Annotated in this window: 54 protein-coding genes, 2 rRNA genes and 1 riboswitch (1 of these 57 running past the window's edge); of the genes, 46 read left to right on the plus strand and 10 right to left on the minus strand. The window is 39.9% G+C overall.

Translation table 11 applies throughout. From position 1 onward, the window contains the following. Positions 1–539 (plus strand): 23S ribosomal RNA (locus ABS917_RS09440); the annotation flags it as partial. 186 nt (positions 540–725) lie between these two features. Further along, positions 726–841 (plus strand): 5S ribosomal RNA (gene rrf, locus ABS917_RS09445). A gap of 64 nt (positions 842–905) precedes the next feature. Here the strand turns inward: rrf and ABS917_RS09450 are convergent. Continuing rightward, on the minus strand, positions 906–1,376 hold the full coding sequence (locus ABS917_RS09450; protein WP_350478735.1) for a GNAT family N-acetyltransferase: 471 nt from the start codon (positions 1,374–1,376) through the stop codon (positions 906–908). Between the two features lie 199 nt (positions 1,377–1,575). Between ABS917_RS09450 and ABS917_RS09455 the strand changes: the two genes are divergently transcribed. The 16 genes from ABS917_RS09455 to purD all read left to right on the plus strand — a co-directional run bounded on the left by ABS917_RS09455 (position 1,576) and on the right by purD (position 18,551). Next, the gene (locus ABS917_RS09455) at positions 1,576–2,274 is read left to right on the plus strand and encodes a response regulator transcription factor (RefSeq protein ID WP_350478736.1); all 699 of its coding nucleotides are present in this window, start codon (positions 1,576–1,578) and stop codon (positions 2,272–2,274) included. Continuing rightward, positions 2,271–3,719: a HAMP domain-containing sensor histidine kinase gene (locus ABS917_RS09460; protein ID WP_350478737.1), complete on the plus strand. Its 1,449-nt coding sequence runs from the start codon at positions 2,271–2,273 to the stop codon at positions 3,717–3,719. Before ABS917_RS09455 ends, ABS917_RS09460 begins: the two co-directional genes overlap by 4 nt. A 1-nt stretch (position 3,720) precedes the next feature. Further along, positions 3,721–4,758 carry a LolA family protein gene (locus ABS917_RS09465; RefSeq protein WP_350478738.1) on the plus strand — a complete coding sequence of 346 codons (1,038 nt, stop codon included), beginning with the start codon at positions 3,721–3,723 and terminating at the stop codon, positions 4,756–4,758. A 150-nt stretch (positions 4,759–4,908) separates the two neighbouring features. Beyond that, a complete protein-coding gene (locus ABS917_RS09470) occupies positions 4,909–5,097 on the plus strand; it encodes an NETI motif-containing protein (RefSeq protein ID WP_079523775.1) in 189 nt (62 codons plus the stop codon). A 98-nt stretch (positions 5,098–5,195) separates the two neighbouring features. Continuing rightward, positions 5,196–5,295, plus strand: a riboswitch (purine riboswitch). A 169-nt stretch (positions 5,296–5,464) separates the two neighbouring features. Continuing rightward, positions 5,465–5,953, plus strand: a complete 489-nt coding sequence (purE, locus tag ABS917_RS09475; RefSeq protein ID WP_014822577.1) for a 5-(carboxyamino)imidazole ribonucleotide mutase — start codon at positions 5,465–5,467, stop codon at positions 5,951–5,953. Next, positions 5,950–7,074, plus strand: coding sequence for a 5-(carboxyamino)imidazole ribonucleotide synthase (gene purK, locus ABS917_RS09480; protein ID WP_350478739.1), 1,125 nt, complete (start codon positions 5,950–5,952; stop codon positions 7,072–7,074). The genes purE and purK overlap by 4 nt, the downstream gene beginning before the upstream one ends. Positions 7,075–7,087: 13 nt before the next feature. Next, positions 7,088–8,389 (plus strand): adenylosuccinate lyase, encoded by a 1,302-nt coding sequence (gene purB, locus ABS917_RS09485; protein WP_008408740.1) that lies wholly within the window; start codon positions 7,088–7,090, stop codon positions 8,387–8,389. 28 nt (positions 8,390–8,417) lie between these two features. After that, a complete protein-coding gene (gene purC / locus ABS917_RS09490) occupies positions 8,418–9,128 on the plus strand; it encodes a phosphoribosylaminoimidazolesuccinocarboxamide synthase (RefSeq protein ID WP_350478740.1) in 711 nt (236 codons plus the stop codon). A gap of 3 nt (positions 9,129–9,131) precedes the next feature. Beyond that, positions 9,132–9,377 (plus strand): phosphoribosylformylglycinamidine synthase subunit PurS, encoded by a 246-nt coding sequence (gene purS, locus ABS917_RS09495; RefSeq protein ID WP_350478741.1) that lies wholly within the window; start codon positions 9,132–9,134, stop codon positions 9,375–9,377. 4 nt (positions 9,378–9,381) lie between these two features. Then, entirely contained in the window at positions 9,382–10,065 is a 684-nt protein-coding gene (gene purQ, locus ABS917_RS09500; RefSeq protein WP_350478742.1) for a phosphoribosylformylglycinamidine synthase subunit PurQ, read from the plus strand. Then, positions 10,052–12,283 carry a phosphoribosylformylglycinamidine synthase subunit PurL gene (purL, locus tag ABS917_RS09505; protein WP_350478743.1) on the plus strand — a complete coding sequence of 744 codons (2,232 nt, stop codon included), beginning with the start codon at positions 10,052–10,054 and terminating at the stop codon, positions 12,281–12,283. The genes purQ and purL overlap by 14 nt, the downstream gene beginning before the upstream one ends. Next, on the plus strand, positions 12,259–13,677 hold the full coding sequence (gene purF, locus ABS917_RS09510; protein WP_350478744.1) for an amidophosphoribosyltransferase: 1,419 nt from the start codon (positions 12,259–12,261) through the stop codon (positions 13,675–13,677). Before purL ends, purF begins: the two co-directional genes overlap by 25 nt. A gap of 24 nt (positions 13,678–13,701) precedes the next feature. Then, positions 13,702–14,757, plus strand: a complete 1,056-nt coding sequence (gene purM / locus ABS917_RS09515; RefSeq protein ID WP_350478745.1) for a phosphoribosylformylglycinamidine cyclo-ligase — start codon at positions 13,702–13,704, stop codon at positions 14,755–14,757. After that, the gene (purN, locus tag ABS917_RS09520) at positions 14,757–15,329 is read left to right on the plus strand and encodes a phosphoribosylglycinamide formyltransferase (RefSeq protein ID WP_350478746.1); all 573 of its coding nucleotides are present in this window, start codon (positions 14,757–14,759) and stop codon (positions 15,327–15,329) included. The genes purM and purN overlap by 1 nt, the downstream gene beginning before the upstream one ends. Positions 15,330–15,392: 63 nt before the next feature. Next, positions 15,393–16,928 (plus strand): bifunctional phosphoribosylaminoimidazolecarboxamide formyltransferase/IMP cyclohydrolase, encoded by a 1,536-nt coding sequence (gene purH, locus ABS917_RS09525; RefSeq protein ID WP_350478747.1) that lies wholly within the window; start codon positions 15,393–15,395, stop codon positions 16,926–16,928. Between the two features lie 372 nt (positions 16,929–17,300). Beyond that, complete coding sequence (gene purD, locus ABS917_RS09530; RefSeq protein ID WP_350478748.1) at positions 17,301–18,551, plus strand: phosphoribosylamine--glycine ligase; 1,251 nt, start codon at positions 17,301–17,303, stop codon at positions 18,549–18,551. 53 nt (positions 18,552–18,604) lie between these two features. Here the strand turns inward: purD and ABS917_RS09535 are convergent, their stop codons facing one another. The 4 genes from ABS917_RS09535 to ABS917_RS09550 all read right to left on the minus strand — a co-directional run bounded on the left by ABS917_RS09535 (position 18,605) and on the right by ABS917_RS09550 (position 21,027). Further along, positions 18,605–19,381: a coiled-coil domain-containing protein gene (locus ABS917_RS09535; RefSeq protein WP_350478749.1), complete on the minus strand. Its 777-nt coding sequence runs from the start codon at positions 19,379–19,381 to the stop codon at positions 18,605–18,607. A 14-nt stretch (positions 19,382–19,395) separates the two neighbouring features. After that, a complete protein-coding gene (locus tag ABS917_RS09540) occupies positions 19,396–19,638 on the minus strand; it encodes a hypothetical protein (RefSeq protein WP_350478750.1) in 243 nt (80 codons plus the stop codon). 65 nt (positions 19,639–19,703) lie between these two features. Beyond that, positions 19,704–20,276 (minus strand): hypothetical protein, encoded by a 573-nt coding sequence (locus ABS917_RS09545; protein WP_350478751.1) that lies wholly within the window; start codon positions 20,274–20,276, stop codon positions 19,704–19,706. Positions 20,277–20,397: 121 nt separating this feature from the next. Continuing rightward, positions 20,398–21,027, minus strand: a complete 630-nt coding sequence (locus ABS917_RS09550; protein ID WP_350478752.1) for a BMQ_0737 family morphogenetic spore coat protein — start codon at positions 21,025–21,027, stop codon at positions 20,398–20,400. A gap of 250 nt (positions 21,028–21,277) precedes the next feature. On the opposite strand from ABS917_RS09550, the gene ABS917_RS09555 reads away from it, so the two are divergent. Together ABS917_RS09555 and ABS917_RS09560 are read left to right on the plus strand one after the other, a co-directional pair. After that, positions 21,278–22,282: a hypothetical protein gene (locus tag ABS917_RS09555; protein WP_350478753.1), complete on the plus strand. Its 1,005-nt coding sequence runs from the start codon at positions 21,278–21,280 to the stop codon at positions 22,280–22,282. Between the two features lie 147 nt (positions 22,283–22,429). Then, complete coding sequence (locus ABS917_RS09560; protein ID WP_350478754.1) at positions 22,430–23,047, plus strand: exosporium glycoprotein BclB-related protein; 618 nt, start codon at positions 22,430–22,432, stop codon at positions 23,045–23,047. Between the two features lie 134 nt (positions 23,048–23,181). Here the strand turns inward: ABS917_RS09560 and ABS917_RS09565 are convergent, their stop codons facing one another. After that, on the minus strand, positions 23,182–23,412 hold the full coding sequence (locus tag ABS917_RS09565) for a YgaP-like transmembrane domain (RefSeq protein WP_350478755.1): 231 nt from the start codon (positions 23,410–23,412) through the stop codon (positions 23,182–23,184). Between the two features lie 311 nt (positions 23,413–23,723). Between ABS917_RS09565 and ABS917_RS09570 the strand changes: the two genes are divergently transcribed. The 12 genes from ABS917_RS09570 to ABS917_RS09625 all read left to right on the plus strand — a co-directional run bounded on the left by ABS917_RS09570 (position 23,724) and on the right by ABS917_RS09625 (position 38,939). Continuing rightward, positions 23,724–25,457: an adenine deaminase C-terminal domain-containing protein gene (locus ABS917_RS09570; protein WP_350478756.1), complete on the plus strand. Its 1,734-nt coding sequence runs from the start codon at positions 23,724–23,726 to the stop codon at positions 25,455–25,457. Positions 25,458–25,484: 27 nt separating this feature from the next. Next, a complete protein-coding gene (locus ABS917_RS09575; RefSeq protein ID WP_350478757.1) occupies positions 25,485–26,543 on the plus strand; it encodes a DUF3048 domain-containing protein in 1,059 nt (352 codons plus the stop codon). A gap of 18 nt (positions 26,544–26,561) precedes the next feature. After that, positions 26,562–26,876: a YerC/YecD family TrpR-related protein gene (locus ABS917_RS09580; protein ID WP_008408714.1), complete on the plus strand. Its 315-nt coding sequence runs from the start codon at positions 26,562–26,564 to the stop codon at positions 26,874–26,876. Positions 26,877–27,042: 166 nt separating this feature from the next. Then, complete coding sequence (pcrB, locus tag ABS917_RS09585; protein ID WP_350478758.1) at positions 27,043–27,732, plus strand: heptaprenylglyceryl phosphate synthase; 690 nt, start codon at positions 27,043–27,045, stop codon at positions 27,730–27,732. Between the two features lie 35 nt (positions 27,733–27,767). Further along, complete coding sequence (pcrA, locus tag ABS917_RS09590; RefSeq protein ID WP_350478759.1) at positions 27,768–30,026, plus strand: DNA helicase PcrA; 2,259 nt, start codon at positions 27,768–27,770, stop codon at positions 30,024–30,026. Positions 30,027–30,038: 12 nt separating this feature from the next. Next, positions 30,039–32,036, plus strand: a complete 1,998-nt coding sequence (gene ligA / locus ABS917_RS09595; protein WP_350478760.1) for an NAD-dependent DNA ligase LigA — start codon at positions 30,039–30,041, stop codon at positions 32,034–32,036. 18 nt (positions 32,037–32,054) lie between these two features. After that, entirely contained in the window at positions 32,055–33,230 is a 1,176-nt protein-coding gene (locus tag ABS917_RS09600) for a CamS family sex pheromone protein (RefSeq protein WP_350478761.1), read from the plus strand. A gap of 293 nt (positions 33,231–33,523) precedes the next feature. Then, a complete protein-coding gene (gene gatC / locus ABS917_RS09605) occupies positions 33,524–33,814 on the plus strand; it encodes an Asp-tRNA(Asn)/Glu-tRNA(Gln) amidotransferase subunit GatC (RefSeq protein ID WP_008408705.1) in 291 nt (96 codons plus the stop codon). A 17-nt stretch (positions 33,815–33,831) separates the two neighbouring features. After that, complete coding sequence (gatA, locus tag ABS917_RS09610; RefSeq protein ID WP_014822593.1) at positions 33,832–35,295, plus strand: Asp-tRNA(Asn)/Glu-tRNA(Gln) amidotransferase subunit GatA; 1,464 nt, start codon at positions 33,832–33,834, stop codon at positions 35,293–35,295. Between the two features lies 1 nt (position 35,296). Further along, a complete protein-coding gene (gene gatB, locus ABS917_RS09615; protein ID WP_008409014.1) occupies positions 35,297–36,742 on the plus strand; it encodes an Asp-tRNA(Asn)/Glu-tRNA(Gln) amidotransferase subunit GatB in 1,446 nt (481 codons plus the stop codon). A 138-nt stretch (positions 36,743–36,880) separates the two neighbouring features. After that, positions 36,881–38,080 (plus strand): N-acetylglucosamine-6-phosphate deacetylase, encoded by a 1,200-nt coding sequence (gene nagA / locus ABS917_RS09620; protein WP_350478762.1) that lies wholly within the window; start codon positions 36,881–36,883, stop codon positions 38,078–38,080. Then, the gene (locus ABS917_RS09625) at positions 38,067–38,939 is read left to right on the plus strand and encodes a GNAT family N-acetyltransferase (RefSeq protein WP_350478763.1); all 873 of its coding nucleotides are present in this window, start codon (positions 38,067–38,069) and stop codon (positions 38,937–38,939) included. The genes nagA and ABS917_RS09625 overlap by 14 nt, the downstream gene beginning before the upstream one ends. 44 nt (positions 38,940–38,983) lie before the next feature. Here the strand turns inward: ABS917_RS09625 and ABS917_RS09630 are convergent, their stop codons facing one another. Further along, on the minus strand, positions 38,984–39,877 hold the full coding sequence (locus ABS917_RS09630; protein WP_350478876.1) for an alpha/beta hydrolase: 894 nt from the start codon (positions 39,875–39,877) through the stop codon (positions 38,984–38,986). Beyond that, positions 39,877–40,494: a YesL family protein gene (locus ABS917_RS09635; RefSeq protein WP_350478764.1), complete on the minus strand. Its 618-nt coding sequence runs from the start codon at positions 40,492–40,494 to the stop codon at positions 39,877–39,879. Before ABS917_RS09635 ends, ABS917_RS09630 begins: the two co-directional genes overlap by 1 nt. Before the next feature lie 165 nt (positions 40,495–40,659). Here ABS917_RS09635 and ABS917_RS09640 point away from each other — a divergent pair, with 165 nt between their 5' ends. From ABS917_RS09640 to ABS917_RS09655, 4 genes are all read left to right on the plus strand, one after another. Then, positions 40,660–41,967, plus strand: a complete 1,308-nt coding sequence (locus ABS917_RS09640) for a sugar ABC transporter substrate-binding protein (RefSeq protein ID WP_350478765.1) — start codon at positions 40,660–40,662, stop codon at positions 41,965–41,967. A gap of 69 nt (positions 41,968–42,036) precedes the next feature. Continuing rightward, entirely contained in the window at positions 42,037–42,954 is a 918-nt protein-coding gene (locus ABS917_RS09645) for a carbohydrate ABC transporter permease (RefSeq protein WP_350478766.1), read from the plus strand. A 24-nt stretch (positions 42,955–42,978) separates the two neighbouring features. Further along, entirely contained in the window at positions 42,979–43,782 is an 804-nt protein-coding gene (locus ABS917_RS09650) for a carbohydrate ABC transporter permease (RefSeq protein ID WP_350478767.1), read from the plus strand. Between the two features lie 9 nt (positions 43,783–43,791). Beyond that, positions 43,792–44,631 (plus strand): Gfo/Idh/MocA family oxidoreductase, encoded by an 840-nt coding sequence (locus ABS917_RS09655; RefSeq protein WP_350478768.1) that lies wholly within the window; start codon positions 43,792–43,794, stop codon positions 44,629–44,631. On the opposite strand, the gene ABS917_RS09660 is transcribed toward ABS917_RS09655, so the two are convergent. Continuing rightward, entirely contained in the window at positions 44,625–45,917 is a 1,293-nt protein-coding gene (locus ABS917_RS09660; protein WP_350478769.1) for a transcriptional regulator, read from the minus strand. The genes ABS917_RS09655 and ABS917_RS09660 overlap by 7 nt on opposite strands. A gap of 83 nt (positions 45,918–46,000) precedes the next feature. On the opposite strand from ABS917_RS09660, the gene ABS917_RS09665 reads away from it, so the two are divergent. The 10 genes from ABS917_RS09665 (at position 46,001) to ABS917_RS09710 (ending at position 56,718) form a co-directional block, all read left to right on the plus strand. Then, positions 46,001–47,017, plus strand: coding sequence for an NAD-dependent epimerase/dehydratase family protein (locus ABS917_RS09665; RefSeq protein ID WP_350478770.1), 1,017 nt, complete (start codon positions 46,001–46,003; stop codon positions 47,015–47,017). Continuing rightward, positions 47,018–48,097 carry a dihydrodipicolinate synthase family protein gene (locus tag ABS917_RS09670; RefSeq protein WP_350478771.1) on the plus strand — a complete coding sequence of 360 codons (1,080 nt, stop codon included), beginning with the start codon at positions 47,018–47,020 and terminating at the stop codon, positions 48,095–48,097. Then, positions 48,075–49,079, plus strand: a complete 1,005-nt coding sequence (locus tag ABS917_RS09675) for a zinc-dependent alcohol dehydrogenase (protein ID WP_350478772.1) — start codon at positions 48,075–48,077, stop codon at positions 49,077–49,079. The genes ABS917_RS09670 and ABS917_RS09675 overlap by 23 nt, the downstream gene beginning before the upstream one ends. A gap of 1 nt (position 49,080) precedes the next feature. Further along, on the plus strand, positions 49,081–50,133 hold the full coding sequence (locus ABS917_RS09680) for a Gfo/Idh/MocA family protein (RefSeq protein WP_350478773.1): 1,053 nt from the start codon (positions 49,081–49,083) through the stop codon (positions 50,131–50,133). A 10-nt stretch (positions 50,134–50,143) separates the two neighbouring features. Next, positions 50,144–50,773, plus strand: coding sequence for a peptide ABC transporter substrate-binding protein (locus ABS917_RS09685; RefSeq protein ID WP_350478774.1), 630 nt, complete (start codon positions 50,144–50,146; stop codon positions 50,771–50,773). Next, positions 50,770–51,744, plus strand: coding sequence for a Gfo/Idh/MocA family protein (locus ABS917_RS09690; protein ID WP_350478775.1), 975 nt, complete (start codon positions 50,770–50,772; stop codon positions 51,742–51,744). The genes ABS917_RS09685 and ABS917_RS09690 overlap by 4 nt, the downstream gene beginning before the upstream one ends. Before the next feature lie 74 nt (positions 51,745–51,818). Beyond that, positions 51,819–53,342, plus strand: coding sequence for a hypothetical protein (locus ABS917_RS09695; protein ID WP_350478776.1), 1,524 nt, complete (start codon positions 51,819–51,821; stop codon positions 53,340–53,342). After that, complete coding sequence (locus ABS917_RS09700; protein ID WP_350478777.1) at positions 53,343–54,917, plus strand: FAD-dependent oxidoreductase; 1,575 nt, start codon at positions 53,343–53,345, stop codon at positions 54,915–54,917. Between the two features lies 1 nt (position 54,918). After that, a complete protein-coding gene (locus ABS917_RS09705; protein ID WP_350478778.1) occupies positions 54,919–55,857 on the plus strand; it encodes a GNAT family N-acetyltransferase in 939 nt (312 codons plus the stop codon). Next, positions 55,858–56,718: an ROK family protein gene (locus tag ABS917_RS09710; protein ID WP_350478780.1), complete on the plus strand. Its 861-nt coding sequence runs from the start codon at positions 55,858–55,860 to the stop codon at positions 56,716–56,718. 48 nt (positions 56,719–56,766) lie between these two features. Here the strand turns inward: ABS917_RS09710 and ABS917_RS09715 are convergent, their stop codons facing one another. After that, positions 56,767–57,671 carry the 3' portion of an ABC transporter ATP-binding protein gene (locus ABS917_RS09715; RefSeq protein ID WP_350478781.1) on the minus strand. 178 nt of this gene lie beyond the right edge of the window, so the window shows 905 of its 1,083 coding nt (coding positions 179–1,083); the start codon falls outside the window, past its right edge; it ends in the stop codon at positions 56,767–56,769.

Below are 57,671 nucleotides of genomic sequence, written 5' to 3' on the forward strand. Positions count from 1 at the left end.
AGTCGAGCAGGGTCGAAAGACGGGCTTAGTGATCCGGTGGTTCCGCATGGAAGGGCCATCGCTCAACGGATAAAAGCTACCCCGGGGATAACAGGCTTATCTCCCCCAAGAGTCCACATCGACGGGGAGGTTTGGCACCTCGATGTCGGCTCATCGCATCCTGGGGCTGTAGTCGGTCCCAAGGGTTGGGCTGTTCGCCCATTAAAGCGGTACGCGAGCTGGGTTCAGAACGTCGTGAGACAGTTCGGTCCCTATCCGTCGTGGGCGTAGGAAATTTGAGAGGAGCTGTCCTTAGTACGAGAGGACCGGGATGGACATACCGCTGGTGTACCAGTTGTCTTGCCAAAGGCATCGCTGGGTAGCTATGTATGGACGGGATAAGTGCTGAAAGCATCTAAGCATGAAGCCCCCCTCAAGATGAGATTTCCCATTACGCAAGTAAGTAAGACCCCTGAAAGACGATCAGGTAGATAGGTTCGAGGTGGAAGTGCGGTGACGCATGCAGCTGACGAATACTAATCGGTCGAGGACTTAACCACATTTTATTGCTCAATTCAATGAAACGTTTATCCAGTTTTGAAAGAATGAAATTCTTTCTAAGGGTTTCAAGACACAAGCTAGTCGAGGAAACGACTGAGTGATTGAAGGAGCGTACTTAAGTACGTGACTGAAAGAACGAAGGAAGTTGACGAAGGATAGCGCCGTGGATTGGAAGCCAAAAATAGTGAAGTGATGATGGCAAAGAGGTCACACCCGTTCCCATACCGAACACGGAAGTTAAGCTCTTTAGCGCCGATGGTAGTTGGGGGCTTCCCCCTGTGAGAGTAGGACGTCGCTTCGCACACGCAAAACCACTGAGGAATCAGTGGTTTTTTTGTTTTTATAAATAGATATATAAAGTTCGATTATTTTCTGACCATGGTCAGAAATTTTGTAACACCATTGCTAAATTCACTTTCTTTAACAAAACAAAGCTTTTTATATAAATGGATGGCTCTTTCATTAAACGTTGCTACGGTCAATCTTAGCGATTTACTAGGATAGTTAACCTCAATGAATTTTATAATACACGTACAAAACTCGAATCCATTACCTTGACCTACATGGTTTGGGTGCATCCCGACTCCCATATCAATTAAATCTTCCTCATAAACATCAAACTTATTTCCGATAGGTACTCGAGCACTCTCCCCGGTACAGAAAAACCCGATTATCTCTTTATTTTTATTAATAATGGCATAGTAGGAACCATCCAGTAATTCTTTCAAAGCTTCCACTGTCTGTTCATTATTATAAAATTCGTAAGCCTCTTCATATTTCCAATCGAGAATTGCAGTGGCCATCTTGCTGTTCATCTTTTCAAAAGTGACTTCCATTCTTTACGACACCTCCTTTAACAAATTATATAGTTGATATTAACATAAATACCCATTTTAAAACGATCATCTTTACAATGAAAAGTAACTTTGACTATCTTTAAACAGACATTACAAAGTAGGATAAAATATAAAGGATTTATAAAGTTACAATTATCGGAAAAATTACTTGCTATAGTGATTGTAGGAGGCGTACATGATGGCACAACAAATTCTTTTAGTGGAAGATGACCGCGAAATTGCGCGCATCATTAAAGATACGTTAATAAAGGAAGGCTATGCAGTAACATGGGCAACGACAGGAATTGAAGGGTTAGAAGATTTTTCTTCAGGAAACTATGATTTAATACTTGTTGATTGGATGATGCCTGAAATGGATGGGTTATCAATGATTGAACATATTCGATTGCAAAGCGATGTCCCTATTATTATGATCAGCGCAAAAAGCAAAGAAACGGATAAAGTCACAGGATTACAAGATGCCGATGATTATTTGGCCAAGCCGTTTTCTTTAGAAGAATTAAAAGCACGTGTTCGGTCTCAATTACGGAGATGGCAGCGATATAATAAGGTTTCTGCAGCAGATGAAATGGTTTCATATGAACATGGTTTAAAAATCGATTGGGCAAAAGAACGTATTTATATCGAAGAGGATGAAGTAAACTTGACGCAAAAAGAGTTTGCGTTACTGAAAGTATTGGCACAAAATCCATTCGAGCTATTTACAAAGGAAGCGTTGTATACCCTTGTTTGGCACCAAGTTGAGCTGGACCAGACACATACGGTAACGGTGCATATTAAAGCATTGCGGGAGAAGCTGCACGATCCTGTAAAGTCACCTAACTATATACAAACTGTATGGGGAAAGGGCTACCGCTTTATAGGTGAACAAGTATGAAGATTAAATCATGGCTTCTACTTACGTACTTGCTTGTCATGATATTACCGTTAATTGCATTGTATGGTCTTTATGTAGCGATTAACGCGTACTACCAAGATAAAAATGTTGATGAGTATTTTGAAAAGTGGGCAGTTGTTACAGATTTAAAAGATCAATTGGATGATCCATCGCTTTTCAAAATTAGTGCCAATTATAAGGAAATCGAGGAACTGACTTCTGATCAGTTGATGATTACGCTGTACAGTCCGAATGGGAAAATTTATTATTCCTCAAATGTAATTAACTCTTTCAGCAGCTTTGAATCAAAAAGCAGGATTTATAAAAATCTGTATGAATTTGAACAAAACTATAAGACATTTATTTATAAAGAACCTGTTTATGAAGATGGGGAAATAAAGGGTGTATACAAGATCACGCTCGTTCGTTCGGAATGGCTGGAACAAGTAAACACAAAATCGCTATTTGTCGTGACTGGTTTAATTATAGTAATGCTGATCATATACGGGGCGGTTGTCTATTTGCTGAATAGACGCCTCAATAAGCCTGCAAAACGACTAATGGAGCAAATGCGTGCTTTCGCAAAGGATGAAGCAACAAATCCGCTACCTGTAACAAAGGACGAAATCGGGGAATTAACCAAGAGCTTTCAACAAATGGAGCAGGAAATATCTGCGGCTCAAAAAAAGCTTGCAGCGGAGCAGCAGCAAAAGGAATTTATGATTGCGAGTCTGTCGCATGACTTGAAAACGCCTCTAACATCAATTCAAGCATACGCAGAAAGCTTAAGGTACGGGAACCATTCTGAAAAGGATCATCAGGAATATTTGCAGATCATTCAGTCCAAATCGGATTATATGAAGCAGTTGCTTGATGATTTAATGATGTTGACATTATTGCAGTCCCCAACATATGAACTGGAACTTGTAAAAGTCGAAGGGGAAGAGTTTTTTGATATGCTCTTAGGTGAATACGAACAGATTAGCAGAGAAAAAGGGTTTGAAGCGAAAACGACAGTCAATGTGGAAGGAAGTTACTACGTAAATCCGAAGCAGCTGATGCGCGTTGTCGATAATGTTGTTGCGAATGCCTGGACGTATACAAATCCTGGAGGAACGATTTATGTATCCGCATTTGAAACACCGAATGTTCCTCCTGGGAGTAGAGGGAAATTAGCAGAAAGCTTTACGGAAAAAGGCGTTTATATTGTCGTACAAAACAGCGGTGCAACAATAACGAAAGAGCAGTGTAAACAAATGTTTGATCCGCTGTATCAGATTGATGATTCCCGGAGCCATGTTGGTGAGCGGGGGGCTGGTCTTGGTTTAAGTATTGCAAAGCAAATTATGGCTAAGCACGATGGAACAATTACAGCTATAGCACAGCAAAATCAGTTAGCGATTGTCATATGGCTACCATTAATTGAAGAAGAGAGGAATGGATAAAATGAAAAAATTGATTTATTCAGCAGCGGTAATTTTAACGCTATCTTTGGCGGCATGCAGCAATGAGGGAAGTTATTCACCCCAGGAAATATTAAATCAGGCGATGCAGGAAACGTCTGAGCTTGATTCTTTTTATGGAGAATATAAAATGAAAATGGATGACGGGACCGAAATACTTTCAAAGCAATGGGAAAAAAACGGAAAGACTCGTGTAGAGATGGTTGACCCCACAGGAGAGGAATCAATTGCTGTTAATGATGGCAAAACATTAACTTCCTATTCGAAAACAATGAATGAAGCGATCATTTTTGAGCTCGGTCCAGACGTTGAAAACTTAGTTCGACCAACGTTAAAAGAGCAGGCATTACGTACATTGGAACAAATAAAAAACTCCCATGATATTACGATTGGTGAAGAAAAAAAGATTGCCGGTCATGAAACGTACCATTTAATCGCAAAAGCTAAAAAGCAAAATACGCTTATTGGAGATATGGAAGTATGGGTAGATAAAAAAACATGGATGACGTTAAAGACAATAACGGCAAGTGGCGATATGAAAATAACTTCTGAATTTACAAAATTTGAACCGAATAGTAAAATTGATGATTCCATATTTATTCTGGACATTCCGGAAGATGCTAATGTTAAAATCGAGCCTTATAAGCCAATTGAACAATTAACAGAGCAGGAAGCTGTCGAGAAGCTAGGATCCTTTTTAATCTTCCCGAAATCACTTGGTTACACATTGGAAGGAATTGAAGATATGGGGATGGCGGAAACTGGAGAGATTGCCTTAACGTATTCCAAAAACGGTGAGCAGCAATTTTCGCTTTCAATCTTCAAGCCAATGGAATCCAACGGTGAAGATGAAGAGATAATTGAAGTACGCGGGCAAAAAGGGTCCAAAATTGATTTGGAGACTTTCAAATTACTTCAATGGGATGAAGAAGGCTTACGCTATAATATAATTATTGAAAATCCTGACTTAACATTTGAGGATATGCTTGAGTTAACAGAACAAATGGAGTATATAAAATAAATGAAGAGCAATCACAGGAAATTTGTGATTGCTCCGTTTTATTTTCCAGTTGTGACAAATCGTTCACAAAATTAATTCTTTCTATTAGAAAGTACTAAAAATATCGTGGTATAGTTAGAGCGATATTTTACATGTGGAAGGATGACCTTTTTGGCTAAAAAGCAAGTATGGTATGAAGTAGAAGAAAATGAAACAATCGAGCAATGCCTTGAAAGAATGAAGAAAGATGGCTATATGCCATTTGGACGCAGAGAAGAACCTGTATTTGAAGAGGTAAATGGCGAACCTGTTTACTTACGTCAAAAAATACAATTTAAAGGTGTTTTGATAGAAGATTAACGGACGATTCGATTGAAAACCGAACATTATCTTTTTCTTTAAAAATATCGTTCGCATTTTTACATTGATTTTATGCGTAACCCTTGTTAAAATGTGAACAGGAAAAACATTTAATCCCTCATATATGCTAGAGAATATGGCTCTAGTGTCTCTACCCGGCACCGTAAATACCGGACTATGTGGGAAAGCAACTTCAGGTATGATGAATAAAGGATGTGGATCGCAATGCAATTATCTACATATACTTTTAATGCTCAGTCCTCAAGTAGATTGCTTTCTCATGCGTAGAGCGTAGAGAGCGGTTTATTTGAGGATTTTTTACATTGATTTTTAACAAGTGGAGAAGATGTTTAAAGGAGCGAAATTCATGAATCCGAAAATTGGCGTTATCATGGGAAGTTCAAGTGATTGGGAAACGATGAAGCATGCTTGTGACATATTGGATGAGCTGCAAGTGCCTTATGAAAAGCAAGTCGTTTCAGCACATCGCACACCAGATTTAATGTTTGAATATGCGGAAGCTGCGCGTGGACGCGGTATTCAAGTAATTATTGCAGGGGCTGGTGGAGCAGCTCATTTACCAGGTATGGTAGCAGCAAAAACGACATTACCTGTAATCGGAGTACCAGTACAGTCACGTGCACTGAACGGACTCGATTCACTACTATCGATTGTGCAGATGCCAGGTGGTGTACCAGTAGCAACTGTAGCAATTGGCAAAGCAGGGGCAACAAATGCTGGCCTGCTTGCAGCGCAAATTTTAGGAGCGTTTGATCAGGAGCTTGCTGCAAAGCTTGAGGCAAGACGTGAAGCGACAAAAGCGCAAGTTCTGGAAAGCACAGGTGACTTAACGTGACGAAAATGATTTATCCTGGACAAACAATCGGCATTATCGGCGGTGGTCAGCTTGGCCGTATGATGGCAGTTGCGGCAAAAGAAGCCGGCTATAAAATCGCAGTACTGGAACCAACAATGGATTCTCCTTGTGGACAAGTGGCAGACATACGGATCGTCGCAGCTTATGATGACGAAGCAGCATTGGAAGAGCTAGCGGAAGTAAGTGATGTCATAACATATGAGTTTGAGAACATCGATTACGATGGCTTAAAGCGTTTAACACAAATGGCCTATGTTCCTCAAGGTGCAGAGCTTGTGCGTATTACACAAGACCGTGTCACAGAAAAGCAAATGATTGTTGATGCAGGTTGTCCGGTTGCGCCATATATTGTCGCTTCTACATATGAACAGCTTCAAGAGGACATCGGAAACATCGGCTTCCCATGTATCGTAAAAACAGCACGGGGCGGTTATGACGGGAAAGGCCAGCAGTTATTGAAATCATCTGAGGACTTACCGTTAGCAAAAGAATTATTTGCACATTCACAATGTATTGCAGAGGGATTTGTTCCATTTACGAAAGAGATTTCAGTCATTGTTCAACGCAATGGAGATGGTGAAACATACTGCTTGCCTGTCGGAGAAAACATTCATATAAACCACATTTTACATGAGACAATCGTACCGGCCCGTATCGAACAGTCTACAGCACAATTATCTGAAGAAGCCGCTCTAAAAATTGCGGATTCACTACAACTGATTGGTACATTGGCAGTTGAAATGTTTGTCCTTGAAGATGGCAGTATCGTAATTAACGAGTGCGCACCACGTCCGCATAACTCAGGCCATTATTCGATTGAGGCCTGCAATATTTCACAATTTACTCAGCATATTCGTGCAGTATGCGGGTGGCCGTTACGTAAACCAAAACTGTGGGCGCCGTCGATCATGGTGAATGTACTTGGTCAGCATGTAGTTCCGTTAACAAATTCAATTTCAAAGTTTCCTGACTGGTCTGTACATTTGTACGGGAAATCAGAAGCAAAGGTAAATCGAAAAATGGGTCATGTCACAATCATGACAGATGATATAAATACAGCATTACAACAAATTACAGACTCTGGTATTTGGCCGGAGTAAAAGGAGAAGATTTATGATAGAACGCTATACACGTCCTGAAATGGGTGCAATTTGGACTGAAGAAAACAAATTTAAAGCATGGCTTGAGGTAGAGATTTTAGCTTGTGAAGCCTGGGCTGAAATCGGTGAAATCCCTAAAGAAGATGTAGCAAAATTACGTGCAAATGCATCATTTGATATCGATCGTATTTATGAAATTGAGCAGGAAACACGTCATGATGTAGTAGCATTTACACGAGCTGTTTCGGAAACACCTGCACTTGGTGAGGAAAAGAAATGGGTGCACTACGGTTTAACTTCAACGGACGTTGTAGATACAGCACTATCATATTTAATCAAGCAGGCGAATGAAATTTTACGTAAAGATTTACATCAATTCATCGCTATTCTGACTGAAAAAGCGAAAGAGCATAAATTTACAGTAATGATGGGACGTACGCACGGTGTGCATGCAGAACCGACAACATTTGGTTTAAAGCTGGCATTATGGCTTGAAGAAATGCGCCGTAACTTAGTACGTTTTGAAGAAGCCGCAAAAGTAATCGAAACAGGTAAAATGAGCGGTGCTGTCGGAACATATGCGAATATTAACCCGCGTGTGGAAAGCTATGTATGTGAACATCTTGGATTAGCAGCTGCACCAATTTCTACACAGACATTGCAGCGTGACCGACATGCCCAATATTTTTCTACATTGGCTTTGATCGCTACATCTATCGAAAAGTTTGCGACAGAAATCCGTGGACTGCAAAAATCCGAAACACGTGAAGTGGAAGAAGGATTTGCGAAAGGGCAAAAGGGTTCATCTGCTATGCCGCATAAGCGAAATCCAATCGGCTCTGAAAATATGACAGGTATGGCACGATTAATGCGCGGCTATATGCTGACAGCTTATGAAAATGTAGCTTTATGGCATGAACGTGATATTTCACATTCTTCAGCTGAACGTGTCATTATTCCGGATGCCACAATTACATTAAATTATATGTTAAATCGTTTCGGTAATATTTTGAAAAACTTAACTGTATTCCCTGACAATATGAAACGCAATATGGAGCGTACATTTGGGCTGATCTATTCACAGCGTATTTTACTTGCGTTAATCGACAAAGGATTATCACGTGAGGAAGCGTACGATACGGTTCAGCCATTAACAGCGCGAGCTTGGGATGAGCAAACACAATTCCGTCCGCTTGTAGAAGCGAGTGAAGAAATAACAACGCATCTATCACCGGAAGAAATTGCAGACTGCTTTGACTATAACTACCATATTCAGAATGTTGATTTGATTTTCGAACGTTTAGGTCTTAACTAACTAATCAATTAATCAGGAGGAATACGTCATGAATAAAGGCCAGCTTTTATATGAAGGGAAAGCAAAACGATTATATACAACAGAAGATAATGAAATACTTTTTGTTGAATACAAAGATAGTGCGACAGCATTTAATGGTGAGAAAAAAGCCGAGATTGCTGGTAAGGGAAATTTAAACAATCAAATTACGACGTTACTTTTCGAAAAGTTACAAGCAAACGGAATTGAGTCACATTTCGTAAAAAGGCTTTCAGCGAACGAACAGCTTGTACGTAAAGTCGAAATTATTCCAATCGAAGTTGTTACACGCAATATTGCTGCAGGCAGCCTGGCAAAACGTCTAGGCTTGGATGAGGGCACACCTCTTAAGCGTCCAATCGTCGAATTTTACTATAAAGATGATGCATTAGGTGATCCAATCATTACAACGGAGCATATTGACGTGCTGAATATCGCAACACCAATGGAAGTAGATCAGCTGTATAATGCGGCACTGCATGTGAATGAAGTCCTGCGTCCGATTTTTACTGCTGTTGGTGTAACGTTAGTCGACTTCAAACTGGAATTTGGTCGTGATAAAGACGGCAATATTTTACTTGCCGATGAAATTTCTCCTGACACTTGTCGTTTATGGGACTCTAATACAAAGCAAAAGCTTGATAAAGACGTATTCCGCCGTGATTTAGGCAATCTAACGGAAGTATATGAGATTATATTACAAAAACTTGGAGGCAACTAACTCATGAAGAAAGTTAAAATATATGTAACATTAAAAGAAAGCATCCTGGATCCACAAGGTTCTGCAGTTCAAGGTTCATTGCAAAAAATCGGTTATGGTGAAGTTTCTGACGTACGTATCGGCAAGTATTTGGAAGTTACAATCGAAGATACTGACCGTGATATCAACACAATCGTGAAAGAAATGTGCGAAAAAGTATTAACGAACACGGTGATCGAAAAGTACCGTTACGAAGTTGAGGAGGCATAATACGATGAAATTTGCAGTACTCGTTTTCCCGGGGTCTAACTGTGATATCGACATGTTTCATGCGATTAAGGACGAGCTAGGTGAAGAAGTAGAATATGTTTGGCATACAGCTACAAGTCTAGACGGATTTGACGGGGCATTAGTGCCTGGCGGTTTCTCATATGGAGACTATTTACGCTGTGGGGCAATGGCAAACCAATCAAACATTATGTCGGCTTTAAAAGAGTTTGCAGCACAAGGCAAACCAGTGTTAGGTGTTTGTAACGGATTCCAGATTTTAACGGAAGCAGGGCTGTTACCAGGAGCTCTTATCCGCAATAAAAACCTGAAATTCATGTGTCGTACAGTACAGCTAAAAGTTGAAAACAGCAACACAATATTTACAAACGGATATGAAGAGGAAGAAATCATCAATATTCCAATAGCGCACGGTGAAGGCAACTACTACTGCGATGACGAAACATTAGCTTCTTTACAAGCCAATAATCAGATTGTCTTTACATATGAAGGCGAAAATCCGAACGGTTCTTTAGCGGATATTGCTGGAATCATCAATAAAGAAGGAAATGTACTCGGAATGATGCCACATCCAGAGCGTGCTGCAAACGAAATCGTTGGTGGCGCAGATGGTCTTAAATTATTTAAATCAATTGTGAAGCAGTGGAGGGAACAGCATGTTAACAACTAATTTCGAACCAACACCAGAGCAAATTAAGGAAAAACGTCTTTATGCAGACATGGGGATGTCAGATGCTGAATTTGACTTAGCAATTGAAAAATTAGGTCGCATTCCAAACTGGACAGAAACAGGTCTTTTCTCGGTAATGTGGTCTGAGCACTGCTCTTATAAAAAATCGAAGCCAGTACTTCGTAAATTCCCGACTAAAGGTCCACAAGTACTGCAAGGTCCTGGTGAAGGTGCCGGCATTGTTGACATCGGTGATGAGCAGGCAGTTGTTTTCAAAATGGAATCCCATAACCATCCATCTGCGATTGAGCCGTACCAAGGTGCTGCAACAGGTGTAGGTGGAATAATCCGTGACGTTTTCTCAATGGGTGCCCGTCCGATTGCGATGCTGAACTCTTTACGTTTTGGCGAGTTAAAGTCAGCGCGCGGTAAATATTTATTTGAAGAAGTCGTTGCTGGTATTGCCGGTTACGGTAACTGTATCGGTATTCCGACAGTAGGCGGCGAAATTGGTTTCGACCCTTGCTATGAAGGAAATCCGCTTGTAAATGCAATGTGCGTTGGATTAATCGATCATAAGGATATCCAAAAAGGTATTGCTGCAGGTGTAGGAAATACTGTAATGTACGTTGGTGCGAAAACGGGTCGTGACGGTATTCACGGTGCAACATTCTCATCTGAAGAATTGACAGAAGATACTGAAGAAAGTCGCTCGGCAGTTCAAGTTGGAGACCCATTCATGGAAAAATTACTTCTTGAAGCTTGTCTGGAAGTTGTAAAATCAGATGCATTAGTTGGTATTCAAGATATGGGTGCAGCAGGTCTTACGTCATCTTCAGCTGAAATGGCTTCTAAAGCCGGTACTGGTGTAGAGATGAACTTGGACCTAGTTCCTCAACGTGAAACAAACATGTCAGCTTACGAAATGATGTTATCAGAATCTCAGGAGCGTATGCTGATCGTTGTAAAAGCAGGTCGTGAAGATGAAATTAAAGTAATTTTCGAAAAATATGATCTTGATGCAGTAGCTGTAGGAAAAGTGACAGAAGATAAAATGCTACGTTTACTGCACAAAGGTGAAGTTGTAGCGGAAGTGCCTGCAGACGCACTAGCTGAAGATGCACCTGTTTACAATATGCCGGATGCTGAACCAGCTTACTTTGCCGAATATCAGGCAATGGAAAATGCAGAACCAAACGTAACAGATTACAAAGAAACGTTGACAGCACTTTTAAAAGCACCAACAATCGCTTCAAAAGAGTGGGTTTACGATCAATATGACTATCAAGTACGTACAAATACGGTTGTAGCACCAGGTTCGGACGCTGCAGTATTACGAGTACGTGGTACAAATAAAGGGTTGGCGATGACGACAGACTGTAATGCTCGCTATATTTACCTTGATCCGACAACTGGCGGAAAAATTGCTGTTGCTGAAGCAGCTCGTAACATCGTATGTTCTGGTGGACAACCACTTGCAATTACAGACTGCCTAAACTTCGGTAATCCGGAAAAACCGGAAATCTTCTGGCAAATCCAAAAATCGGCTGACGGTATTGCAGAAGCTTGTTTAGCATTAGATGCACCAGTAATTGGCGGTAACGTATCAATGTACAACGAGCGTTCAGGTGAAGCGGTTTATCCAACACCAACAATCGGTATGGTCGGATTAGTAAAAGATTTAGCGCATGTTACAACACAGGAAGTTAAGGCTGCTGGTGACGTTGTGTACGTAGTAGGTGACACAAAAACAGAATTCGGCGGTTCTGAATTACAAAAGTTATTGGAAGGCGGCATTTCAGGTAAAGCACCTTCAATCGACTTAACAGTAGAAGCGGCACGTCAACAATCTATTTTGGAAGCAATTCAAGCAGGACTTGTTCAGTCGGCGCATGATGTTTCTGAAGGCGGAGTTGCGGTTGCATTGGCGGAGAAAACTTTCGCTGCAAATGGTTTAGGTTTGGACGTAGCATTAACAGGTTCTGCAACAACGGCTTTATTCGCGGAATCACAATCACGCTTTGTTTTAACAGTGAAAGCTGAACATGCAGAAGGCTTTGAAGCAATCGTAAAAGACGCACAAAAAATTGGTACAGTAACAGACGACGCGAACATTAAAATTAGCGGCGAAACTGGTGTACTTGTTGAGGGTACTGTGGAGGAATTCCGTTCTGCCTGGAAAGGAGCAATTCCATGCTTGCTGAAATCAGAGGCTTAAATGAGGAATGCGGCGTATTTGGCATTTGGGGCAACCAAGATGCAGCGCACTTAAGTTATTACGGTTTACACGCATTGCAGCATCGTGGACAGGAAGGAGCTGGTATCGTCACAACTGACGGTAATCAGCTTCAGGCTGTACGCGGTGAAGGTCTTGTTAATGACGTGTTCAATGAAGATAAATTACGTAAAGTAGTAGGGCACGCGGCAATTGCGCATGTACGATATGCAACAGCAGGCGGCAAAGGACTGGAAAATGTTCAGCCATTGTTATTCCGTTCTTCAACTGGCTCACTGGCAATTGCCCATAATGGGAACTTAGTGAATGCCACACATTTAAAACAGTTTTTAGAGCGCTCTGGCAGCATTTTCAACTCGACTTCCGATACAGAGGTTGTTGTACATCTCATTAAAAAATCAAAACACTCACCATTTCGTTCAAAAGTGAAAGAAGCATTGTCATTATTAAAAGGCGCATTCTCTATTATTCTATTGACGAATGACCAAATGATTGTGGCGCGGGACCGTAACGGCTTACGACCGCTTTCGCTTGGGAAACTGGGTAATTCTTATGTTGTTGCTTCTGAAACATGTGCATTTGATTTAATCGGTGCGGAATATGTTCGTGAAGTAGAACCTGGCGAGTTATTAATCATTTCAAATAACGGTCTTGAAGTCGACAGCTATGTTGAAAAGGACAAACGAACAATGTGTGCGATGGAATATGTATACCTTGCACGACCTGATTCAAATATTGATGAAGTAAATATTCATATGGCACGTAAACGTATGGGTAAAGAACTCGCAAAAGAATGTGCCCACATTGAAGCAGATATCGTTACAGGAGTCCCTGATTCATCCATTTCTGCAGCAATTGGCTTTTCTGAAGCAAGCGGTATTCCATACGAGCTTGGATTAATAAAAAACCGCTATGTTGGACGTACTTTTATCCAGCCGACACAGGAACTTCGCGAACGCGGTGTAAAAATGAAGCTTTCACCTGTCGTACAAGTCGTAAAAGGAAAACGTGTCGTAATGGTAGATGATTCAATCGTACGCGGTACAACATCAAGACGCATTGTGCGCATGCTGAAAGAAGCAGGGGCAGCAGAAGTGCATGTTGTTATTTCTTCACCACCAATGACGGATCCTTGTTATTACGGAATTGATACATCGACACATGAAGAGCTGATTGCATCTAGCCATAGTGTGGAAGATATACGAGTAGCAATTGAAGCGGACACACTAACATTTTTATCGCTGGAAGGTATGGTCCGTGCAACGAACCGACCATTTGAAGATGAAAATGGCGGACTTTGCGTCGCATGCTTTACAGGTAAATATCCGACAGAAATTTTCCCGGACACAGTTTTACCACATGAAAAAGACTGTTAGAAATTAAGGAGGAGCAAGTACATTATGTCAAAAGCATATGAACAGGCAGGCGTAAATATTGAGGCAGGTTATGAAGCAGTAAAACGGATGAAATCACATGTCGAACGTACGAACCGTTTAGGTGTGATGGGAACGTTTGGCGGCTTTGGAGGCATGTTTGATTTGTCTGCACTGAACTTAAAGGAACCAGTTCTTATTTCAGGTACGGACGGTGTTGGGACGAAGCTAAAGCTTGCATTTATGGTTGATAAACACGATACGATCGGTGTGGACTGTGTTGCAATGTGTGTAAATGATATTGTTGCACAAGGTGCTGAGCCGCTTTACTTCCTTGACTATGTAGCAGTAGGGAAAGCTGAGCCGGCAAAAATTGAGCAAATCGTAAAAGGTGTTGCGGACGGTTGTGTACAGTCCGGTGCAGCATTAATAGGAGGAGAAACGGCTGAAATGCCGGGTCTTTACGAAGAAGACGAGTACGATTTAGCTGGTTTTGCTGTAGGTGCTTGTGAAAAATCGGACATCATTACAGGAGAAAAAATTGTGGAAGGCGATGTATTAATCGGTCTTGCTTCAAGCGGAGTCCATTCAAACGGCTATTCATTAGTACGCAAAATTGTATTCGCGGACAATGAAATCGCAGTTGACGAGGTAGTAGAAGGCTATGAAGACCTTGGCCTAATCGGCGAAGCGCTTCTTGTTCCTACAAAGCTTTATGCAAAGCCTGTTTTAGCTGCACTTAAAGCTGCAGATGTACACGGTTGTGCACACGTAACAGGCGGGGGGTTCTATGAAAACCTGCCACGTATGATGCCACAAGGTTTGGCAACTGAAATCGATTTAGGATCTTGGCCAGTGCTGCGCATCTTTGAGTTTTTAAAAGAAAAAGGTGCATTAGCGGACAAGGATTTATATAACGTATTCAATATGGGAATCGGCTTTGTTATTGCGGTTCCAGCGAATGAAGCAGATAAAGTGATCGCTGCAGTAGAAGCTGAAGGTGAAAAAGCCTACACAATCGGTCGTGTTGTGAATGGTGAAGGTGTTATTTTCAACGGCGAACATGACGGGAGCTTAGTGTAATGGGTACGAAAATTGCCGTATTCGCTTCTGGAAGCGGTAGTAACTTTCAGGCAATTCAAGAAGCGATTAGTCGCGGTGAACTTAACGCGACGATCGAACTTGTAATTACGGATAAGCCGGGTGCCTATGTTGTGACACGTGCACAAAATTTCGGTATACCAGTTAAGGAGCTTGCACCGAAAACCTTTGCCGACAAGGCAGCTTACGAAGCAAAACTTGTTGAACTGTTAAAAGAACGAGAGATTGATTGGATTATATTAGCAGGTTATATGCGCCTTGTTGGGGAAACGCTATTATCGGCTTATGAGCATCGAATTATCAATATCCATCCGTCGCTGCTGCCATCATTTCCCGGGAAAGACGCCATTGGTCAGGCGATGACTCACGGCGTAAAAGTTACGGGTGTGACAGTGCACTATGTAGATGCGGGAATGGATACGGGAAAGATTATCTCGCAAGGAGCAGTTGACGTTGTCGATGGTAACCGTGAAGCGACAGAAGAGCGTATACATAAATTAGAACATGCGCTTTACACGAAAACATTACAGCAACTATTTAACGTAAAAAAGTAAATTCGCATGAGCCGCTCCTGTGAGGGCCTCGCTCACCGAAAAAATGAATTGGAGGACCTAATCGTGACGAAACGTGCACTTATTAGTGTTTCAGATAAAAATGGTATTTTAGAATTTGCAAAAGAATTAGTAGCTCTTGGCTATGAAGTACTTTCTACTGGAGGAACAAAAAGCTTATTACAAATAAACAATGTTCCGGTAACGGCAGTAGATGAAGTAACAAACTTCCCGGAAATTCTGGATGGCCGTGTAAAAACTTTAAACCCAATGATCCACGGCGGTCTATTAGGTAAGTTTGATGAGCCAAGCCATGTTGCGCAAATGAACGAACATGGCATCAGCCCAATCGAAATTGTATGTGTCAACTTATATCCATTTGTCGAAACGATTTCAAAACCGGATGTCTCTTGGGATGATGCAATTGAAAACATCGATATTGGCGGTCCGACAATGCTACGTTCGGCAGCAAAAAACCATGATTATGTAACGGTAATTGTTGATGCAAATGACTATTCTGCCGTATTGGAAGAGTTAAAGGCAGATGGAAAAACAACATTAACAACACGTCGTCGTTTAGCAGCAAAAGTATTCCGTCATACGGCTGCATATGATTCGTATATTTCCAATCATTTATCAAATGCAATTGGCGAAGAGTTCCCGGAAAACATGACATTAACATATGAACTGAAGCAAACATTGCGCTATGGTGAAAATCCTCACCAAAAAGCTGCGTTCTATGCGAAACGTTTAGGTTCTGATTTTTCGATTGCCTACGCAACGCAATTACACGGTAAAGAATTATCGTACAACAATATTCAGGATGCTAATGCAGCATTGCAAATCGTAAAAGAATTTGAAATGCCTGCAGCGGTTGCCGTGAAACACATGAATCCATGTGGTGTCGGTACTGGTGAAACAATCGAAGAAGCATTCAATAAAGCATATGAAGCAGATCCAACATCGATCTTCGGCGGTATCATTGCATTAAATAAAGAAGTCGACAAAGAAACTGCAGAAAAGTTATCGGGTATTTTCCTTGAAATCATCATTGCACCAAGCTTTACTGAACAAGCATTGGAGATTTTAACGCAAAAGAAAAACATTCGTCTGTTAACAATCGATTTCGCACAGGAAAAGCAGGATCAATTCAATGTTGTAGCTGTTGAAGGTGGTTTACTTGTACAGGAGCCTGACCGTTACGGATTTACAGATGCAAACATTCAAGTTGTGACTGACCGTGAACCGACTGATGAAGAATGGGAAGCGTTAAAACTAGGCTGGGCAGTTGTGAAGCATGTAAAATCAAATGCCATTGTTGTAACGGATAAACAAATGACATTAGGTGTTGGCGCTGGTCAAATGAACCGTGTAGGCGCAGCAAAAATTGCCTTTGAACAAGCTGGAGAAAAATCACAGGGCGCGGCATTGGCTTCGGATGCATTCTTCCCTATGGGCGACACAGTGGAAGCAGCGGCAAAAGCCGGTATTAAAGCAATCATTCAACCAGGCGGCTCGATTAAAGACCAGGAATCAATCGATGCAGCGAACAAATACGGTATTGCAATGGTGTTTACAGGTGTTCGTCACTTTAAACATTAATTAATAAGTTAGCAGTAGAGAAATTATTAAATTTACGTTATAATAGAATAAAGTTTCGCTAATGTTCTGGCCGGACGTTAGCAGAAGCGTTTGCAAATGCATTATTTATTCTTCTTTCTGGCCGGGAGAGGGATAAATAAGACGATTGGGCGATTCTTGGCCGGGTCCCCATCGTAACCAAATTTTATTAACAACTGTATCGACTTTGGCCGGGAGATGCACTGTTAATAATAAAATAATCATTGATTGTAAGATGCACAGCACTACTTTTGGTCGGGTAGCGCGGTGTAAACGACCATTAATGAAAAACGCTCGCCTAAAATTTGGCGGGCGTTTTTTTATTCACATTTTTAATACAAAGGAGAGCTCGTAATGAACATTCTTGTAATCGGTAGTGGTGGTCGTGAGCATGCGATCGCGAAGCAATTCAACAATGCCCCATCTGTACAAAAGGTATTCGTTGCACCAGGAAATGACGGAATGAAGCAGGATGCACAAGTTGTTGCAATCGATGCACTGGATTTCGCAGCACTTGCACAGTTTGTAAAAGAAAATAATGTAGCTTTAACATTTGTAGGTCCGGAGCAGCCATTAGCAGAAGGAATCGTTGACTACTTCAACGAGCAGGGCCTGGTTATTTTCGGTCCGACAAAAGCGGCGGCAAAAATCGAAGGTTCGAAGTCTTATGCAAAAGAGATTATGAACAAATATAATATTCCGACGGCAGCTCATGAAACATTTACAGAAGCGGATAAAGCAGTTGCTTATATTAAAGAGCAAGGTGCTCCAATTGTAATTAAAGCGGACGGGTTAGCTGCTGGAAAAGGTGTTATTGTAGCAATGACAGAACAAGAAGCAATTGAAGCGGTGGAAGATATGATCGGTAACCAGCGTTTCGGTGATTCTTCTTCCCGTGTTGTTGTTGAAGAGTTCCTCGATGGCGAAGAATTCAGCTTCATGAGTTTTGTACATAAAGGGCAAATTTACCCAATGGTCATTGCACAAGATCATAAACGTGCATATGATGGCGATAAAGGACCAAATACAGGTGGAATGGGAGCTTATTCACCAGTACCGCAAATTTCTGAGGACATTGTAAAAGTTGCGTATGATACAATCGTAGAGCCAACTGTAAAAGCAATGGAAGCAGAAGGTGTATCATTCACTGGCATCCTGTATGCAGGCTTAATTTTAACGGCAAAAGGCCCGAAAGTAATTGAGTTCAATGCACGTTTTGGTGACCCTGAAACACAAGTCGTGTTACCACGTATGGCTTCAGACTTCGGTGAATTTATGATGAGCTTAATGAATGAGCAGCTATTTGATTTACAATGGAAAGAAGAGGCTATGCTAGGAGTTGTTGTTGCGGCTGAACGCTACCCGGGTGATGTGGAAAAAGGAAATGCTCTGCCGGAGCTATCGGATATTGAACTGCCGGTATTCCATGCAGGGACAAAGCTTGCGGGCGGCCAGTTCGTCGGTAACGGTGGCCGTGTGTTGCTAGTGGCGTCAGAGGCGGCTACTTTAAAAGAAGCGCAGGAAAAAGTATATGCTGAACTCGCAAAAAAAGAATGGACAAATTTCTTCTTCCGCAAAGATATTGGTTGGAGAACATTTAAATAAAGGGGAGGCGATACGCGCAGACGTGTCGCCTTTTCTACTCTCTAAGCTGTCTGTTATATATCGCCTTTTTTATGCTTCTCAATCTCAATTGCGAGCAATAGTAACTTGTCATCAAACTCATCCAGTATACGTAACTTCTCATCAAGCTCTGTTTCAAAACTGGTTGCTTGAATGAATAAATTTTGAAGCTGGTTTTCAAGGTTGATTCGGGTAACGGAGTGTTCATCAGTTGGAGAATAATTAATATGTTCAGGCTCTTTAATTTGTGCCATTTCTTCAAGGGTAGAGTAAATTTCATCGTTTTTATCTTTTATATGCTTTAACAGATCATGCTGTTGAGTGATCGTTTCACGTAGAGAGATTAATTGTTCATTGTTACTGTTCATGAAAGAACGCAGCAAATGATCCAGTTCTTCGACGGCATGTATATAGTTTTCTGAACTGGCAGCAGGAGGTTCGGTTTTAGCAGTTTTTTCGATTGTTTCTTTTAACTGTTTGTTTTCTTTCTGTAAGTTTTCTTTTTTTTCCACTAGTGATTCAATGGAAGAAATCAGTTTTATTCTTTGCTCTTCGCGTAGCTGAATATTTTCATGCAGCTCGTTAAGCTCTTTTTCAAAACTTTTCCTTAGCATCATTAATTCCATTGAAAGTTCTTTCTTATCGTTTACTAACTGACTTAGTTCCTGCTCAAGACTATTTACCATTGAGTAATAGTCCATTCTTTGTAGGGTGGATATTTCGTTTTGATATTTCGCGATTTCTGATTTTAAAAATATGATGGTTTGCTGTAATTGAAGTACGTCCTTATTTTTCACGCTTTCAATATCCACATGGATCCCTCCTATCAAATCATATCTTTCAGTAAGTTTATAATCTCTTGAAATTCTTTTTCATTTTCATTGATAAGCTGATTTATATTTTCTACAGCTTCTCTTTCATCTTCTTCATTGACAGGGTAAGAAGTTTCAAATTTATTGTTCGATAATAAATAGGCCAATAATAAATTGAGTGAACTTTTTTCCAGAAAAATAAAGCTATTATTATTTTCCTGCAGTTCATCTTTTATCGATGAAAAATGCTCTTTCATAAATTGTTTTAATATCTTTTCAATTGTTAGTACTTCGGATTCTTCTTGTTTATCTTCAAATTCGTTTATGATGTTTCCTCCTGTTCCAAATGAATGACACTTAAATTAATAGGGTTTACAACAGCAATCCCATCTTGAAACTGATCACAATAAGTGAAGCCTGTGATGCTTCCAGCGTAAGATTTATTAGGGGGCCATCTTATCTGGAAATTTGTAAAAGAAATGGTTTCGTTCGGTTCGATTGATGTTTTGCTAATTGGTTTAAGCCAGTATTCGTTTTTGTTCGGTGTTTTTGCGAATCGCAACCATTCATTCGGACCTTTTAGCCTTTGTTGGAGCTGTTCATGTACATACCGACCACTAAATGAAAAAGGTGATGATTCAGGCAATGTTATACAAATAGAAGGGTTTAGTAATGGTTCATTACCGATATTGTAAATATGATAAGAGCCTAAACATAAACTCTCCTGATCTAATTGATGGGATATATTAAAGGTGGAAGTGAAATAGCTAATAACTTTGGTGTTGTTGGAGTTAGGAAGTTTTTCGATGAGTTCTTTTATTTCGTGGAGATAGGTTTGGGTTTGATTTTGCAGCGCATTTAATTTTATTTCGAAAGGGTGGGAGCTTTTGGGCACTGGAAATGCCTCCTCCTTACGGTTAAATTTTATTTGCTTATGTAAGCAAAATAAAGAAAGGGTGTTTCTCCCTTTCTTTATTATATGATGATGAAGTTGGTGATAACACTGATTCATAATATTATGGGAAAACAACAGCGCAGTTGTTAGGGCGAGATGCTGGTGAACAAGCAAATGGTAAATCTGCTCGTGGTTCACAGTAGTCTGCCAAAAACTCTACTGTCACTGGGAATGTTGATTGAATGCTTTGGCAAACTGCGATTGAAAGTGAAAGATTTTCAAATGAAATTGTATTGTTCCCATTGTTGTAGAATGGACCAGTTGAGCATACGAAGCAATCAAGATCTGTATATGTTACATCAACATTTGTCCCTTTAGGTGCACACATTACAACATGTTCACAGCGTGAAATTTCAAAGCCGTTACTTGTGTAAGTTGTTCCGTTTGCTAACGTAATGCAAATTGTCACAGTGAAGTTCTTTTGGATCATAAGTTGTTGTAAATATACAGATGTTCCGTCAATCGTAAATGTACGGTTTTCACGGTTCATAATAACAACAGGGTTAACTGCAGATGGTACTACTTGGCATGTAACTTGAGCTCCTCCGACAACCGCATCTGATGGTAAACCTGGAAACGTAATTGGGCTTGTTGGAGTAAACTCGAAAGACATATCTTTAACAACCCAGTCATACACCTTTTCCACATTAATACAGATAAGTTCTTGTTGTGATGGCATTTGTTCCTTCATGTTCTTGTCACCTCCTTCTATATTTTTATCTTTCGTTTGTATTTTATGACGCTTAAATAGAAGTGCATAGGCAAAGAAATAGTTTAGCTGTTGGTAATTCTGTAATTAGGTTTCCTTCAGCAAATAGTAGATTAAAGCCCATTTTTGTGACTTTATAATTAAAAACAACAGCAATGGAGAAGTGTTTGTCACATACATCAGTTAACGTCAATAAAATATGAAGAGATGCGGATTGAAAGGGGTGAATGAAATGGAAGAATCCACAACCTATACTCTCCAGGAAATTGAAAAATTGAAATTAAAAATCTCTGGGTACAGAAATACGTTGATGACATTGAAAATGGGGACATCGTTTGAAGATTTTCAAATGATGAAGAATGAATTCGAAACATTAAAAAGCCAATTAACATATATTGAAGACTTAACTAAAACAATGGAAGAAAAACAACATACCCAAAATGTAATTTATGAAGAGCAAGCAAAACAATTTGAATTTCAAATTGCTTCATTAAATAAGACGGTTGAAGAAATGGGTAAAGAAATTGTATTAATATCGAAGAAGCTAAATAATGTCAAGGAGGAGAAGGTGGAAGAGAAAGCGCAGCCGTTAGCTGAAAAAACAAATGCGCAGAAGCCTGCCAGCTCGATGAAATATATTCAGAACGGAACTCGGGAAAATGTACCTGCACCTGCACTACCGAATCAACCATCGTATATGCAGTTGAGAAATTTAACAAATCAAGTAATCCAATTGCAAAAAGAGGAAGAGAATAAAAAACCGGCAGAACATATAGAATATAAGTTAGATCAGGCTGATGAACGCTATTTTAATCAGCGTTATTTCCAGACAATTAACCATCCAACACATCAGAATGTAAATAGAAATAATTTGAATAAAGCTATTCTCAAACCTAATAAATCATCAATGGGTGAAGCAAATTTATTGCCCTATTTAAATAAAGTTTCTAATTCCTCCGAGCCGGCGAATGAGAACGAAGAAACGCCTCCATCTCTAATAGAGAAAGTAACTGAAAGTAGTATTGTAAGTCCTGAACTTCAAGAAATAGAGTTTGTAAATGAAGAATTGCAAACAGTAGATTTAAGTGAATTAAATGAAGGCAGTTCAATGAAGGAAGACTTGCAGCCTGAAAATATTGAATTAACGGTTGTAGAAAGCACAGATAATTCAGATTCTGGAGAAGAGAAGACGAAGAAACAATGGAATTCCTCATTCTTTAATATTTTCCGGAAATAAAACGAAAATCAATAAAATCATCCTATTAATAGGATGATTTTATTTTTTTTATCAAATAAAAACTAAAATTCAAAATTGGATTATTAGTTAATTGCCCTTTGATACTATCGATTGGTGAATAAAATAATTGCGAAGGAGGTGAAAAATATGTGTATGTGTTCTAAAAGTATGAATGTTAGTAATTTACATCCATGTGGATCAAATTGCGTTAACTTAGGACCGTTCAGAGCAGTTAGACCAGGCTGTACACCACCAAATACTGGATCAATCATTCCGTTCTCTTCTGGTATTACGCCAGTTGTTTTAACGACGCTTGTTGGGGGATTAGTTGGTACTACTAGTTTAATTGGGTTCGGTACTGCGATTCCTGGAATTACAATTGTAGGGAATACAATTGACCTGTCAGGTGTTATTACTGAAGCCTTCTCAGTTCCACGCAATGGTAGTATTACAGCGATCTCTGCATCATTCACTGAAACAGCTGGGCTAAACCTTGGTTTAGGATCTGTTTCGGTTACTGCTCAAATTTACCGTGCACCTGCAGGAAGTTCAATCTTCACTGCTACAAATGCAAGAGTTACGTTGACACCACCATTTACAGGCCTTGTAACTATAGGTCAAACATCGTATGGATCAGCAAATGTACCACCGGTTCCTGTAGCGCAAGGTGACCGTTTATTAATGGTTTACTCCCTAGCTGGAACAGGAATTACTGTAGTTACAGCACTTACAGGTACAGCAAGTGCTGGTATTACAATTTCATAAACAATAAACGTAAAAAAACTATTACCAAAATCCTACAAACCCAAAAGCGCTAAATTGAATCATTCAATATAGCGCTTTTTTAATGTAAACACAAATCCTACATAAAATTATTCAATATACCCTAGATCCACCTCTTAATCATTGACGGGCATCATATCGTTCATCTGTTCCGATTTGGCCATTGCGACCACTGGACAATACTGATAATATCCTTCCGCTACTTTCATTGAACCGGCAAGAATCATCATACGACCAACTGTACATTGAGGTTTATGTGCGATTCTCCCGACACCGAATGCAGTCATTGCAACACCACACATCATGCGGATAAAAGCGTTTGTTTCGGAAATATTTGGGGTTAGCAATTATATTTCACTCCTTTTTTTAGAAAATTTAAAAATTATTTTGGAAACACTTTGCTTTATGAAAGTGCTATGTTACGATTAATTCACCAAAAGGAATATTGTAGCAATTGCCTACATAAAGCAAAATATATTGAATTAAGTATGTGTTTTTCTTTTAAATCGATACGCATTAATCTAGCTTCAGCAGCTGTTAAAGACAATTGCTGAAGCTACTTGAATCGCAGCAGTATATTTTTTAAAGCTGGTATAAGCATCTTGGAAAAGTTATGGGCGTCCTTATAATGGTGTGGAAGTTGAAAGGAGTGCAGAATATGCCGGAAATTAGTTGGAAGTTAAGTAATATTCGAGAGCAAGTTAGTATCATTGATGGGCATGCTGCTCCGAGTCTAGTTTTAAAAAATGCAAAGTACTTGCATAGTATGATGAAAAGTTGGGCAACAGGGAACATCTGGATATCCAATGACCGCATCGTATATGTCGGGAAGGAACTGCCTGTAAATGTAGAAGGGACAGAGGTTGTTGATCTGGCCGGAAAAGTAGTTGTACCAGGTTATATTGAGCCGCATGTACATCCTTTTCAATTGTACAATCCCCACAGCTTCGCAGAATTTAGTGCACAGACAGGCACGACAACATTTATTTCAGACAATATGACGCTTGTTTCATTAATGAAAAACAAGAAAGCGTTTTCTTTTATGGATGAGCTTTCCAAATTACCATTTTCATTTTACTGGTGGAGTCGCTTCGATTCACAAACGGAACTTGAAAATGAAAGGGAACTGTACTCAAATGCCTCAGTATTGGAATGGCTTGACCGTCACGACGTACTGCTTGGCGGGGAATTGACAGGATGGCCTCGTCTTATGCGCGGAGATGACCAAATGCTTTACTGGATTCAGGCAGCCAAGCATAAGGGGAAAAAAATCGAAGGACATTTACCAGGGGCGTCCGAAAAAACATTGGCTAAAATGCGTTTACTAGGAGTCGATGGTGATCATGAATCAATGACGATTGAAGATATTGAAGCGCGTTTGCAGCATGGTTATGCTGTTACTCTCCGCTATTCTTCAATTCGCCCGGATTTGCCGCATCTATTAAAAGCTGTTGTCGATAAAGGCTACGAAATATTTGATCAGTTAATGATGACGACAGATGGTTCCACACCGAGCTTCCATGAAGATGGTGTGATGGATAAATGTATTCGGGCCGCCCTTGAAGCTGGTGTGCGCCCTGTTGACGCTTATAATATGGCAAGTTATAATGTTGCGCGCTATTATAATATGACAAATCTGCATGGGTTGCTTGCTACAGGGCGTTATGCAAATATTAACATTCTGACGGACGAATACTCGCCTACACCTGAAGCAGTGATTTCAAAAGGAGTATGGCTAAAGCGCGATAATAACGACTTGAAGGCATTTCCGGCAGTGGACTTATCACTATTCGGTGATTTGAAAATCGACTTTGATTTGCATGAAGGAGATTTTCAATTTTCGATGCCGATTGGCGTTGAAATGGTGAATGATGTTATTACGAAGCCGTATAGTATAAAAAATCTCGGTCATCATCATCATACATTATCTACAGACCATGATGAAAGCTATTTAATGCTTGTCGACCGCAATGGGAAATGGCGCATTAATACAATGATTAAAGGATTTGCGACACATGTAAAAGGCTTTGCTTCATCGTATTCCAATACAGGAGATATTATTTTAATCGGAAAATCGATGCAAGATATGCAGCATGCGTTCCGAGAACTGAAGAAAATGAATGGCGGGATTGTGCTTGTTGAAGATGATCAGATCATAACAAGTATTCCTTTAACATTGGCCGGCTCTATTTACGATGGGACGGTGAATGAAGTAATTCCGCTTGAACTGGCATTGAAGAGTGCTTTGAAAAAACGTGGTTATCACCATACAGATGCAATTTACACATTGCTGTTTTTACAATCGACACATTTACCATATATTCGAATTACGACACGTGGGATTTTTGATGTCATGAAAAATAAGGTTATGCTACCTGCTGTAATGCGATAAACCTATAAAAATGAGAGGAGTAGCACGATGAAACGCAGTATATTTATGTTAGCGCTATTAGGCATAACCTTAACGACAGGTTGTTCCGATAAAGAACAAACAGAGGAACCTGTTGTAGAGATAGAAGAAACGGAAGTAGAGGAAGATATTATTGTAGCGGAGGCGGAAGAAATACTGCCATTTGTTACACCTTTTACAGGGGAACGAGTAGCGGAAGAAGTAACGATGCGCCCAATACTTGCAACGATCAATAACCATCCGCAAGCACGTCCGCAATCTGGACTTGCACAGGCGGATGTTGTATATGAAATGCTGGCGGAAGGTGATGTTACACGCTTTTTAGCACTTTACCAGTCTGAACTTCCTGAATCTATCGGACCGATTCGCAGTGCGCGATCATACTTCATTGATATCGCAAAAGGGCTGGACGCCTTTTATATTGCGCATGGCTACAGTCCAGAAGCAAAATCGATGCTTGCACAAAGAATCGTCGATAATATAAATGGAATGCACTATGATGGTACTTACTTTAAACGTTCATCAACACGTGTGGCTCCTCACAATTCTTATATTTCAGGCGAAAATGTAAAGGCAGGTGCTGAAAAAGTGGGGACTTCACTACTTTATCAGAAAAAAGTGGCCTACCCATTTTATGAAGCCGAAGATAATGTTAAAATAGGAACAACGGCTAATGAAGTATCGGTAAAATACAATAATAGTGGTTCATTTAATAGTCAGTACGTTTACAATGCGGAAACGAATCAGTACAAGCGTTATTCTGCAAATGTAGAAACAATAGATTACGAAACAAATGAATCCATCGAATTAGCCAACATTTTATTTTTTGAAATGCCTCATCGAATTGTAGACAATGCGGGTCGACGCGACATTACAATTACTGGTGGCGGCAATGCGTATGTTGCCCAGGCAGGGATGATACGTGAAGTGAAATGGAAAAATGCAGATGGCCTGCTGGTGGCAGTCGAAGAAGATGGATCGGAAGTAAAGTTAGTTCAAGGAAAGACATGGATACATTTCGTACCAACATCTCCAGGTCTAGCGGCATCTGTTATATATTCAGAGTAGAGAGGAAATGGTGGGCACATGCAAATTGAAAAAATTCGCGGTCATCAAACAGATCAGTTGTTTAAAGCGGTCCTAGAGTTAAAAGATATTGAGGAATGCTATAAATTTTTCGATGACTTGTGCACGATTAGTGAAATTCAGTCATTGGCACAGCGATTTGAAGTTGCACATTTATTACGTTTGAAAAAAACGTATGAAACAATTAAAAAGGAAACAGGTGCTTCAACAGCAACAATTTCCCGTGTACGCCGTTGCTTTGATTACGGAAATGACACTTATGATGAAATGCTGGGCCGTCTTTATCCAGATGAAAAGCCATTTACGTCAAAGTAAAGAAGCGCCCAATCATAAATATATGAGCAAGCTTAAAAGACTGAGCAGATTTATCCGCTCAGTCTTTTAATATTTCATCGAATTTCGTTATACTAAGAGATGGTCAATAAAAACTAAGATAATGGAAAGTTCAATATAAAAATTTTGAGAATAGGTGGATATATTCATGGAATATTTAAACTGGAGACATGTATTTAAACTGGACCCTGCAAAGGAAATTTCGGATGAGGCATTAGAGCAGATTTGCGAATCAGGTACGGATGTTATTTTAGTTGGCGGAACAGATGATGTGACGTTGGATGGCGTACTGGATTTGCTCGTCCGTGTCCGTCGTTTTTCAGTACCGATTGCGCTTGAAATTTCAAATGTCGATAGCATTACACCGGGATATGATTATTATTTCATACCGTCCGTGTTGAATAGTCGAGATACAAAATGGGTGAAAGATCTGCATCATGAAGCGATTAAAGAATACGGTGATGTACTAATTTGGGAAGAGCTTGTAGCGGAGGGCTACTGTATATTGAATCCGGATTGTAAAGTAGCGCAAGCAACAGATGCGAAAACGGATTTGACGGTGGAAGATGTAGTGGCTTATGCACGAATGGCCGAAAACTATTTTAAATTGCCGATATTTTATTTAGAGTACAGCGGTGCATATGGTGATATCGAAATGGTGAAAGCAACAGCCGAAGTTTTAAATGAAACAAAGCTCTTTTATGGAGGCGGAATTACGTCCGTTGAACAAGCGAAGGAAATGGCTGCACATGCCAATACTGTAGTGGTCGGAAATATTATTTATGATGATTTAAAAGCGGCATTAAAAACCGTACAAGCAGTAAAAAGTGTTATATAATAGGAACAAACGTTCTTTAGATAGGAAGGTGCAATATGGAGCATATAGCAAAAAATTTAGTAGCGGGAATGAATCCACAGCAAGCTGAAGCGGTGAAAACAACGGAAGGCCCGCTCCTGATTATGGCAGGGGCAGGCTCTGGGAAAACACGGGTACTAACTCACCGTATCGCCTATTTAGTTGTTGAGCGTGAAGTTTACCCTTCGAAAATTCTAGCCATTACGTTTACAAATAAAGCTGCCCGTGAAATGCGAGAACGAATCGACGGGATTTTAGGTAACGGAACAACGGAAAGCATGTGGGTATCCACATTCCACTCAATGTGCGTACGCATTTTGCGACGCAATATTGACCGGATCGGCTATTCAAAGAGCTTCTCAATTTTAGATAGTTCTGATCAGCTGACAGTTATAAAAAATATATTGAAGCAGGATAATATCGATCCGAAAAAATATGATCCGCGTGCAATTTTAAATACGATCAGTTCGGCAAAAAACGAGTGCATTACTGTGGACGGCTTTGAAGCGAACATGAATCCGCATAATCCATTTGAAAAGATTGTCGCACAAGTATATAAAGGCTATCAGAAACGATTAAGACAAAATCAAAGTCTCGATTTTGACGATTTAATCATGCTGACAATACGTCTATTTAATGAAGCGCCGGACGTGCTTGAATTTTACCAAAACAAATTCCAGTACATTCACGTTGATGAATATCAAGATACGAATAAATCTCAATACTTGCTTGTGCAGTTACTTGCGAAGAAATTCCGTAATATTTGTGTTGTAGGGGATTCGGACCAATCGATCTATCGTTGGCGCGGTGCCGATATTTCAAATATATTATCGTTTGAAAAAGATTACAAAGAAGCAAAGGTTATTATGCTCGAGCAAAACTACCGTTCGACAAAGCGTATTTTACAAGCAGCAAACAGCGTCATTGAAAAGAATAAAGACCGCTATAAAAAAGTACTGAGAACAGAAAATCCGGAAGGCGAAAAGATTCAGCTTTTCAAAGCAGGCAATGAGCAGGATGAAGCGCAGTATGTCGTACGTACGATTCAAAAGCTTATGAAGGATGAAGATTACAAGCTGGATGATTTTGCGATTTTATATCGTACTAACGCACAGTCACGTGTAATGGAGGATGTGCTCGTAAAATCGAATATGAACTACCAGATTGTTGGCGGTACAAAGTTCTATGATCGTAAAGAGATTAAAGACTTGCTCGCTTACTTGCGTTTAATTGCGAATAATGATGATGACTTGTCGCTGGCGAGAATTATCAATGAACCAAAACGTGCAATTGGTGCGACTTCATTTGATAAAATGCTTGTCTATGCGATGGAACGCGATCGTTCGATTTTCGATGCGATGGGTGAGCTTGTATTTATGGGGCTATCAGGGAAGGCAGCCACTTCCGCAGAAAATTTCTACAATATGATTCGTTCATTAAGTGAACGTCAGCAAGACTTATCGGTAACAGAGATTGTGGAAGAAGTGCTTGAAAAATCAGGATACCGTCAAATGCTGAAAGCGGAAAAATCGATTGAAGCAGAAAGCCGCCTGGAAAATATAGAAGAGTTTTTAACAGTAACCCAGGCTTTTGAAGCGCGCAGTGAAGATCAGTCATTAGTGGCATTTTTAACGGACCTTGCACTAATTGCTGATATTGATTCGTTAGATGAAGAAGAAAAAGCGCAAGGTACGATTATTCTAATGACGATGCATGCCGCAAAAGGACTGGAATTCCCTGTTGTGTTCATTATCGGAATGGAGGAAAATATATTCCCCCATTCACGTTCATTGGAAAGTGAAGATGAAATGGCCGAAGAACGACGCTTAATGTATGTCGGTGCTACTCGGGCTGAACAGCGTCTTTACTTGTCTTGTGCGGGCTCACGTACAATTTTTGGGCGTACAGGCTACAATGCCCCATCACGTTTTTTACGCGAAATTGATGAAAATGTGTTAGAGCAGGTTTCAAAAGCAAATACTACATCATATCGCGATGATTCATTGCCATTTAAATCGAACCGTTATGACCGTATGCCGAAGCGTTCATTAGGAAGTGTGCAGGCACCTGCTTCCCAAACGTCACGTCTGAATTCTACTGGCGGGGATAAGTTTGACTGGAAAGTAGGCGACAAAGCTGCCCATGGTAAATGGGGCGTCGGTATGGTCGTAAGCGTAAAAGGTGAAGGTGATGGTATGGAACTGGACATTGCTTTCCCGTCACCAACTGGAATAAAACGTCTGCTAGCGAAATTTGCGCCGATTACGAAAGCTTAGGAGGAACATTTGATGAATGAAATAGAACAAAGAATTGCGGAATTGAACAAGCTTCTTCATGAGTATGGCTATGCGTATTATGTACTGGATAAACCGATAGTAGAAGATAGCGTATATGATCAGCTTTTACATGAACTTATCGCATTAGAAGAAGCAAATCCGGAATTTATTTATCCTGATTCTCCTACTCAGCGTGTCGGTGGCATGGTATTGGAAGGATTTAAAAAAGTAACGCATGAAACAGCGATGCTTAGTTTGTCGAATGCTTTCAATGAGGAAGATTTGCGTGATTTTGACCGGAAAATCGAACAGGCAATCGGTAAAAATTACTCGTATGTATGTGAGCTGAAAATTGATGGTTTGGCCATATCTCTACGCTATGAAAACGGGGTATTTGTACAAGGTGCTACACGTGGTGACGGAACAGTAGGGGAAGACATTACAGCCAACCTGAAAACAATCCGTGCCATTCCTTTACGTTTAAAAGAACCAGTAACATTAGAAGTGCGCGGCGAAGCCTATATGCCGAAAAAATCTTTTGAGAAACTGAATGAACGTCGTGCTGAAAATGGAGAAGAGCTATTTGCAAATCCTCGAAACGCGGCAGCAGGATCGTTGCGTCAATTAGACCCGAAAATTGCAGCAAGCCGAAATTTATCGACGTTTATATATGCAGTTGGCGGGGACGGAGAAAGCTATGGCATTGATGGGCACTGGGAAATGCTCAAGTATTTGGAGGAGCTAGGTTTTCCATCAAATAAAGAGCGTGAGTATTGCGAAACTATTGAGGACGTTTTGGCGTTTATAGAAAAGTGGACAGAAGCGCGCCCAAATTTATCATATGAAATTGATGGTATCGTCATCAAAGTGAATCGCTATGCCCAACAAGATGAGCTTGGCTTTACAGCAAAATCGCCGCGCTGGGCAATTGCCTACAAATTCCCTGCTGAAGAAGTTATAACAAAGTTATTAGATATTGAACTGACGGTAGGTCGCACGGGTGTTATTACTCCAACAGCGATTTTAACACCGGTACTTGTTGCGGGAACTACTGTGAGCCGTGCATCATTGCACAATGAAGACCTTATTCGCGAAAAGGACATTCGAATCGATGATACGGTCATCGTACGAAAAGCAGGGGATATTATCCCGCAAATTGTGGGGGTCGTTCTGGAGCAGCGCCCGGATGACACCGTACCGTACAAAATGCCGACACATTGTCCTGCTTGTGACGAAGAAGTTGTACGTATTGATACTGATGTAGCATTGCGCTGCGTGAATCCTCAATGTCCTGCGCAAATTGCGGAAGGTGTGAAACATTTCGTATCACGTAATGCGATGAATATCGACGGTCTTGGCGAGAAGGTAGTCGAACAGCTGCTGCGCGAAGGCTATATTCAAGATGTAGCGGGACTATATGAACTTACAGTAGAACAGCTGATCAATCTGGAGCGAATGGGACAAAAATCGGCGACAAATTTAGTTGAAGCGCTTATTCAGTCAAAGGATAATTCGCTGGAACGATTATTATTTGGTCTTGGAATCCGCCATGTTGGGGAAAAAGCAGCTAAGATTTTGGCAGCTCATTTTGAAACGATCGATGCACTAATGGTCGCTACTGAAGACGAATTGAAAGATATTCATGAAATTGGCGATAAAATGGCCGAATCGATTGTAGCGTATTTTGCAAGCGAGCAAGTACAACAATTAATCGAACGCCTAAAAGGATTTGGCTTAAATATGTCCTATAAAGGCAAGAAAGTTGTCGTGGAAGCAGGGGCAAATCCTTTTGCAGGAAAAACAATTGTACTGACAGGTAAATTACAGCAATTGACACGTAACGAAGCAAAGGCGAAAATAGAACAGTTAGGTGGTACGGTTGCAGGAAGTGTCAGTAAAAAGACAGACCTTGTAATTGTCGGAGAAGATGCAGGCTCGAAGCTTGAAAAGGCCCAAAGCTTAGGCATTGAAATTTGGGATGAAGTGCGCCTAATCGAACAATTAATATAGTAAAGGGGACTTGCTCTCATGAAACGTTATCGCTGGATACCTGCGATAATTGTAGCGGCGATGTTGTCAGCGTGTGCGCCAAACCTCACACCTGATACAGAACTGACGCAAGAATCAGATACAGAACAAGCTGTGGAAACAACAATTATCCCGAACATGCAAATAAACGATAAATTTTATCGTACATTGATTCCATATAAGGAAAGTGCGAGCCGTGGTTTAGTTGTTTCCAATATTTATACGAAGTACGATATGAAGGAAGTCGAAACAGGCTTAATGCGTATTTCACAAAATCATTTCGATACGGAAAACTACTATTTCCAGGAAGGTCAGTATTTAGATGAAGAAACATTGAAATACTGGTTAGCCCGTCCAAACCAAACAGAAGACAAAGGACCGGAGTACCAAGGTCTAAACCCGTCAAGCGTGGATGAGGCGACAGGCAAGGAAATGGAACCAACTGTGAAAGCAACAGAAGCTCCGGTTTATTTGGCACACATTGTGGAACAAAATTATTTAACAAAAACCGATGAGAACAAAGTAAAGCTGGCAGGTGTTTCAATCGGATTAGCTTTAAATTCAGTTTACTATTATCAGAAAGAACAGTATGGAGAATTTTTTGAACAAAAAATTCCCGATGCGGAAATAGAAGCAGAAGGTAAAAAAATAGCGCAGGAAGTTATCAATCGATTGCGTGCTCGTCCGGAACTGGCAGATGTCCCGATTGTAATTGGTTTATTTAAACAAGCTGAAAGAAATGCGATTGTACCAGGGACATATACTGACTATAACTTCGCAGATAAAGGAAAAACAGAATTGGGTGAGTGGAAAGCAATCGATGAAAAATACGTTACTTTCCCGATGAGTTCGCCGGATGATGTATACCGTGAGTTGAATACGAATTTCCAAAACTTTAAGCAGGATGTCGATAAATATTTCTCGAACTTCACGAGTGTGTTTGCCACTGGGTTTTACCAAAACAAAAAAGTCCAGAAGCTTGATATCGAAATCCCGATCCAGTTTTACGGAACAGCTGAAATTACAGGATTTACACAGTATTTGACCGGCTTAATGCTTAATCATTTACCCCTTGATCTGTATATTTCGGTGAGTATTACTTCTGTTAACGGACCAGAAGTACTAATTATTAAAGAACCGAATGAAGATGAGCCTTTTGTTCATATTTATGAGTAAAATCTCCCGAAAAATACCATACTTTTACGAGTGTGGTATTTTCTTTTTGCGCAGGATTTCTACTTCACTACGTTAATGCGTTGATTTGGCGAAAAATCGTCGTAAGTGGGGGATTGTTTGCTGGATTTTTTCCTAAAGCGAAGATTTTTACAAGGAAAAATGTTATCATTATGGGCATGGTTTATGTAGAATCAGCGGGTATCCAAAACAATCACTGACTCCACATATAGACCCGGCGGATGATCCGGATTTTGCCGAGGTATATTTGATTCGATAACTTGGAGGTGTAACAAATGGCAAAAATTTCAAAAGAAGAAGTAAAACACGTAGCGCACTTAGCTCGCCTTGCTATTACAGAAGAGGAAGCAGAGAAATTTGCTGAACAACTAGGTAAAATTACTGATTTCGCAGAGCAGTTAAATGAATTAGATACAACAAATGTTGAACCGACTTCACATGTTTTACCTTTAGTGAACGTACTTCGCGAGGACGTAGCAAAAGAAGGCTTACCTCTTGAAAAAGTAATGCTGAACGTAAAAGAACAAGAAGCAGGTCAAATTAAAGTACCATCAATTATGGAGTAATAGGAGGAACCACTCGCATGACAGTATTTGAGCGCACATCAGCACAATTGCAAGAGAGCTTAAAGTCGGGTGAACTAACAATTGCGGATTTAACAAAAGAAGCGTTTGACCGCATTGAAAAGTTGGACGGCGATGTACAAGCTTTCTTAGCACTAAATAAAGAACAAGCAACTGCAAAAGCAGCTGAATTAGATCAAGTTCCTTTTGAGGAGCGCGGTCCATTATTCGGTATGCCTATTGGCGTAAAGGATAATATCGTAACAGAAGGATTGGAAACAACTTGTGCTTCTAAAATTCTGGAAGGCTTTATGCCAATTTACGATGCAACAATCGTAAAAAAATTACGTGATGCTGGCATGATTACAGTCGGTAAATTGAACATGGATGAATTCGCAATGGGTTCTTCTAACGAAAACTCTGCTTATAAAACAACTAAAAACCCATGGAACCTTTCACATGTGCCAGGTGGTTCTTCAGGTGCATCTGCAGCAGCAGTTGCAGCGGGTGAAGTGCCATTTTCACTAGGTTCTGATACGGGTGGATCAATCCGTCAACCAGCAGCTTACTGTGGTGTTGTAGGAATGAAACCTACATACGGTCGTGTATCTCGTTTCGGTTTAGTTGCATTCGCATCTTCTTTAGACCAGATCGGACCAATTACACGCAATGTAAAAGACAATGCATTATTACTTGAAGCAATCTCAGGTGTAGACGAAATGGATTCTACTTCTGCAGATGTGCCAGTACCAAACTATGCAGCCGCTTTAGACGGTAATATTAAAGGCTTAAAAATTGCTGTACCAAAAGAATTCCTAGGTGAAGGCGTTGGCGAAGCAGCAAAACAGTCGGTACTTGATGCATTGGAAGTATTAAAAGGCTTAGGTGCTACAGTAGAAGAGGTATCTTTACCACACTCTAAATATGCATTAGCAGCTTATTACATTCTCTCTTCATCAGAAGCATCTTCAAACCTTTCACGTTTCGATGGTATTCGCTACGGCTACCGTTCAGAAAACGCGAAAAACTTATTAGAGCTGTACAAACAATCCCGTGCTGAAGGTTTCGGCGATGAGGTAAAACGTCGTATTATGCTTGGAACATATTCATTATCAGCAGGTACGTATGATGCTTACTACAAAAAAGCACAACAAGCGCGTACTTTAATTAAAGCTGATTATGACAAAGTATTCGAAAACTATGATGTAATCATCGGGCCAACTGCACCAACACCAGCATTCGCTATTGGCGCAAACATTGATGACCCAATGACAATGTACGCAAACGATATTTTAACAATTCCAATCAACTTGGCAGGTGTACCGGCAATTTCAGTTCCATGCGGTTTTGAAAACGGATTACCATTAGGTTTACAAATTATCGGTAAGCATTTTGATGAAGAAACACTTTACCGTGTGGCATACGCTTATGAGCAACAAACAGATTTCGCTAAACAAACTCCAGCATTATGGGAGGTAAAATAAAATGAACTTTGAAACAGTCATTGGCTTAGAGATTCACGTTGAATTAAAAACAAACTCAAAAATCTTCTCTAGCAGTCCAAACCACTTTGGTGCGGAACCAAACACTAATACAACAGTAATCGACCTTGGTTATCCAGGTGTTTTACCAGTATTAAATAAACAAGTAGTAGATTACGCTATGCGTGCTTCTTTAGCATTAAACATGGAAATCGAACAAGAAACTAAGTTCGACCGTAAAAACTACTTCTATCCGGACAATCCGAAAGCTTACCAAATTTCACAATTTGATAAGCCAATCGGTAAAAATGGTTGGGTAGAAATCGAAATTCCAGCTAAAGGTGATACACCAGGCTACAAAAAGAAAATCGGTATTACCCGTCTTCACATGGAAGAAGATGCTGGTAAATTAACGCATGCTGATGGCTATTCTTTAGTGGACTTAAACCGTCAAGGTACGCCATTAGTAGAAATCGTTTCTGAACCGGATATCCGCACGCCAGACGAAGCGTATGCTTATCTTGAAAAAGTAAAATCAATCATCCAATATACAGGCGTTTCTGACGTACGTATGGAGGAAGGTTCTCTTCGTTGTGATGCGAACATTTCAATTCGTCCATACGGTCAAGAAGAGTTCGGAACGAAAACTGAGCTTAAAAACTTGAACTCATTCAACTTTGTCCGTCGTGGTTTAGAGCACGAAGAAATCCGCCAAGCAGAAGTATTAATGGCTGGTGGCGTTATTGAGCAGGAAACACGCCGTTTTGATGAGAAAACAGGTAAAACAATTCTTATGCGTGTTAAAGAAGGTACGGATGATTACCGTTACTTCCCAGAGCCGGACTTAGTGCGTCTTTCGATTTCTGATGAATGGGTAGAGCGCGTACGTAACGAGATTCCGGAATTACCGGATGCTCGTAAAGCACGTTATGTTTCTGAATTAGGCTTAAATGATTATGATGCAAACGTACTTGTAGTAAACAAAGAGATTTCCGATTTCTTTGATGCAACTGTAAATGCAGGTGCTGATGCGAAATTATCAGCTAACTGGTTGATGGGTGATATTTCTGCATACTTAAATGCAGAACAAAAAGAGCTGAAAAATACAGCTCTAACACCGGAAAACTTGGCTGGTATGGTGAAATTAATTTCGGACGGTACAATTTCTTCTAAAATCGCGAAAAAAGTATTCACTGAGTTAGTAACGAATGGTGGAGACGCTGCGAAAATCGTGAAAGAAAAAGGCTTAGTACAAATTTCTGATCCGGAAGTAATCCGTGGTTTCGTAACAACTGTTCTTGATAATGATGCAAAATCAGTAGAAGATTTCAAAGCTGGTAAAGACCGTGCGATTAAAGCACTTCTTGGCCAAATTATGAAAGCTTCTAAAGGTCAGGCAAACCCACAATTAACAAACCAAATCTTAATGGAAGAAATTAATAAACGTTAATTTTTTCTTAGAAACGGCAGTCCATTCTTAAATTGGACTGTCGTTTTATTTTGTTCTAAAAGGAATTTTCTTGAAAAATGACAAGTATAGGCTAATAATGGGGAATATATAAGGCGAGGTTAAAGGAGGGAAACGTTCATGGAAAAAACATGGTGTATTGGACCACTCCAGATTGTGCGAGAACTGCGGATAGAAGAAGATTGTTACGCCGTTATTGAAGGCAAAAAAATAGTCCGGTTTTGTAAAAAAGACGAATTGCCTGAACAAACCGGTCTTGTGGAAACAAAGGCAGCGTATAAAATGATGCCGGGAATGATTGACCAGCATATTCACGGAATGTCCGGTGCTGACGTTATGGACGGAACGGAAAGCAGTCTAAATACGATCAGTAAGGCGCTTGCAAAATACGGAGTGACTACCTTTTTAGCTACAACGATGACTGCTTCAGAAACTCAGATCGAGCATGTTGTACAATCGATTGCCAATACAAAGAACAATGTAAGAGGTGCCAAAATCGCCGGCATACATTTAGAAGGTCCTTTCATTAACCCGATTCAAAAAGGTGCACAGTCCGATCAGTTTATAATAAAGCCTTCTGTAGAAATATTTGACCATTTAAACGAGTCTTCTCAAAACGAAATTAAGCTTACTACACTAGCGGCAGAATTAGATGAAGGGCATAAGCTTGCAGCATACTTAAAAAATAAAGGGATTGTAGCATCGATTGGTCATTCTGATGCCAAATACGCTGAGACAAAGGCATTGTTGGAACAACAGCTTATTCAGAATGCCACTCATTTTTGTAATGGTATGAGGCCGATTCATCACCGGGAGCCAGGATTGCAGGTCGCTTTACTGCAAAGTGAGTGTATGCTGGAAATTATTGCTGACGGATTTCATATTCACCCGGACATGATTCGCTTAATTTACGGAACAATTGGTGAAGACCGAATGATATTAGTATCAGACAGTATGCGGGCAACCGAATTAGCAGACGGTATTTATGATTTAGGTGGACAACAAGTTCGTGTAGAAGAGGGCTTGTGTAAATTAGTCGGAAGTGATGCGCTTGCGGGAAGTACGCTGAATTTAAACAGGTCCAGAAAAAATATGAAGGAGTGGCTCGGACTATCAGATATGACACTGGCTAAGCTGACTTCAACAAACAGTGCAAAACTGTTAGGATTATTTGAAAATAAAGGGTCAATTGAAATTGGTAAAGATGCTGATTTTTATATCATAAATGAAAACGAAGATGTTGTATTAACTGTTTCAGAAGGGGAAATTATTTATGAAAATATTTGCGCTAAAAGGAGGGTTGGAGATGAATTTCATTAAAGGAGATGCTGTTCGCCATAACCGACAGCTGAAAGAAAGTTTCTTTAAACTGGCAAAAGATACTTTTGGTCTGGATTTTGAACAATGGGATGAGCAAGGGTATTGGAACGATACATATTGCCCCTATGTATTCGAAGTGGATGGAAAAATAGTCGCCAATGTATCTACAAGTAGCGGGACGATGATTTTGGACGGCAGACAGTATAAAGCTGTTCAAATCGGAACAGTTATGACAAATCCAAAATACCAAGGGAAAGGATTGTCCCGTCAGCTTATGGAAAAGGTTATGATAGACCATGCTAATGCACATATCATATACCTATTTGCGAATAAAACTGTATTGGACTTTTATCCGAAGTTTGGTTTTGAAACGCGTATACAATCTACATTTACTGTGGATAAAAAAGATATTGAGGAGGTTCATACAGAAGTAAAGAAAGTGAACCTGGATGATAAGCCTACAAGAAATGTATTTTATGAAACAACGGTGTTTAGAAAACCTGTCAGCCAGAAAATGAGTATGGTTCAAAATGAAAATATCGTGATGTTCCATGCATTGACGCAATACCGGGACTGTATTTACTATCTACCCAAGTTTCAGGCATTTGTCATTTTGAATGAAACAGCCGAGTATGCTGAGTTAATCGACGTGATTTCCAAAGAGCAGGTTGATGTACAGGAAATAATCGGTTGCTTACCTATTCAATCCGAAAAAATCAGACTGTGTTTTACACCGGATAATTTAAAGATTCCTGTCATGCAAGATGTGCTCATCGATGATGGAGCTATGTTTGTTAAAGTTCAAAAAGATATTATGTATCCGAATAATTTACTTTATCCATATAGTGGTTTGGCATAAAAAAATGGAGATCCGCTAAATTTCCGCGGGTCTCCATTTTTCGGTTACTTCAATAATTTCGATGTTATATCCAAAAGCCGTTTTTTGGCTTCGCGGGCAATTGGGATTTCTTCCAAGTCGAACCCGTGTGTACATCCTTGATAAGTATCAAATTGGACTTGTACACGGGATTGCTGTAGTTTATCCACAAATTCACATACTTCCTCGTAAAATAAATCGTGCGTTCCGATAAACGTATAAACCGGCGGAAGCCCTTCAATATTTGCATAAAAAGGGGATGCATAAGGAGGAATCTTTTCACTGTCGGGTAAATAAGCAAGCCAACTTTTTTTATTTTTTTCGGCATTCCAAATAGCAGGTGAAGTAAATTTCTGATGAAATGGTCTTTCTTTTGCATCAAGCATCGGATACAACGGTAAAACCGCCTTGATTTTTGGCCCTTTTACATCACGAGCTTTTAAAGCAATGGCCAATGCTAAGTTTCCCCCGGCACTGCCACCACTTACGATGATTTTTGTAGGATCTATATTCAAATTTCCTGCATTTTCCCTAATCCAGGTCAATAGTTCATACCCGTCGTCTAAAGCAGCAGGGTACGGGTGTTCCGGAGCGAGCCGATATTGCGGAATGAATACCACCGCTTGGAAGTTATGTACAAAATCTGTTACATAAGGAACACTGTCATCCGGACTGCCGAACACCATCCCCCCACCATGAAGCCAAATAAAGCACGGCATATTTTGTACTGCTTTCTTCGGCTGTATACGTATGACTCGTATAATTCCTATCAACATTTCTTCGATTAAACAATTTTCCGCTGGGTAGTTTTGTTCGGAAAAATGGACAAATGATCTGTTCAGGATCAGTTGATCGAATGTACGAGAATTGTTTAGTTTACGATCTATAATTTCAACGAGTTCAGGGTGGAGTCCGTTCATCAAGTTGCAGCCTCCGATACTTTCCTTTGTTCAACTTTCTTAAAGGAACGAAGCGAAAATTTCATAACAAGTAGACTAAGCACACTCCCGGCAAATAAAGGGATTGCACCCGGTATAATATTGAAAAAGCCATAGATCAATACGAAACTTAACACATTCAAAATGACCGTGAAAGGGGATGTAATTGTAAATAAAAATGCTTGTTTGATCATTGCCAAAAATGCTAGATCAAAATGTACATACACTGGAAAGAAGAAAAACAAAGTTCCAAAAATCAAAAAGGCAATGATAAAAGTTGGTATGAGAAGAAAAGATAAAGAATCAAGCATATAAATCGCATATAAGTCGATCGCTAAAATCAGCACAATAATATAACTAATTCCAGCATATCCGTTTCCTCTAAGCCACTCGGTTTTATAGACTTCCCAAAATGTTCTCGTAATCGGCTTATCAATATTGAGCAGAAATTGTCTTGTAATTGTAAATAAAGCAATCGTCGCTGGAAAAATACCGAAAACAAAAAGTCCAATCGCAGAAAAAAACAGCCATAGAAAATTCAAGTAAATAATTTTTAATAGCTTTACGCCAAAACTGTAAAACCCGTCCCAAAATGTCATAAAGATACCCCCTTATCTTTATTATAAATTAAAAAGTCTGAAAAATTTTACAATTTAAATTAAGGACTTTTAATGGACTTGAGTTCCACCCATTTTTTATGTAGTCTGGAAAAAATAGCTATTTCGCTATTTTATACAAAGGGATAATAAAAAGGGGGATGGGTTATGAGTAATACAATTTTTAAAAAGTTGGGACTGCTATTTTTAGTATTAGTGCTTTCTGTTGTAATGGCTGCCTGCAGCGAAGATGAAACGACTTCAACAGATGCGAATACAAATACAGATAATGGAAGCGCTAACACAGATACAGAAGAGTCTTCAGGATTATCAGGTGAAATCACAGTTTGGGCACACCCTTATACAGATGGCTCAACAGGTGAAGGGGATATGTGGAAAACATTTGCATCGGATTTTGAAGCTGAAACAGGAGTAAAAGTTAACTTTGAACAAATTCCATGGGCAAATCGTGACCAAAAGATCTTAACGGCTTTAGCGGCAGGTCAAGGTCCGGATGTATTCTATGTAATTCCTGACCAAATGCCACAATATGCAGATCAACAATTAATTTTGGATATATCGCAATATGTTACAGATGAAGAGTTAAGCGGTTTTGTACCAACTGCTATTGAAGCAACAAGTTGGAAAGGCAAACAGTATGGAATGCCAATTTTACAAACGGCAGAGTCTTTAGTTTATAACAAAGATATTCTAGCTGAGTTAGGCGTAGATGAAAACAGCCTTCCGACAACATGGGATGAATTTAAAGCTTTAGCTGAAAAAGCAAAAGCAGCTGGATACTATGCATTTTCATATGCAGGTGGCGGTTCTTTAAATAACACGCTTTATCCATTTTTATGGCAAGCTGGCGGTAACGTAATAGATGAAGATAACAACATCTTAATTAACAAACCTGAAGCGGTTAAGTCATTTGAATTAATTAACGAAATGTATACAAAGGGCTGGATTCCACAAGATTCAATTACAGCGTTTGATCATGACTCACTATACTTTGGCGGGAAGTTACTAGCTGTTAATGGTTCTGGTATTTCGGTAAATCGTTTATTAGCTGAGAAGCCATTTGAGTTTGTTATTGCTCCACCATTAAAAGATGCAGAGCAATTAACTTACGGTACTGTTGGTATGTTTGTAGGTTCGGCGATTTCCAAGAATCCGGAAGCTGCAGCAGAGTTCATGAAGTATATTACAAACACTGATAACCAACGTACTTTCAATAATATTACACAATATATCCCGACACGTGATGAAGCGAAGGATATTTTTGATTCACAACAATACATGGCTAAATTATCAGGCTACACACAATATGCGAAGCCAGGTGTGATTCACCCAGAAGGGCGTAATATTATGCCTTTAGTTCAAGCGGAAATTCAAGCAATGTTAGAAGGCAAACAATCTCCTCAGGAAGCTGCAGATAAAGCGGCAGACGCAATTGATAAGTTAATTAACAAATAATTTAAATGGAGAGTTTGGTCGTGAAGATCAAACTCTCTCATTACTTCAAGTACAGAAAGGGTGAGGCATGTGACCTCTACAACTTCTAAACAATCACTCAGTGCACGATTTAAGAGGGAGTTAAACAAAAATTTATTAGTCTATGTCGTGCTCATTCCAGTAATAATTCATTTTCTCATTTTTCAAATATATCCATTTGCTTTAAGTTTCTATTTAACGTTTCATGACTGGAAAATTATCGGGGACCCTGAATTTGTTGGGTTAAAACATTGGAAAAGTTTATTTGATGATGAAATCGCTTGGAAAGCAATATGGAATACAGTTAAGTTTTCCATCTATTATATAGTTCCGACAATGGCACTTGGCTTAGTTTTAGCAGTGATCATTAATTCGGGGGTTAAGTTTTCAGGATTTTTTAAAGGATTGTTTTTCTTACCTGTTGTTACATCATTCGTAATTATTGCAGGGATTTGGGGATGGTTATTCCGCGGTACAGAAGATGGTTTTATAAACTATTTAATCGGTTTTGTAGGAATCAACCCGCAGCTGTTTTTATCAAGTTCTTCACAGGCGCTTCTAGTCCTGGCGGGTTTAAGTATTTTTAAAGTAGCGGGTACGACGATGATTTACTATTATGCGGGATTACAATCGATCGACCGTCAATTGTATGAAGCGGCTCGGATTGATGGGGCAAGTCCATGGAAAATCTTCTGGAAAGTTACATTCCCGATGTTAAAGCCTATCCACTTTTACGTAGCGATTACAACAACGATTGGTTCATTCCAAATTTTCGACTCAGCGTTCTTGTTAACGAATGGCGGACCAAACTACTCAACAACGACAATCGTGTATTACTTATATCATCAAGGGTTTACAAGCTTGAATTTAAGCTATGCAGCAGTCTTATCGTATGTGTTATTCTTTATCATTCTCATTATCTCGTTAATACAACGTAAATATATTGGGAAAGATCCAAATTATTATTAAGCTGGTGCGGGAAGGAGCAGATATATGAAAAAAGTAATCTCTTATACAGCATTAGCAATATTAGCAATCATTTTTATAATGCCATTCATCATCATGGTGTTCGGCTCATTAAAAGAAGTGAAACAGGCACAAATTGATCCGTTGTTTTGGCTGCCGAACAATCCATCAATTCAAAACTATATAACAATTTTTACAAATGGGATTTTTATACGATGGATCTGGAACTCTATCGTTATAACTGTCATTCCTGTTATTACTCAAATGCTTTTTGCGGCATTGCTCGGGTATATATTTGCGAAAAAGCAATTTTGGGGTAAAGAGGCAATCTTCTGGATTTTCATGGCAGTCATCATGATTCCTCAACAGTTATTTATTATTCCCAAATATATTATGTTCGCCGATTTTGGATGGATTAATACATATTGGGCATTAATTGTACCTGAATTATGGGCAATCATGGGTGTGTTTTTAGTACGACAATTTTTACAGGGGATACCGAAGGATTTGGAAGAGGCTGCCTATATTGACGGGGCAAATGACTGGCAAATCTTCTTCAAAATTATTTTGCCGTTATCATTCCCGGTAATTGCGACAGTAGGGACTTTTGCTTTTATTTCAAACTGGAATGACTTATTCCAGCCGTTAATTTATTTAACAAATGAAAAAATGTTCCCTGTTACAGTTGGTCTTGCCTCGATGCTCGGAAAAGAAGGGAACTTCGGTGTTGAAATGGCAGGTGCAACAATTTCATTTATACCGACATTTTTAATATTCATTTTCTTCCAACGTTATTTTACAGAAGGAATTACAATGTCAGGTATTAAGTAGGGGGCTTCTATGAAAATAGGTATGATTGGCACAGATTCAACCCATGCAGTCGCGTTCAGTGAAAGGCTTCAGAAAAAAGGTCATGAGCTATTCGCCTATCGGGGCGGGTCTACAATTGAACTAAGCAGAAACCGAATTGAACGAGTTTCAGCGGAGTTGCGTAAAAAAAAGATTCCTTTTATTACAACACTACAGGAACTGGCAGACATTTGTGATGCGTTTATCATTACATCGGTTGATGCCTCACAACATTTCGAACAATTTGCAGACTTGGCTGTTTCTGAAAAACCTGTTTTTGTCGATAAACCACTGGCACAAAATTATGAGCAGGCGAGTTCTATAGTAGAACATGCCAATGAAAGGGGAACCCCCTTGATGAGTTGCTCGGCTTTACGCTTTGCTGAAGAAATTCAACTGGCAAAATCTAAAAAGGGCATCGAGGCAGTGGACATCATAACTCCACTGCCGATGCTGCAGGAATTTGACTATTACTACTATGGAATACATGCAGTGGAAATGATCAGTGCGATAAAAGGTACATCTGTCAAAGACATAGCCGTTACCTTTAATGATCAGCAGCACTTTATAAAGTTAATATTTCATGATGGGACTGTATCTTCAATTAGAGGGTACTTACAGCATCGACATAGTTTTCATTTTGTAACACATACACAGCAGCAAAGTGAATGGTTTGAAATTGCTGAAGGAGATGTCCGATTTTATGACCGCCTGATTGATGCGATGGAGCAGTTTTTTATAGAGAAAAAAAGTCTCATTGACCAAACAGACACATTACAGACAATTAAACTACTAGATCAAATAAAGTATACTGCCAGCACAACTTACTGATTCTTTATATCTTCCAAAAACTGAATATAATAGATGCGTTTAGGACGGCCGCGGTGGGCTATCTTTTCCTCGCCGATAATATCAACTAGTCCCGCATCCAGCCATTTTAGAAGTATCCGATTTGCGCTTCGTAACGTAATGTTCAATGTTTGAGCAAGTTCTTCGGCCGTATAAATAAACTTTTGATGCTTCATAATGCGACCCATTAATTTGGATATATAGGAAGCGGACATACCGGCTTTTTCCGCCCGCTCCAATAACTTCAGATCTGTTATGACTAACGGGTACTGTTCATAGTTAATAAAAACGGTCGTATCAATCGGACCGATTACGCTATTATCTTCGCGCACGATATAACAAAGGTTTGGTCCGTTTTCGTTTGCCTGGTAGAGAGCCTGTTTTGCATGACGGCCGGAATCATTTGCATTGATTCCAAATCCGACGCCGATTGTACAATTAAGTTTCAGCTCTTCTTTAAAGCGGGAAAGCAGCGGCAAATGCTTGTACCCTAATGTTTCACGCTCAAATTGTCCGCGGGTCGTAATAAAACTATACTGTAATGGATTCAACGTGATTAAATGACCATCCATTTGTTGCGTGAACTGCTGAAGTATTTGCTCTACTTTCGACTGCTCTTGTTTAGCAATCGATTCGAATTGAATCAAACCGTACACAATTTGGCTTTCTTTGTTTTGTCGCCCTTTAGAAGCCAATAATACCCGTTCAAAAGCAACGATCAATTCTTGCTTTGTCGGAATTAAATAGCGACATTCGATATTATGTGCACTTAATGATGTATAGACAGAGGCAATCGTAGTGACCGGGAAATAGCCTTGTTCAGCATGTTTAATATGATTTTCTAATATGGCATCAACGGTTTCGCCTTCAGAAAACACATAGTCGATTTTATGATGTAGCTGATGTGTAATCGACAAAATGGTACTTTGTTGCAACAAGTCAAAACAATACTGTTTCTGTTCATTTTGAATTTTATGGGTTAATAGCAATTCGTATAGCTGAAGTGCCCTACTATTAATCTGATAAAGCTGCAAAGATGAATCATAGAATTTCAATTGCTGAAAAATATAAGGATCTGCAGCGACAAGCATTTCATATTCATATATAAATCGATGTAACTCGTCCGTCATTATAAAGTCTTGTGTTAAAAAATAATGTGGCTGGATATTAGGGAATCCACGTAATGCTTCTTTAATTGTATCCTGTAAAATTTCAGGAACAATAATCCCTACTAAACTTTGTGAGGTATACGGAAGTGCCTTATTCATTATGTCTGTGCCTCCAAAAATCCATATTAATATAATTTTACAGAAATATGTAAGAATATTCAATTTATAAAGGGGTGACCGCAATGCAAACGGTACAACAATTAGAAGAATTTATGACAAAACCTTCCTCAGCATTAGTAGAGGATATAAAAAAAATTGATGGTGATATTTTAATTTTAGGAATTTCAGGAAAGATGGGTCCTACTTTAGCAAAAATGGCGAAGCGCGCAGCTGAAGAAGCGGGGATCGAGAAACGGATCATCGGTGTGGCCCGATTTTCAAATAAAGAAATGAAAGAAGAGCTGGAATCAGCAGGGATAGAAACAATTACTTGTGATTTACTGGATGAAGAGCAACTCGCTCAGTTGCCGGATATTCCGAATATCATTTTCATGGCGGGGAATAAATTCGGTACAGTTAATAACGAACACTTCACATGGGCGATGAATACATACGTACCAGGTCGTGTGGCAGATAAATTTAGAAACTCAAATATCGTCGTATTTTCTTCAGGCAATATTTATCCATTTACTCCTGTAACGGCGGGTAATTGCGGAGAAGATGTAACTCCAGTTCCCATTGGTGAATATGCAATGTCCACATTAGGAAGAGAACGGATTTTCACGAATTTCTCCAATCGCTTTCAAACAAAAATGCTTATGTTCCGTTTAAATTATGCGATTGATTTACGATACGGAGTTTTATTGGAAGTTGCAAAATCTGTCTACAATAATGAGCCGGTTGATGTCACGATGGGCAGTGTCAATGTCATCTGGCAAGGGGATGCAAACGAATACGCAATTCGCTCGCTATTACATTGTGATTCACCTGTGAAAATTCTGAATGTAACAGGACCGGAAACATTGTCTGTTCGCTGGCTGGCAAAGGAGTTTGCAAACCGCTTTAATAAGGAAGCCATTATTATAGGGGTCGAACAGGAAACAGCATTATTGAATACAGCGGCCCATGCCCATAAATTATTTGGCTATCCCCGTGTTTCCATTGAGCAAATGCTTGATATGGTTGCAGAATGGGTGGAATTAGATGGGACCACGTTAAATAAACCAACGCATTTCCAAGAGCGGAAAGGGGCGTTTTAAATGAATGGAGCGGTAAAGGAAGCATTGTTTGATGGTGCATTTATTCCGGCACATCCATTAGCATTAAACGAAGACAAATCATTGGATGAAGTAAGTCAGCGTGCCTTGACGAAATATTATATTGACGCGGGTGTCGGAGGCTTGGCAGTTGGTGTTCATACGACGCAATTTGAGATTCGCGATTCCCAATTCAACTTGTATGAGCGTGTTCTTTCAATTGCAATAGATGAAATGAAGAAAGCGAATGTACCGGAATCCTTCATTAAAATAGGCGGTATTTGCGGTCCGGTAGAGCAGGCGAAAAATGAAGCGACAATTTTAAAATCGCTTGGATATGATTTAGCTTTACTAAGTATGGGAGGACTCCAGCATTTATCGGAAGCACAGTTATTGGAGCGAACGAGAGAAGTCGCCAAAATCATTCCTGTAGTTGGTTTCTATTTACAGCCATTAGTAGGAGGCCGTGTATTCACATATCAGTTTTGGCTTGAATTTGCCAATATAGAAAACGTATATGCGATTAAAATGGCGCCTTTTAACCGTTATCAAACATTAGATGTCGCTCGGGCAGTATGCAATAGCCACCGCCGGGATGAAATCGCTCTTTATACAGGAAATGACGATAATATTGTCATTGATCTATTAACTGAATATGCATTTACGATCAATGGCGAAACCGTTAAAAAGAAAGTGGTAGGCGGCCTGTTAGGACATTGGTCAGTTTGGGCGAAAACCGCCGTTCAATATTTCGATGAGATCAAGGCAATTAGAAATAAAGCACAAATTGATGCAAGCTGGTTAACAAGAGCCATCGAAGTGACAGATGCGAATGCGGCTTTCTTCGACCCTGCACATGCCTTTAAAGGGAGTATAGCAGGAATTAATGAAGTTTTGACGAGACAAGGATTGTTAAAAGGAAACTGGTGTCTGGCAGACCATGAAGAATTAAGCGAAGGTCAAGCCGATGAAATAACTCGTATTTATAAAATGTATCCGCATTTAAATGATGATGCATTTGTTAAACAAAATTTAGCAAAGTGGAAATCAGGTGAGAAGAATGAAAGCTTTACAAGCACATGATGGTGTCGTGAAAATAGCTGAAATCGATCAACCTGAGCTTTTCGAAACAGGGGTATTAGTAGAGACCTATTATACTGCTGTTTCACCAGGGACTGAACGGTTATTAATTGAAGGAAGCAAACAAGGTGTACGTCAGCTTGGGTATAGCGCTGTTGGTAAAGTGAAGGAAATTGGTCAAAGTGTTACAACTGTTCAAGTAGGTGATATCGTTGCTTGCTACGGTGCACCTTATGTTGGGCATATGGAGCAGCTTGCTGTACCGGAAACATTAGTGGCCAAATGTTCTGCAGATGTATTGCCAAAGCATGCGGCATTCGCAGCACACGGTACGATTGCCATTCATGCTATACGTCAAGGTCAGCTGCAGTTCGGTGAAACGGTTGTAGTTGTCGGGTTAGGAATACTTGGCCAAATGATTGCAAAGATTTGTGCAGCAGCAAGTTATGACATCATTTGCTATGAACCTAATGAAAAAAGAGCTGAAATGCTGAAAGATACGCCGGGCATTGAAACTTTTTCGGATTTAAAAGAAATGGAACTGCATATTTTGGATTATACGAAAGGGCATGGTGTAGATGCTGTGCTCTTATGTGCTGGTGGCAAACATTCCGAAACAACTCCTCGTAGCCTTGAGTGGGTTCGTAAGCAAGGGAGAATTGTTATTGTCGGTGATGTAGAACCGCAATTTAATCGTGAACAACTGTTTATAAAGGAAGCGGTCATTACAATTTCAAGAGCTGGCGGACCAGGCCGTTATGATACTCGCTATGAAAGAGAAGCGATTGACTATCCGTATCATTATGTTCGCTGGACGGAAGGACGCAATCTGGCAGCCTATGTCCGTTTACTGGAACGTAAGGGGATTGATGTTTCTGACTTTGTAAAACTGGAAATTCCTTTTGAAAATTCAGCCGGTGTGTATGACATATTAGAGAGCAGTGAGGCATTGACCGCCATCATTGAATATTCGGGAGGGAATTAACATGTTAAAGGTTGGTGTAATTGGAGGAGGGTCTATATCCGAGTACCATTTAAAACCTTATTTCGAAAATCCCAATGTAGAGATTGTTGCGATTTGTGATAGTGATGAACGAAGACTGCATGCGTTAGGCAATAAATATTGTGTAGAGAATTTGTATTTAAAAGTGAGTGAGTTCCTTGCGAACGAGGAAATTGATGCTATCAGTATTTGTACATGGAATAATTCCCATGCTGAAATTGCAATTCAGGCACTCCAAAAAAATAAGCATGTTCTCCTAGAAAAACCATTAAGCTTAAATCTTGATGAAGCTTATGCAGTTGAAGCGGCGGTAAAAGAGTCGAATAAGATTTTACAAGTTGGCTATGTACGTCGATTTGCAACAAATGTAGGCGTTCTTAAAAAATTTATTGATGCAGGTGAACTGGGTGAAATTTATTATGCGAAAGCTTCATGCATACGTCGATTAGGGAATCCGGGCGGCTGGTTCAGTGATATTAAAAAATCCGGCGGCGGGCCATTAATTGATCTAGGAACGCATATGATCGACATTTGCTGGTATTTAATGGGTAAACCGAAGCCGATTTCAGTTTCCGGTAATACGTATAAAAAATTAGGAAATCGCGCCCACATTGAAAACTTATCTTTTTACAAGGCGGCTGATTATGATGCTGAGCACAATGATGTGGAAGATCTTGCGAATGCGCTAATTCGCTTTGAAAATGGAGCTTCCCTATATGTGGATGTAAGTTTTACACTACATGCAAAACAAGATGAAGTATCCGTAAAACTTTATGGTGAAAATGGTGGTGCCGAAGTAGAACCGGAACTGGCAATTATAAAAGAACAGCATGAAACAATTTTAAATATTACACCACAAATCGATTTGTTAAGTTTCGATTTCGCAGGTTCATTCGTCAACGAGATTAATCATTTTGTGGATTGCTGTATTAATAATGTACAGCCTATTTCTACGGTAGAAGACGGGGTTGAAGTGACGAAAATGTTGGCAGCGATTTATGAATCAGCTGCAACAAATCAAGAAATAAAATTGTAGGTGATTTCTAGTGAAAATCGTATTGGAAAAAGACCGGCAGCTACTTATGCATTCTCCGCTGTACCGTTTTACAAACGAGGACAGTGAGGAGCCAAATACCGTAACAATTATGCAACAGCCTTCAGCAGACGCCTATAAGCCATTCTCAATTTTTGATAAAGAAGGCTGGATTTACTTTGATTTATGGTCATATTCATTTGCCATTCAATTACATGAAGTGTTGAAAGCGCATGATACGGTAAAAGGAGTCCTCCGACTGCGGAGAACGACGAATAATTTCTCATATATAGAGGAAGATATCCTTGCTTTATCGGAATGGTATGGAAACGTTCGGAACGTATCGATCCGTTCGAATGAAATTGGAGAAAATCATTATACTATCGTTTTGTGTGAATTCGGAGAGTCTATTATGGCCCATTTAGAATACCGAACGGGTCAGGATCGTATTGAATTTGAATGGAGCAGCCATCTGCATATTGCAGAGTTTGATAGTTTACAAATGACGGGTGACAATGACAACAATCGAAACCTGTTTAAAAATATAGATGCAGTTCATCAGTATGCGGTTCAATGGAATGATGCCTATGATGAAAGACTGGCTGCTGTACGACTGCTCCTGCAACGAGGTGAACTGCGATGAACATTGGCATTATGAGCTTTGCACATATTCATGCTACGAGCTATGCAACGGCAATTCAGCGTATACCCGGTACGAATTTAACCGCTATTTATGATACGGATACAACGAGAGGCGAACAGGCTAGTAAGCAATATGATGTACCATTTTTTGCAGACATGAGTGTATTTTTAGCAGAGGATATCGATGTTGTACTTATTTGCAGTGAAAATGTGTTTCATAAAGAAATGGTAATTGCTGCAGCGAAGGCAAAAAAACATATTTTATGTGAAAAACCGATTGCAACAAATATTGATGATGCTAAAGAGATGATCGATGTTTGTAAAGAAAATGGTGTGCATCTGTCAATTGCTTATCCGGTCCGATACAGCGCACCTATCCGGGACTTGAAGGCAGCCATTGATGCAGGTGAACTTGGAGAAATCGTTGCAATCCGCTCTACTAACCGCGGGCAAAACCCGGGCGGATGGTTTGTTGATGAGAGATTGGCAGGTGGTGGTGCGGTATTGGATCATACCGTCCATATGGTGGATATTATGCGCTGGTATATGAACAGCGAAGCAAAAGAAATTACAGCATTTGCGAATAACTATTTCACCGAACTTGATACGGATGATGCTGGAATCATGACAATTGTATTTGATAATGGAGTGATTGCTTCACACGATGCAAGCTGGTCACGGTTCCCGGAATTTCCGACATGGGGTGACGCGATGATTGAAGTAATCGGAACGAAAGCTACTCGAAAAGTCGATGTTTTCAACGAGAAGCTTAATCTGTACGGGAAAGGGCGTAAATCAATCACCCATTTATATAGCGGGAATGATACCGACTTTGATTTAATTGTCGACTTTCTAAATTCAATTCAGCAACAAAAGCAGCCGCTTATTTCCGGTTATGATGGATTGAAATCTTTAGAAATTGCGTTGGCAGCATATGAATCAAACAACAGAAAGCAAGCAGTAAAACTATAGGACAATTCAAAGGATACTCGTGACGGGTATCCTTTTCGTTCAACCAAAGCAATTAACGAAAGGGATCGATGCAGATGAACAAACTACAGAATTATAAAAATGAAATTGAACAATTTGCATTTGAGGAACTTGAACGCTTTTATACGGGGGATAAACCAGTCGTGTTTGAACGGTTAAATACTTCCGGCAATGGTGATGAATTTGTAATTGATCACACTGAAAACAATTATGTGATTCGCGGGAATACAAGTCGTTCCTTGTTGTACGGGGTATATAAATTGATTGAAAAGGTAGAAGGGCTTGTATTTTTGGCGTTGGAAAAGGAGAAAAAAATCGGCATTCAAGGGCTGACAAATACCTATGAAGGAAAACCGAAATTCGGTCGTCGAGGGAATGTATTTGAAACAATCGATGACATCCCTTTTTTAAAGAGGATGCTCGATGTTGGTACGAAGAATGGGCAAAATGAAGTGTTCTTTACATTTTTCCTATGGGATGAAGTAAAGGAGGCGCTTTTGCCGGAAATAAAAAAGCGCGGGATTGATGTCACGTTAGGCGGGCATAGTTTACGTTATTTATTGGCAAAGGCAAAAGGAGTAAGTGTTTCCGGAAAGGCTGCTGCCGATGGAGCGGTAAATGATTTAGTTGGAGAGGAAACTGAATTTACAGCAGCCAATGCGCTAAAAAATCAGGACTTTTTACAGGATAAAGAAGCACAACAATCAGTCATCGAAGTAATCGTATCTTACTGTGAAGCAGAACCTGTTATTCAACGGATCTCACTCTGGCCGGAAGATGTAGGAGCAAAAGGTGAAGATGCAAAACTCTTTTTAACACAATATATGGCATTCACCGAAAAGCTCCAGCAAGCATTAGCCGGAGCAGGTTTACAAGTGGAAGTAGAGCATATCGTCTATAATGCCGGACTTAGTTGGGAAATGCTTGAGCGTAAAGAACAGCAGGTGAGTTCAGCAAATGTTTTATATGCATATTGGGGACGTAATTATGCACACAGTTATAAATCAGAACGAGATGGGCGTGCATGGCAAAGTCTAATGGATTGGCGCAGGTCAACTGACAAACAGATTACTGTTTTTGAATATTACAGTGACCACTTCATGCTAAGTGAACTTTTTCCGCTATTATTTAAACGAATAGCAACAGATATTGAAAATTATAAAGAAGCCGGCTGTGATGGAATGGTCAATTTAGTCGTCCCACTCCATAAAATTGCAAAGGCTCAGCCACATATGGAGCAATACGATTATCAGCAGTACCAGCAATTAAATAATGTTGTATTTGCACGATCGCTTTGGGAAGATGCAGAAACTGTTTCGTACTTACTGTCACCGGCAATGCAGCAGCTAGCAGAAGAAATTGAACATATTTTTGCACAAAACAGTCAGTATAACGCCATATTTTTCCCTAGCCGTGTTGTAGAGGCCAAAAACCAGGAAGCGAAACTCGAAGTACTGAAGTTATTGAATAAGATGGACCAGTTGCTGCAACAGGCGAAAATAGAAGAACCACTTCAACAATATGTAGAGTCATTACAGCGAGTCGTTCAGGCTACGAAAATACGTTGGGAGGCTTTGTAAATGTGGGAATCGGTTTATTATTACCGTAAGAAAGAAAAGAGACAACATCATTATAAGCAGGATGTATTAATATACGGTGCGACACCTGCAGGCATAACAGCAGCAATTACCCTAAAAAAGAAGGGGCATGATGTTCGGATTGCTGAATGCAGCCGCTTTGTCGGCGGGATGACGACAAGCGGGTTAGGGGCAACAGACTTAGGCGCTGAACAGGCGGTTGGCGGTTTAGCAAAGCAGTTTTATGAAAAGATTTCGCACCACTATCGTATCGGAAAATGTGTACGTTGCGAGCCGCATGTAGCAGAACGTATATTTAAAACATGGTTAGAAGAACTTGAGATTGATGTTCAAAAGGAGCAATTTATTGAATCGGCTCTTCTCGAAGACCGGCAAATTCAGCGAATCGTTATGACAGATGGCACAACCTATGAAGCGAAGCAATTTATTGATGCCAGCTATGAAGGCGATTTGCTGGCACATGCAGGGGTTGAGTACATTGTAGGAAGAGAAGCAGGCACTGTTTATAAGGAAATTTATAATGGAGTTCAATTTGGTACGCAGCATCACAAATTCGAAAGTTTTATCGATCCGTATATAGAAGAAGGCAATCCCTCAAGCGGACTTTTATATGGAATTTCAGATGAGGCTGTGAAAGAGCAAAATGGTGAGGGGGATCATCGAATTCAAGCTTATAATTTCCGGATGTGTTTAACAAAGGAAAAAAAAGTGCCGTTCCCAAAACCGAATGGATATGAGCGTAACCATTATGCGCTGCTGTTACGCTATATAAAGGCAGGGCATTGGGACGCGATGAAGTTACATACCCCTTTAATGAATGAAAAAACCGATTTAAACAATCATGGGGCATTTTCGACGGATTTTATCGGAATGAACTATGCTTTCCCTGATGCGGATTATGAAGTAAGAGAAAAAATGTATCAGCAGCATGTAACATATGTTGCAGGACTACTGTACTTTTTAGCCAATGATGAAGAAGTGCCGCTTGTTATTCAAGAAGAAGTGAGACAATGGGGATTGGCGGCAGATGAGTTTGCCGATACAGGCAATTGGCCTCGCCAGCTGTATATAAGAGAAGCAAGGCGAATGGTAGGCGAGTATGTCATGACAGAACATAATGCACTAAAGCGAGTAATTTGCGAACAACCTATTGCAATTGCATCTTTTCATATGGATTCACATAATTGCCGTCGCGTCGTCGTCAATGGGCGAGTAATGAATGAAGGCGATATCCAAGTACCGGTAAAACCATTTATGATTGACTTGCGTTCGCTCTTACCGAAAAAGGAGCATTGTACAAACTTACTTGTTCCGGTATGCCTAAGTGCGTCTCATATTGCATATGGTTCAATTCGGATGGAACCGGTATTTATGATGCTCGGGCAAGGGGCCGGTACATTAGCGGCAATTGCACTGCAGGAAGGGAAACCAGTTCAGGACATTTCATATGAACAAGTAAAACAACAGTTAATAGAACAAGGGCAAGTTGTTGAATGGGATGAAAACTTTATCGATGATCCGTTACGTCGAATGGAAGAAACATTTGGGGGGAAATAGGATGCTAAAGCCATTAATAAAGGAATCTCACAAGAACATAGTAGACTTATGGAATATTTGTTTGCCTGACTTTAAGTTGTCGGATCGCTTGCTTGAACAAAATACTTGGCAATCACCTTATGTTTTAGATGAAGGAAGTGCTATAAAGGAAATCGACGGGAAAGTTGCCGGAGTTGTCATTGCAAAAGTTTGGCATGAAACTCACGGCGTTTCTTTAAATAAGGAACATGGCTGGATTCAAATGCTGCTCGTGCACCCGGATTACCGTCAGCAAAAAATTGCTACAGAACTTTATCAATATGCAGAACAGGCACTTATCAATAACGGAATAAAGAAAATTCAGTTTGGCGGAGATTTAGGACACTTATTATGCGGAGTCCCACTAGATCAGCAGGAAGGTGTTGCGTTTGCCGAAAAGTTTGGCTTTAAGAGAGTTGTCGAAAGTGTAGACTTTACAAAGAACATAACAGAACCATTATCGCTGCCTGAAAAAAATGATGTTCAATTTGTTCTATTAGAATTAGAGGAACAACAGCAACTCATTGATTTTATGAACCAGTCTTTCCCCGGACGTTGGACTTTTGAAGCACAGGATTATTTCGCTCACGGAGGTACAGGAAGAGATTATGTCGTTGTGAAATGGAAAGATAAGATTGTTGGCTTCTGTCGTATAAATGACGAACATAGTGCTTGGAAGGGGCCGAACTATAATTGGGCAGAACAGTTTGACCGATTAGGTGGCATTGGTCCACTAGGAGTAAATGAAGGTTATAGAAAGTATGGCTTAGGACGTGCGGTTATTGAAGCTGCAGAATATTATTTGCAGCAACGTGGTAAAGAGACGTTCTTTATTGATTGGACAGATTTAATCGCTTTTTATGAAAAGCTTGGCTATACGATTTGGAAAGACTACGGAATATTTGTGAAGCAGGTGGACTAAATGTGGATTTTAAGTGCTGATATCGGAGGGACAAAATTAGCGCTTGCTTTATCGAAGCAAGAACAGCCGGAAAAGTTAGTAAAGCAAATGGAAGTAAAGAGTCCCCGGCAGTCTGAATCATTATTTGAAGCAATTATTTCAGGTTTTCATAAGCTTCTGAAAGATGAAGAGGGGGACGTTATAAAAGTTGCGGTTGGTTTACCGGGAATATTAAATTTACAACAAGGGCTTGTAGTTTTTCAGCAAAACTTGCCATGGCGTAATTTTCCGCTCGTCCAAAGACTTGAAATGGTATTTCCGAAAGCTCAAGTATTTATGGAAACAGATATGATGACAGCAGCAAATGGAGAATATAAAATCCGCCATTTTGAAAAAGAAACATTCATTTATGTCACGATCAGTACAGGAATTGCATGCTGTATTATTCATGAAGGGAAGTTTTTAAGAGGTGCCGGAATTCCCGGAGAAGTCGGTTTTTCGTTAACAAGCGCAGGTGCTTTTTTTGAAGAAGTATGTGCTGGACCTGGTTTATTAAAGAATTTACAGCAGCATACAAATGAAGAAGAAACATTACAGCAATATTTTGACCGCTATTATGAAAAGGATGAACGTATTGTGCCGCTTATTCATGAATGGCAGCGAGAAGTCGCTCTGAAGATTCATAGTTTCATCCTATTAGTAGATCCGCATGTTGTTGTACTAGGCGGAGGAGTTATGAATCATCATCCGCAAATTGTTGATGAAATTTCCTGTTTAGTTGATCAGTATTTCAGCCTGCCATTCTTTGCACATAAAAAAGGCAGAGTGCAAGCAAGCTTAAATAAAGGTAGTGCTGGACTAATAGGTGCAGCGCTGCTATAAAATGTAAAAGAAGCAGTCAGAATTTCTTCCGACTGCTTCTTTTACTAATCAGCGAATCCGCATTTCAGTAGCCGGATCAAAGAAATGAGCTTTAGCTAAATTAAAGTTAAGTGAAAGCTCCTGCCCCATAGCAACATCTGCGTCCGCATGTATTTTCCCTACAAATTGCTGGTCATCAATTGACGCATAAACAATCATTTCTGCACCGGTTAATTCGCTTACTTGCACTTTTGTTTTAACGACACTGCTTGAGTCTTGTTTATTGCCGTCATGAATATCTTCAGGTCGGATACCTAAAATAATTTCCCGGTTCGTATAGTTTTGTTCTTTTAAAACTTTTAATTTTTCTTCGGGAATACGAACTTTTTCGCTGGCGATTTCAAAATATTCTCCCACGACATTCCCGCGAAGGAAGTTCATAGCTGGCGAACCGATAAACCCGCCAACAAATACATTTTCAGGTGTATCGTATACTTCACGCGGTGTTCCGATTTGCTGAATGATACCATCTTTCATTACAACAATTCGTGAAGCCATCGTCATCGCTTCCGTCTGATCATGTGTAACGTATATAGTGGTCGTATTTAAACGGTAATGGAGCTTCGTGATTTCAGAGCGCATTTGTACACGAAGTTTTGCATCCAAGTTAGATAATGGTTCGTCCATTAAAAACAGTTTCGCATCACGAACAATGGCGCGGCCTAATGCAACACGCTGGCGCTGACCACCGGAAAGGGATTTTGGCTTTTTGTCCAATAATTCCGATAACCCTAAAATTGCAGCAGCTTCACGTACTTTTTTATCAATTTGATCTTTGGAGAATTTACGCAGCTTCAAGCCAAAAGCCATATTGTCATATACATTCATATGCGGATAAAGAGCGTAGTTTTGGAACACCATTGCAATATCACGGTCTTTTGGTTCCACTTCATTCACTCGTTTGCCCTCAATGC

This window comes from Solibacillus sp., from assembly GCF_040273735.1.
In the GTDB taxonomy this organism is placed as follows: Bacteria; Bacillota; Bacilli; order Bacillales_A; family Planococcaceae; genus Solibacillus.

Excerpts from the sequence above, each read along its gene's own strand:
- ABS917_RS09450 (WP_350478735.1), bottom strand. The coding sequence starts at position 1,376 with ATGGAAGTCACTTTTGAAAAGATGAACAGCAAGATGGCCACTGCAATT.
- ABS917_RS09455 (WP_350478736.1), top strand. The coding sequence starts at position 1,576 with ATGGCACAACAAATTCTTTTAGTGGAAGATGACCGCGAAATTGCGCGC.
- ABS917_RS09460 (WP_350478737.1), top strand. The coding sequence starts at position 2,271 with ATGAAGATTAAATCATGGCTTCTACTTACGTACTTGCTTGTCATGATA.
- ABS917_RS09465 (WP_350478738.1), top strand. The coding sequence starts at position 3,721 with ATGAAAAAATTGATTTATTCAGCAGCGGTAATTTTAACGCTATCTTTG.
- purE (WP_014822577.1), top strand. The coding sequence starts at position 5,465 with ATGAATCCGAAAATTGGCGTTATCATGGGAAGTTCAAGTGATTGGGAA.
- purB (WP_008408740.1), top strand. The coding sequence starts at position 7,088 with ATGATAGAACGCTATACACGTCCTGAAATGGGTGCAATTTGGACTGAA.
- purC (WP_350478740.1), top strand. The coding sequence starts at position 8,418 with ATGAATAAAGGCCAGCTTTTATATGAAGGGAAAGCAAAACGATTATAT.
- purS (WP_350478741.1), top strand. The coding sequence starts at position 9,132 with ATGAAGAAAGTTAAAATATATGTAACATTAAAAGAAAGCATCCTGGAT.
- purQ (WP_350478742.1), top strand. The coding sequence starts at position 9,382 with ATGAAATTTGCAGTACTCGTTTTCCCGGGGTCTAACTGTGATATCGAC.
- purL (WP_350478743.1), top strand. The coding sequence starts at position 10,052 with ATGTTAACAACTAATTTCGAACCAACACCAGAGCAAATTAAGGAAAAA.
- purF (WP_350478744.1), top strand. The coding sequence starts at position 12,259 with ATGCTTGCTGAAATCAGAGGCTTAAATGAGGAATGCGGCGTATTTGGC.
- purM (WP_350478745.1), top strand. The coding sequence starts at position 13,702 with ATGTCAAAAGCATATGAACAGGCAGGCGTAAATATTGAGGCAGGTTAT.
- purN (WP_350478746.1), top strand. The coding sequence starts at position 14,757 with ATGGGTACGAAAATTGCCGTATTCGCTTCTGGAAGCGGTAGTAACTTT.
- purD (WP_350478748.1), top strand. The coding sequence starts at position 17,301 with ATGAACATTCTTGTAATCGGTAGTGGTGGTCGTGAGCATGCGATCGCG.
- ABS917_RS09540 (WP_350478750.1), bottom strand. The coding sequence starts at position 19,638 with ATGAAAGAGCATTTTTCATCGATAAAAGATGAACTGCAGGAAAATAAT.
- ABS917_RS09550 (WP_350478752.1), bottom strand. The coding sequence starts at position 21,027 with ATGAAGGAACAAATGCCATCACAACAAGAACTTATCTGTATTAATGTG.
- ABS917_RS09555 (WP_350478753.1), top strand. The coding sequence starts at position 21,278 with ATGGAAGAATCCACAACCTATACTCTCCAGGAAATTGAAAAATTGAAA.
- ABS917_RS09560 (WP_350478754.1), top strand. The coding sequence starts at position 22,430 with ATGTGTATGTGTTCTAAAAGTATGAATGTTAGTAATTTACATCCATGT.
- ABS917_RS09570 (WP_350478756.1), top strand. The coding sequence starts at position 23,724 with ATGCCGGAAATTAGTTGGAAGTTAAGTAATATTCGAGAGCAAGTTAGT.
- ABS917_RS09575 (WP_350478757.1), top strand. The coding sequence starts at position 25,485 with ATGAAACGCAGTATATTTATGTTAGCGCTATTAGGCATAACCTTAACG.
- ABS917_RS09580 (WP_008408714.1), top strand. The coding sequence starts at position 26,562 with ATGCAAATTGAAAAAATTCGCGGTCATCAAACAGATCAGTTGTTTAAA.
- pcrB (WP_350478758.1), top strand. The coding sequence starts at position 27,043 with ATGGAATATTTAAACTGGAGACATGTATTTAAACTGGACCCTGCAAAG.
- pcrA (WP_350478759.1), top strand. The coding sequence starts at position 27,768 with ATGGAGCATATAGCAAAAAATTTAGTAGCGGGAATGAATCCACAGCAA.
- ligA (WP_350478760.1), top strand. The coding sequence starts at position 30,039 with ATGAATGAAATAGAACAAAGAATTGCGGAATTGAACAAGCTTCTTCAT.
- ABS917_RS09600 (WP_350478761.1), top strand. The coding sequence starts at position 32,055 with ATGAAACGTTATCGCTGGATACCTGCGATAATTGTAGCGGCGATGTTG.
- gatC (WP_008408705.1), top strand. The coding sequence starts at position 33,524 with ATGGCAAAAATTTCAAAAGAAGAAGTAAAACACGTAGCGCACTTAGCT.
- gatA (WP_014822593.1), top strand. The coding sequence starts at position 33,832 with ATGACAGTATTTGAGCGCACATCAGCACAATTGCAAGAGAGCTTAAAG.
- gatB (WP_008409014.1), top strand. The coding sequence starts at position 35,297 with ATGAACTTTGAAACAGTCATTGGCTTAGAGATTCACGTTGAATTAAAA.
- nagA (WP_350478762.1), top strand. The coding sequence starts at position 36,881 with ATGGAAAAAACATGGTGTATTGGACCACTCCAGATTGTGCGAGAACTG.
- ABS917_RS09625 (WP_350478763.1), top strand. The coding sequence starts at position 38,067 with ATGAATTTCATTAAAGGAGATGCTGTTCGCCATAACCGACAGCTGAAA.
- ABS917_RS09630 (WP_350478876.1), bottom strand. The coding sequence starts at position 39,877 with ATGAACGGACTCCACCCTGAACTCGTTGAAATTATAGATCGTAAACTA.
- ABS917_RS09635 (WP_350478764.1), bottom strand. The coding sequence starts at position 40,494 with ATGACATTTTGGGACGGGTTTTACAGTTTTGGCGTAAAGCTATTAAAA.
- ABS917_RS09640 (WP_350478765.1), top strand. The coding sequence starts at position 40,660 with ATGAGTAATACAATTTTTAAAAAGTTGGGACTGCTATTTTTAGTATTA.
- ABS917_RS09650 (WP_350478767.1), top strand. The coding sequence starts at position 42,979 with ATGAAAAAAGTAATCTCTTATACAGCATTAGCAATATTAGCAATCATT.
- ABS917_RS09655 (WP_350478768.1), top strand. The coding sequence starts at position 43,792 with ATGAAAATAGGTATGATTGGCACAGATTCAACCCATGCAGTCGCGTTC.
- ABS917_RS09660 (WP_350478769.1), bottom strand. The coding sequence starts at position 45,917 with ATGAATAAGGCACTTCCGTATACCTCACAAAGTTTAGTAGGGATTATT.
- ABS917_RS09665 (WP_350478770.1), top strand. The coding sequence starts at position 46,001 with ATGCAAACGGTACAACAATTAGAAGAATTTATGACAAAACCTTCCTCA.
- ABS917_RS09670 (WP_350478771.1), top strand. The coding sequence starts at position 47,018 with ATGAATGGAGCGGTAAAGGAAGCATTGTTTGATGGTGCATTTATTCCG.
- ABS917_RS09675 (WP_350478772.1), top strand. The coding sequence starts at position 48,075 with ATGAAAGCTTTACAAGCACATGATGGTGTCGTGAAAATAGCTGAAATC.
- ABS917_RS09680 (WP_350478773.1), top strand. The coding sequence starts at position 49,081 with ATGTTAAAGGTTGGTGTAATTGGAGGAGGGTCTATATCCGAGTACCAT.
- ABS917_RS09690 (WP_350478775.1), top strand. The coding sequence starts at position 50,770 with ATGAACATTGGCATTATGAGCTTTGCACATATTCATGCTACGAGCTAT.
- ABS917_RS09695 (WP_350478776.1), top strand. The coding sequence starts at position 51,819 with ATGAACAAACTACAGAATTATAAAAATGAAATTGAACAATTTGCATTT.
- ABS917_RS09700 (WP_350478777.1), top strand. The coding sequence starts at position 53,343 with ATGTGGGAATCGGTTTATTATTACCGTAAGAAAGAAAAGAGACAACAT.
- ABS917_RS09705 (WP_350478778.1), top strand. The coding sequence starts at position 54,919 with ATGCTAAAGCCATTAATAAAGGAATCTCACAAGAACATAGTAGACTTA.
- ABS917_RS09710 (WP_350478780.1), top strand. The coding sequence starts at position 55,858 with ATGTGGATTTTAAGTGCTGATATCGGAGGGACAAAATTAGCGCTTGCT.